Annotated in this window: 36 protein-coding genes, 3 tRNA genes, 2 rRNA genes and 2 pseudogenes (1 of these 43 running past the window's edge); 23 read left to right on the forward strand and 20 right to left on the reverse strand. The window is 63.6% G+C overall.

Going from position 1 to position 45,407, the window contains the following annotated elements; genetic code table 11:
- The 5 genes from HZS63_RS05865 to HZS63_RS05885 all read left to right on the forward strand — a co-directional run.
- Positions 1-2,828: ribosomal RNA gene (locus HZS63_RS05865) — 23S ribosomal RNA — on the forward strand; it begins 52 nt to the left of the window's first position.
- Positions 2,829-2,980: 152 nt separating this feature from the next.
- Positions 2,981-3,093 (forward strand): 5S ribosomal RNA (rrf, locus tag HZS63_RS05870).
- A gap of 69 nt (positions 3,094-3,162) precedes the next feature.
- A complete protein-coding gene (locus HZS63_RS05875; RefSeq protein WP_180683113.1) occupies positions 3,163-4,233 on the forward strand; it encodes a homocysteine S-methyltransferase family protein in 1,071 nt (356 codons plus the stop codon).
- Between the two features lie 111 nt (positions 4,234-4,344).
- Positions 4,345-5,067, forward strand: a complete 723-nt coding sequence (locus HZS63_RS05880) for a GGDEF domain-containing protein (protein WP_180683114.1) — start codon at positions 4,345-4,347, stop codon at positions 5,065-5,067.
- Between the two features lie 18 nt (positions 5,068-5,085).
- Positions 5,086-5,952, forward strand: coding sequence for a MinD/ParA family protein (locus tag HZS63_RS05885; RefSeq protein ID WP_180683115.1), 867 nt, complete (start codon positions 5,086-5,088; stop codon positions 5,950-5,952).
- A gap of 27 nt (positions 5,953-5,979) precedes the next feature.
- Here the strand turns inward: HZS63_RS05885 and HZS63_RS05890 are convergent, their stop codons facing one another.
- Genes HZS63_RS05890 through HZS63_RS05905 form a run of 4 tightly spaced genes read right to left on the reverse strand, consistent with a single transcriptional unit; the run spans position 5,980 to position 10,218 of the window.
- A complete protein-coding gene (locus HZS63_RS05890; RefSeq protein WP_246316176.1) occupies positions 5,980-7,644 on the reverse strand; it encodes an AMP-binding protein in 1,665 nt (554 codons plus the stop codon).
- 21 nt (positions 7,645-7,665) lie between these two features.
- Positions 7,666-8,880 (reverse strand): acyl-CoA dehydrogenase family protein, encoded by a 1,215-nt coding sequence (locus HZS63_RS05895; protein ID WP_343039956.1) that lies wholly within the window; start codon positions 8,878-8,880, stop codon positions 7,666-7,668.
- 4 nt (positions 8,881-8,884) lie between these two features.
- Positions 8,885-9,739, reverse strand: a complete 855-nt coding sequence (locus HZS63_RS05900; protein ID WP_180683117.1) for an enoyl-CoA hydratase family protein — start codon at positions 9,737-9,739, stop codon at positions 8,885-8,887.
- Positions 9,736-10,218, reverse strand: a complete 483-nt coding sequence (locus tag HZS63_RS05905) for a MarR family winged helix-turn-helix transcriptional regulator (RefSeq protein WP_180683118.1) — start codon at positions 10,216-10,218, stop codon at positions 9,736-9,738. The genes HZS63_RS05900 and HZS63_RS05905 overlap by 4 nt, the downstream gene beginning before the upstream one ends.
- Before the next feature lie 230 nt (positions 10,219-10,448).
- On the opposite strand from HZS63_RS05905, the gene HZS63_RS05910 reads away from it, so the two are divergent.
- Positions 10,449-10,772: a DUF1840 domain-containing protein gene (locus tag HZS63_RS05910; protein WP_180683119.1), complete on the forward strand. Its 324-nt coding sequence runs from the start codon at positions 10,449-10,451 to the stop codon at positions 10,770-10,772.
- Positions 10,773-10,941: 169 nt separating this feature from the next.
- On the opposite strand, the gene HZS63_RS05915 is transcribed toward HZS63_RS05910, so the two are convergent.
- The 8 genes from HZS63_RS05915 to HZS63_RS05950 all read right to left on the reverse strand — a co-directional run bounded on the left by HZS63_RS05915 (position 10,942) and on the right by HZS63_RS05950 (position 20,482).
- Positions 10,942-11,925, reverse strand: a complete 984-nt coding sequence (locus tag HZS63_RS05915; protein WP_180683120.1) for a tripartite tricarboxylate transporter substrate-binding protein — start codon at positions 11,923-11,925, stop codon at positions 10,942-10,944.
- Positions 11,926-12,029: 104 nt separating this feature from the next.
- Positions 12,030-13,307, reverse strand: a complete 1,278-nt coding sequence (locus tag HZS63_RS05920; RefSeq protein WP_180683121.1) for a phenylacetate--CoA ligase family protein — start codon at positions 13,305-13,307, stop codon at positions 12,030-12,032.
- A gap of 42 nt (positions 13,308-13,349) precedes the next feature.
- On the reverse strand, positions 13,350-14,159 hold the full coding sequence (locus HZS63_RS05925; protein WP_180683122.1) for an ABC transporter ATP-binding protein: 810 nt from the start codon (positions 14,157-14,159) through the stop codon (positions 13,350-13,352).
- Between the two features lie 141 nt (positions 14,160-14,300).
- Positions 14,301-15,638, reverse strand: a complete 1,338-nt coding sequence (locus HZS63_RS05930) for an ABC transporter substrate-binding protein (protein ID WP_180683123.1) — start codon at positions 15,636-15,638, stop codon at positions 14,301-14,303.
- Between the two features lie 49 nt (positions 15,639-15,687).
- Positions 15,688-16,764: a branched-chain amino acid ABC transporter permease gene (locus tag HZS63_RS05935; protein ID WP_180683124.1), complete on the reverse strand. Its 1,077-nt coding sequence runs from the start codon at positions 16,762-16,764 to the stop codon at positions 15,688-15,690.
- Positions 16,765-16,775: 11 nt separating this feature from the next.
- Positions 16,776-17,705 (reverse strand): branched-chain amino acid ABC transporter permease, encoded by a 930-nt coding sequence (locus tag HZS63_RS05940; protein ID WP_180683125.1) that lies wholly within the window; start codon positions 17,703-17,705, stop codon positions 16,776-16,778.
- An 11-nt stretch (positions 17,706-17,716) separates the two neighbouring features.
- Positions 17,717-18,502, reverse strand: a complete 786-nt coding sequence (locus tag HZS63_RS05945; protein WP_180683126.1) for an ABC transporter ATP-binding protein — start codon at positions 18,500-18,502, stop codon at positions 17,717-17,719.
- Between the two features lie 33 nt (positions 18,503-18,535).
- On the reverse strand, positions 18,536-20,482 hold the full coding sequence (locus HZS63_RS05950) for an AMP-dependent synthetase/ligase (protein ID WP_180683127.1): 1,947 nt from the start codon (positions 20,480-20,482) through the stop codon (positions 18,536-18,538).
- 158 nt (positions 20,483-20,640) lie between these two features.
- Here HZS63_RS05950 and HZS63_RS05955 point away from each other — a divergent pair, with 158 nt between their 5' ends.
- The 3 genes from HZS63_RS05955 (at position 20,641) to htpG (ending at position 24,337) form a co-directional block, all read left to right on the forward strand.
- Complete coding sequence (locus tag HZS63_RS05955; RefSeq protein WP_180683128.1) at positions 20,641-21,381, forward strand: Crp/Fnr family transcriptional regulator; 741 nt, start codon at positions 20,641-20,643, stop codon at positions 21,379-21,381.
- Positions 21,382-21,395: 14 nt separating this feature from the next.
- Positions 21,396-22,274 carry a pseudouridine synthase gene (locus tag HZS63_RS05960; RefSeq protein WP_180683129.1) on the forward strand — a complete coding sequence of 293 codons (879 nt, stop codon included), beginning with the start codon at positions 21,396-21,398 and terminating at the stop codon, positions 22,272-22,274.
- Between the two features lie 131 nt (positions 22,275-22,405).
- Positions 22,406-24,337: a molecular chaperone HtpG gene (gene htpG / locus HZS63_RS05965; protein WP_180683130.1), complete on the forward strand. Its 1,932-nt coding sequence runs from the start codon at positions 22,406-22,408 to the stop codon at positions 24,335-24,337.
- Positions 24,338-24,340: 3 nt separating this feature from the next.
- On the opposite strand, the gene HZS63_RS05970 is transcribed toward htpG, so the two are convergent.
- Together HZS63_RS05970 and HZS63_RS05975 are read right to left on the reverse strand one after the other, a co-directional pair.
- Positions 24,341-24,934 carry a hypothetical protein gene (locus tag HZS63_RS05970; RefSeq protein WP_180683131.1) on the reverse strand — a complete coding sequence of 198 codons (594 nt, stop codon included), beginning with the start codon at positions 24,932-24,934 and terminating at the stop codon, positions 24,341-24,343.
- 33 nt (positions 24,935-24,967) lie between these two features.
- Positions 24,968-25,957: a serine/threonine protein kinase gene (locus HZS63_RS05975; protein WP_246316177.1), complete on the reverse strand. Its 990-nt coding sequence runs from the start codon at positions 25,955-25,957 to the stop codon at positions 24,968-24,970.
- Positions 25,958-25,999: 42 nt separating this feature from the next.
- Here HZS63_RS05975 and HZS63_RS05980 point away from each other — a divergent pair, with 42 nt between their 5' ends.
- The 4 genes from HZS63_RS05980 to HZS63_RS05995 are packed head-to-tail and all read left to right on the forward strand — an operon-like array spanning position 26,000 to position 30,393.
- The gene (locus tag HZS63_RS05980; RefSeq protein ID WP_180683133.1) at positions 26,000-26,854 is read left to right on the forward strand and encodes a class I SAM-dependent methyltransferase; all 855 of its coding nucleotides are present in this window, start codon (positions 26,000-26,002) and stop codon (positions 26,852-26,854) included.
- 23 nt (positions 26,855-26,877) lie between these two features.
- Positions 26,878-28,059 carry a cation:proton antiporter gene (locus HZS63_RS05985; RefSeq protein ID WP_180683134.1) on the forward strand — a complete coding sequence of 394 codons (1,182 nt, stop codon included), beginning with the start codon at positions 26,878-26,880 and terminating at the stop codon, positions 28,057-28,059.
- A gap of 14 nt (positions 28,060-28,073) precedes the next feature.
- On the forward strand, positions 28,074-29,198 hold the full coding sequence (locus HZS63_RS05990; RefSeq protein WP_180683135.1) for a YbdK family carboxylate-amine ligase: 1,125 nt from the start codon (positions 28,074-28,076) through the stop codon (positions 29,196-29,198).
- A 37-nt stretch (positions 29,199-29,235) separates the two neighbouring features.
- Positions 29,236-30,393, forward strand: a complete 1,158-nt coding sequence (locus HZS63_RS05995) for an aminotransferase class V-fold PLP-dependent enzyme (protein ID WP_180683136.1) — start codon at positions 29,236-29,238, stop codon at positions 30,391-30,393.
- Between the two features lie 6 nt (positions 30,394-30,399).
- On the opposite strand, the gene HZS63_RS06000 is transcribed toward HZS63_RS05995, so the two are convergent.
- Both HZS63_RS06000 and HZS63_RS06005 read right to left on the reverse strand, forming a co-directional pair.
- Positions 30,400-31,260: an ABC transporter permease gene (locus HZS63_RS06000; RefSeq protein ID WP_180683137.1), complete on the reverse strand. Its 861-nt coding sequence runs from the start codon at positions 31,258-31,260 to the stop codon at positions 30,400-30,402.
- Between the two features lie 13 nt (positions 31,261-31,273).
- A complete protein-coding gene (locus HZS63_RS06005) occupies positions 31,274-32,203 on the reverse strand; it encodes an ATP-binding cassette domain-containing protein (protein WP_180683138.1) in 930 nt (309 codons plus the stop codon).
- 54 nt (positions 32,204-32,257) lie between these two features.
- Here HZS63_RS06005 and asd point away from each other — a divergent pair, with 54 nt between their 5' ends.
- Complete coding sequence (gene asd / locus HZS63_RS06010; RefSeq protein ID WP_180683139.1) at positions 32,258-33,127, forward strand: archaetidylserine decarboxylase; 870 nt, start codon at positions 32,258-32,260, stop codon at positions 33,125-33,127.
- A gap of 6 nt (positions 33,128-33,133) precedes the next feature.
- Here the strand turns inward: asd and HZS63_RS06015 are convergent, their stop codons facing one another.
- Complete coding sequence (locus HZS63_RS06015) at positions 33,134-34,666, reverse strand: AMP nucleosidase (protein WP_180683140.1); 1,533 nt, start codon at positions 34,664-34,666, stop codon at positions 33,134-33,136.
- A 4-nt stretch (positions 34,667-34,670) separates the two neighbouring features.
- The gene (gorA, locus tag HZS63_RS06020; protein ID WP_180683141.1) at positions 34,671-36,086 is read right to left on the reverse strand and encodes a glutathione-disulfide reductase; all 1,416 of its coding nucleotides are present in this window, start codon (positions 36,084-36,086) and stop codon (positions 34,671-34,673) included.
- Between the two features lie 139 nt (positions 36,087-36,225).
- On the opposite strand from gorA, the gene HZS63_RS06025 reads away from it, so the two are divergent.
- Positions 36,226-36,723 carry a hypothetical protein gene (locus HZS63_RS06025; protein ID WP_180683142.1) on the forward strand — a complete coding sequence of 166 codons (498 nt, stop codon included), beginning with the start codon at positions 36,226-36,228 and terminating at the stop codon, positions 36,721-36,723.
- A gap of 19 nt (positions 36,724-36,742) precedes the next feature.
- Here HZS63_RS06025 and HZS63_RS14225 read toward each other — a convergent pair.
- Positions 36,743-38,158: pseudogene (locus HZS63_RS14225) on the reverse strand (ATP-binding cassette domain-containing protein); the annotation flags it as partial.
- A 16-nt stretch (positions 38,159-38,174) separates the two neighbouring features.
- Positions 38,175-39,797, reverse strand: a pseudogene (locus HZS63_RS14230) (excinuclease ABC subunit UvrA); the annotation flags it as partial.
- 373 nt (positions 39,798-40,170) lie between these two features.
- On the opposite strand from HZS63_RS14230, the gene trpE reads away from it, so the two are divergent.
- From trpE to HZS63_RS06075, 8 genes are all read left to right on the forward strand, one after another.
- Positions 40,171-41,670, forward strand: a complete 1,500-nt coding sequence (gene trpE, locus HZS63_RS06040; protein ID WP_180683143.1) for an anthranilate synthase component I — start codon at positions 40,171-40,173, stop codon at positions 41,668-41,670.
- Entirely contained in the window at positions 41,667-42,248 is a 582-nt protein-coding gene (locus tag HZS63_RS06045) for an anthranilate synthase component II (protein WP_180683144.1), read from the forward strand. The genes trpE and HZS63_RS06045 overlap by 4 nt, the downstream gene beginning before the upstream one ends.
- A 105-nt stretch (positions 42,249-42,353) precedes the next feature.
- Positions 42,354-43,397 (forward strand): anthranilate phosphoribosyltransferase, encoded by a 1,044-nt coding sequence (trpD, locus tag HZS63_RS06050; RefSeq protein ID WP_180683145.1) that lies wholly within the window; start codon positions 42,354-42,356, stop codon positions 43,395-43,397.
- 13 nt (positions 43,398-43,410) lie between these two features.
- Positions 43,411-44,205 (forward strand): indole-3-glycerol phosphate synthase TrpC, encoded by a 795-nt coding sequence (gene trpC / locus HZS63_RS06055; protein WP_180683146.1) that lies wholly within the window; start codon positions 43,411-43,413, stop codon positions 44,203-44,205.
- 14 nt (positions 44,206-44,219) lie between these two features.
- Positions 44,220-44,981: a uracil-DNA glycosylase gene (locus HZS63_RS06060; protein WP_180683147.1), complete on the forward strand. Its 762-nt coding sequence runs from the start codon at positions 44,220-44,222 to the stop codon at positions 44,979-44,981.
- Positions 44,982-44,994: 13 nt separating this feature from the next.
- Positions 44,995-45,080, forward strand: a tRNA-Tyr gene (locus tag HZS63_RS06065).
- 53 nt (positions 45,081-45,133) lie between these two features.
- Positions 45,134-45,207: transfer RNA gene (locus HZS63_RS06070), tRNA-Gly, on the forward strand.
- 54 nt (positions 45,208-45,261) lie between these two features.
- Positions 45,262-45,336: transfer RNA gene (locus tag HZS63_RS06075), tRNA-Thr, on the forward strand.
- Positions 45,337-45,407: the final 71 nt, after the last annotated feature.

Raw genomic sequence — 45,407 nt, forward strand, 5'->3', positions numbered from 1 at the left:
AGGACGTGATAGCCTGCGATAAGCTTCGGGGAGCTGGCAAATGAGCTGTGATCCGGAGATTTCCGAATGGGGAAACCCACCCGCGAGGGTATCGCGCACTGAATACATAGGTGTGCGAGGCGAACCGAGTGAACTGAAACATCTAAGTAGCTCGAGGAAAAGACATCAACCGAGATTCCGAGAGTAGTGGCGAGCGAAATCGGAGGAGCCTTCTAGTGATAGCATGGGACTTAACAGAACAGTCTGGAAAGGCTGGCCATAGTGGGTGATAGCCCCGTATGTGAAAAGGCCTGTGTGGTACTGAGCTAGAGAGAAGTAGGGCGGGACACGCGAAATCCTGTCTGAAGATGGGGGGACCATCCTCCAAGGCTAAATACTCATCATCGACCGATAGTGAACAAGTACCGTGAGGGAAAGGCGAAAAGAACCCCGGGAGGGGAGTGAAATAGATCCTGAAACCGCATGCTTACAAAAAGTCGGAGCCCGCAAGGGTGACGGCGTACCTTTTGTATAATGGGTCAGCGACTTACATTCAGTGGCAAGCTTAACCGAATAGGGAAGGCGCAGGGAAACCGAGTCCGAACAGGGCGATTGAGTCGCTGGGTGTAGACCCGAAACCAGGTGATCTATCCATGGCCAGGATGAAGGTGCCGTAACAGGTACTGGAGGTCCGAACCCACTGGTGTTGCAAAACCAGGGGATGAGCTGTGGATAGGGGTGAAAGGCTAAACAAACCTGGAAATAGCTGGTTCTCTCCGAAAACTATTTAGGTAGTGCCTCAAGTATTACCTGCGGGGGTAGAGCACTGTTTTGGCTAGGGGGTCATGGCGACTTACCAAACCAAGGCAAACTCCGAATACCGCAGAGTACAGCTTGGGAGACAGAGCACCGGGTGCTAACGTCCGGACTCAAGAGGGAAACAACCCAGACCGCCAGCTAAGGTCCCTAAAATTGGCTAAGTGGGAAACGAAGTGGGAAGGCTAAAACAGTCAGGATGTTGGCTTAGAAGCAGCCATCATTTAAAGAAAGCGTAATAGCTCACTGATCGAGTCGTCCTGCGCGGAAGATGTAACGGGGCTCAAGCCGGTTACCGAAGCTGCGGATGCACAGCGCAAGCTGTGCGTGGTAGGAGAGCGTTGTGTAAGCCTGTGAAGGTGGCTTGTGAAGGCTGCTGGAGGTATCACAAGTGCGAATGCTGACATGAGTAGCGTTAAAGCGGGTGAAAAGCCCGCTCGCCGTAAGCGCAAGGTTTCCTACGCAACGTTCATCGGCGTAGGGTGAGTCGGCCCCTAAGGCGAGGCAGAGATGCGTAGCTGATGGGAAGCAGGTCAATATTCCTGCACCGGCTGCAAGTGCGATGTGGGGACGGATCTTAATAGGTTATCCGGCGGTTGGAAGTGCCGGTTTAGACAGAAGTAGGCGTTGGGTAGGCAAATCCGCCCAGCATATACCGAGGCTGTCGATCGAGCGAGCTTGTCTTGCGAAGTAACCGAACGGGGTCCCGGGAAAAGCCACTAAGCTTCAGCTTGCAGTCGACCGTACCGCAAACCGACACTGGTGCGCGAGATGAGTATTCTCAGGCGCTTGAGAGAACTCGGGAGAAGGAACTCGGCAAATTGACACCGTAACTTCGGAAGAAGGTGTGCCCTAGTAGTGTGTAGAGAGCATCGAAGCATGAATGGGTTGCAAAAAATAGGTGGCTGCGACTGTTTACTAAAAACACAGCACTCTGCAAACACGAAAGTGGACGTATAGGGTGTGACGCCTGCCCGGTGCCGGAAGATTAATTGATGGGGTGCAAGCTCTTGATCGAAGTCCCGGTAAACGGCGGCCGTAACTATAACGGTCCTAAGGTAGCGAAATTCCTTGTCGGGTAAGTTCCGACCTGCACGAATGGCGTAACGATGGCCACACTGTCTCCTCCCGAGACTCAGCGAAGTTGAAATGTTTGTGATGATGCAATCTCCCCGCGGAAAGACGGAAAGACCCCATGAACCTTTACTGTAGCTTTGTATTGGACTTTGAACGGATCTGTGTAGGATAGGTGGGAGGCTTTGAAGGGCGGATGCCAGTTCGCCTGGAGCCGACGTTGAAATACCACCCTGGTGCGTTTGAGGTTCTAACCTGGCCCCCTGAATCGGGGGTGGGGACAGTGCATGGTAGGCAGTTTGACTGGGGCGGTCTCCTCCCAAAGCGTAACGGAGGAGTTCGAAGGTACGCTAGGCACGGTCGGACATCGTGCTCATAGTGCAATGGCATAAGCGTGCTTAACTGCGAGACTGACAAGTCGAGCAGATGCGAAAGCAGGACATAGTGATCCGGTGGTTCTGTATGGAAGGGCCATCGCTCAACGGATAAAAGGTACTCTGGGGATAACAGGCTGATACCGCCCAAGAGTTCATATCGACGGCGGTGTTTGGCACCTCGATGTCGGCTCATCTCATCCTGGGGCTGTAGCCGGTCCCAAGGGTATGGCTGTTCGCCATTTAAAGAGGTACGTGAGCTGGGTTTAAAACGTCGTGAGACAGTTTGGTCCCTATCTTCCGTGGGCGCTGCAGATTTGAGGAAGCCTGCTCCTAGTACGAGAGGACCGGAGTGGACGCACCTCTGGTGTACCGGTTGTCACGCCAGTGGCATCGCCGGGTAGCTATGTGCGGAAGAGATAACCGCTGAAAGCATCTAAGCGGGAAACTCGTTCCAAGATGAGATCTGCCGGGGCCTCGAGCCCCCTGAAGGGTCGTTGTAGACCACGACGTTGATAGGCTGGGTGTGTAAGCGCAGCAATGCGTTGAGCTAACCAGTACTAATGGCCCGTGCGGCTTGACCCTATAATTTTGATCGCAAGATCACAGCGAGAATGCATACGAGCCGTATCCACTCGGCGAAGATGCTCCAAGCGCAATCAAAATCGATTTCGACTCTATGAATACGCCGCACTGAGTGCCCTATGGCAGAGTGCTCAGAGCGGCAACCCGTTATGCCTGACGACCATAGCAAGTTGGTCCCACTCCTTCCCATCCCGAACAGGACAGTGAAACGACTTCGCGCCGATGATAGTGCAGATCCCTGTGTGAAAGTAGGTCATCGTCAGGCTGTTATGTGCCGATACCCCGGATCCCGTTCACAGCGGGTCCGGGGTTTTCGTTTTTCTGTGGTAATGACATGAACCGATCCTGGCCTCGCTATACCCGCGGCGCGCAGTTGCCAGCGCTGCTCGATGAACGCATCATGATCCTGGACGGGGCGATGGGAACCATGATCCAGCGTTTCAAGCTTGGGGAAGCGCAGTACCGTGGTGATGGAATGGATTTGCCCCCTGCTCTGCAGGCGCGTTTGCGTGACCATCCCGGCGAGGTCAAGGGCAACAATGAATTGTTGAGCTTGAGTCGGCCTGACGTCATCCGTCAAATCCATGAAGGCTATTTGGCGGCAGGGGCCGACATCATCGAAACCAATACCTTCGGTGCGACGACGATTGCACAGGACGATTACCGCATGGCGTCGTGGGTGCGTGAGATGAACGTTGCGTCGGCGCGCCTGGCCCGAGAAATGTGTGACCGTTTTTCGACCATCGACAAACCGCGTTTCGTCGCCGGAGCCTTGGGGCCAACTCCGAAAACCGCCAGCATCAGCCCGGATGTGAATGATCCTGGGGCGCGCAACGTGACGTTTGATCAGTTGGTCGCCGCTTACGAAGAACAGGTGGAGGCACTGGTCGAGGGGGGGGTGGACCTGCTGCTGGTTGAAACCATTTTCGATACGCTCAATGCCAAGGCGGCGCTGTTTGCCATCGAGTCGTGCTTCGAACGCACCGGGGAATGCCTGCCGATCGTGGTCAGCGGGACAGTGACCGACGCTTCGGGGCGACTGCTCAGTGGGCAGACCGTCGGGGCTTTTTGGGCCAGTGTTCGTCACGTTCGCCCGTTGGCTGTGGGGTTGAATTGTGCGCTAGGGGCTGCGCTGATGAAGCCCTATGTGCAGGAGCTTTCGCGAATCGCACAGGACACGTTCATTTCCTGCTATCCCAATGCCGGACTGCCGAATCCGATGAGTGAGACGGGTTTTGATGAAACACCGGCTGACACGTCTCGGCTGTTGCACGAGTTTGCGGCGCAAGGGTTGGTCAATATCGTGGGGGGGTGTTGTGGCACGACGCCGGACCACATTGCGGCGATCGGGCGCTCTGTGCAAGGTGCTGAGCCGAGGCGAGGGCCGTTCAGGCATTATGTTTGATCTGTGGCCGGTCCGTGAAATGGGGTCAACTCCGTGCAGTCAAGGACGTGGGCACTATACTGTGACCACTGTGCAGCGCCATTGTCTGGGTTTGGGCATATCCTGGGTCCCATGAATCTCGATCGCCTTCGTCTTGATGCTGTGCTCGCCTTGTTGGAGCGGGCCGGCCAGCCGTTGCCGGATCGAGCGTCCACTACAGAAGAGGATTTTGTCCAGATCCTGCTCGATGGTTTGTGCGAACTGTCCACCACGGATCCGATGACGGGGCTGTTGAACCGCCGGGCTTTTCTGTGGGTACTGGAGCAAGAGCTGGATCGGGTGGCCCGGGGCGGTGAACATGCCTTGCTGCTGGCAGTCGATATTGACCATTTCAAATGTGTGAACGATACCTATGGACATCTGGTGGGTGACCAGGTGATCCGGGCCGTGGCCGAGGCTTTGAAGGGGTGTGTGCGGCCGATGGATACCGTGGCTCGCATCGGCGGTGAGGAGTTCTGCATTGCCTGTCCCAGTTGCTCGCCGTCGTTCGCGCCGGTGGTCGCTGAACGGGTTCGGACGGCGGTTGCGGCGCGGCAGTTCGCGATCGAAGCCGGGCTGGAACTTTCGGTCACGGTGAGTTGTGGAGGTGCCTTTGCCACACCTTGGATTCGTGGCGCTGTCAATGACTGGCTGGAGCGGGCCGACCAGCAGCTTTACCGGGCCAAACGGGAAGGGCGCAACTGTGTGCGCCTTGAAGAGATGCTGAGTACCGACGTCAGCGCGGAAGAAAAAGGCCTGCTGCTTGGCCTCGGACAGACCGCGCCCCTTATGATCGAAAATCGCAAAAATGCTTGATGCGCAAGGACTGTTTCGATGACCGTTGACCGTCCCGAATCCGTGACCTACCCCACTGATGAGGGGGTGTTGCTGCGGCCGGCCAAGGGCAAGGTGATTGCCGTGACCAGTGGCAAAGGGGGGGTCGGGAAAACCTTTGTTTCGGCCAATCTCGCTGCGGCACTGACACGACGCGGGCTCAAGGTCCTGGTGCTGGATGCTGACTTGGGTTTGGCGAATCTCGATGTCGTGCTCAACTTGTATCCGAAGTTGACTTTGCACGATGTGTTCACCGGCAAGGCCACCCTGGACGATGCGATTCTCAAGGCGCCAGGTGGATTTTCGGTGATCCTCGCCGGTTCTGGCATGGTGGAGTATTCGCGGCTGACGCCTGAGGTGCGTGAAGACTTCCTCGCGCTGATGACCGAAGTGGTGCCCAGGTACGATGTGGTGCTGCTCGACACCGGCGCAGGCATTTCAGATGTGGTCTTGTTTGCCTTGTCCCTGGCCTCGGAGGTGCTGCTGGTGGCGACACCTGAGCCCACCTCGCTGACGGATGCCTACGCCACCATCAAGGTGTTGGCCAAGCAGCAACGGCGCCAGCGCATCCGTATCCTGGTCAACCAAGCGTCCCGTCCAGGTGACGGCAAGGCCATTACCACGCAGCTACAGACGGTGCTGAACCGGTTTGTCGGGACGAGTCAGAAAATGCCGACTGGGGAGGCACTGCCGGGGATACGCTTGGTGCATGTCGGGGATATTCCGGCGGATGCTGCGGTGAAAGAGGCGGTGATGCGGCGGCAACTGTTGCTGACTCAGACACCAGGCTCGCCGGCCGCTCTGGCTGTGACTCAGATCGCGGGGCGCTTGGTCGAAACGGTCATCCGCCCTGATGGGCACACCTGAAGACGATGGGGGCGCGGCTGACGGCTGTCAGGAAGAGGACTGCGCCGCCCGTTGCCGCAGAACGAAGCGTTGCAGCTTGCCGGTTTCGGTCCGGGGCAGGGCCGGTAGGAATTCGATTTCGCGGGGGTATTTGTACGGGGCCAATATGTGCTTGACGTGATCTTGCAGCGCCTTGACGAGTTGGGCGTCGCCAGTGTGGCCGGGCTTGAGCACGCAGTAGGCCTTGATGATCATGCCTCGTTCGGGGTCGGGCTTGCCCACCACCCCGCATTCCGCGACTGCCGGGTGTTTGAGCAGGGCATCTTCGACTTCCGGTCCGCCGACGTTGTAGCCAGCGGTGATGATCATGTCGTCGGTGCGGGCCTGGTAGAAAAAGTAGCCATCCGCATCCTGGACGAAAGCATCGCCCGGATGGTTCCATCCTTGGCGGACGTATTGGGTTTGCCGGGCATCGTCCATGTAGCGGCAACCGGTGGGGCCGATGACGGCCAGTTTGCCGACGGTGCCTCGTGGGACTTCCCGACCTTCTTCGTCCACCACCTTGGCCTGATAGCCCGGGACCACTTTGCCGATGGCACCGCGGCGCACATCGGGGCTAGCCGAGGAAATGAAGATGTGAAACATCTCGGTCGCGCCAATGCCGTCGATGATCTCGATGCCGGTGGCGTCTTTCCAGAGTTGGCGCGTGGCATCGGGCAGGCTTTCGCCGGCGCTGACACTCTTGCACAGACTCGGCAGGCCATGTTGCTTGGCAAAGGGGGCCATTTGCCGATAGAAGGTGGGGGCGGTATAGCAGACGGTGACGCCTACGCGTGCCATGGTTTGCACCATGACTTCGGGCGTGTAGGGGACGCTGGGGAAATAGACGGAGGCGCCGGCCCACAGGGTGAAGATGAGCAGACCGCCGAGTCCGAAGGTGAAGGCCAGAGGTGGTGAGCCGGCGACGATGTCGCTGCTTCGCAGCTTCAGCACGTGCCGGGGCCAGGTTTCGCAAGAGGCGAGCACGTCGAGGTGGGTGTGCACGGCGGCTTTGGGTTTGCCGGTGGTGCCAGAGGTGAAGGCCAGCAACGCGATGTCGGTGGCTGCCGTGGGGCATGCCTGGAACGGGGCGGTGTAGGTGCTGGCCAGTACGTCGAGACTGGCGTGCGGATGGGGCGCAGGGGTGTCATGGGTATGGAAGACGGTCACAGGCAATGGGCAGCCGGATTCAGCGATCGCGCGGTCCAGCTCGTCGAGCAGGTGGGCATCGCACAGAGCCAGGCTGGGCTGGGCTTTGGCCATGATCTCGCCGAGTTCCTTCGCCCGCAGCAGCGGCATGGTGGCCACGGCGATCAGACCGGCTTTGACCACAGCCAGCCAAGTGAGTGCCATGGTGATGGAGTTGCCGCCGCGCAGCAACACCCGGTTGCCGGGCTGCAGACGGTAATGCTGGGTGAGTACGTGGGCGATGCGGTCCACTTCGACCAAAGCTTGCTCGTAGGTAAGGGTGCGTTCGTCGCTGCGCAGCATGGGTTGTGCCCCCCAGCCTTTGTGATGGACCGCTTCATCCAGCAGGCGCTCCACGAGGTTGAGTTGCGGCGGGAACTGCAGCTCGGGCAGGTCGTAGACCAGTTGCGGCCACTGCTCCTGTGGGGGCAGGCGGTCATGCACATAGCGGTCGGTCTGGGCGCTGGGGGCGGAGGCGACGGACATGGTGGACTCCAGCATAAGGACTCAGGGTTTCAGGATCGCCTTGCCGAGAATGAGCAGCTGCACCTCGGTGGCGCCTTCGTAGATGCGCAGGGATCGGATGTCTCGGTAGAGGCTTTCCACCTTTTGGCCGACGCGTACGCCCAAACCGCCGTGCAATTGCAAAGCCATGTCGATGACGCGCTGGGCGTTTTCGGTGGCGGTCATTTTGGCCATGGCGGCAGCGGCTGTGTAGGCGCGTGGCAAGGGCTGGTCGGCGGGTGCCGTGTCACGCATCCAGGCGGCACGGTAGGTCAGCAGCGCTGCGGCGTCAATGAGTGCACTCATTTCGCCGAGACGGGCCTGAGTGAGTTGGAAGTCGGCCAGGGTCTGGCCGAACATGCGACGTTGTCGGGCATGGGTGACGGCTTCGGCGAGGGCTCGCCGCGCCATGCCCAGGGCCGCAGCGGCGACGGACGCGCGAAAGATGTCGAGGGTCTGCATGGCGAGTTTGAAGCCGCCGTGCAAGGGACCGAGCAGGCTGTGGGCCGGCAGATGGCAGGCGTTGAAGCGTAGGGTGGCCAGGGGGTGCGGCGCCATGAGTTCGATGTGGTCGCTGCTGTCCAGCCCTGGGGTGGGGGCTGGGACGATGAATGCGCTGATGCCCCGGGCGCCAGCGTCGGGGTCGGTCTTGGCGAAAGTGACGTAAAAGTCCGCGAGGCCGCCGTTGCTGATCCAGGTTTTGGTGCCGTCGAGTCGCCAGTCGTCATCGATTCGGGTGGCGCGGGTGCGCATGGCGGCGACGTCGGAGCCGGCATCCGGTTCGCTCAGGGCAAAGGCAGCGATCTGTTCGCCACGGGCCACCGCCGGCAGATGAGCGGCCCGCTGCGCGGGGGTGCCGGCCAGGGTGATGGCGCCCGAGCCGAGCCCTTGCATGGCGAAGGCGAAATCGGCAAGCGGCGAGTAGAAAGCCAAGGTTTCACGCAACAGGACGAGGGCGCGCGAGTCCAATCGCGGCAGGGCGCCGCCGTGTTCCGCGGGGACGCAGTAGCGCAGCCAGCCCGCAGTACCGAGCCGACGTACCCAGTCGCGGCAGGCGGCACGGTCGTCGCGCTCGTCCACGGTTTGTTCGCCGGCCCAGGTGGCCAGGGCGGGAGCGAGCTGGCGATGGGGGGCGTCGAAAAAGGGGAGATCCAGATGCGCCAGGGACGGCGCGATCTCGATCGGCACAGGAGGGTGGGGGTTCTCAAAAGCAACCACGGGCTCAGTCTCCTTCGAACACCGGGCGCTGCTTGGAGGCGAAGGCCTCGAAGGCGCGGCGGAAGTCCTGCGTCTGCATGCAGATGGACTGGGCCTGGGCTTCGGCCTCGATGGCTTGGTCGATGGTCATGCTCCATTCTTGGTGCAGCATGGTTTTGGTCATGCCGTGAGCGAAGGTGGGGCCATGGGCCAGTTCGGTGGCCAGTGTGCGGGCGGCGTCGTGCAGCGCTTCGGGTTCGTGGAGGTCGTTGAAAAAGCCCCAGTTCAGACCCTCCTGGGCGGTCATGGCGCGACCGGTGAACAGCAGTTCGCTGGCCCGCCCCTGCCCGATGACGCGTGGCAGCAGTGCACAGGCGCCCATATCGGCACCGGCAAGCCCGACGCGGGTGAACAGGAAAGCGGTCTTGCTGCGAGCGGTGCCCAAGCGCAAGTCGCTGGCCAGCGCCAGCATGGCGCCGGCACCGGCGCAGACGCCGTCAATCGCTGCGATCACGGGCTGCGGACAGGTCCGCATGGCTTTGACCACGTCGCCGGTCATACGGGTGAAGGCGAGCAACTCGGGCATGCTCATGCGGGTCAGCGGGCCGATGATCTCGTGCACATCGCCACCCGAGCAGAAATTGTCGCCCGCTCCGCACAGCACCACGGCACGGATATCGGTCGCATACGGCAGGGCGCGGAACCAGTCCCGCAGTTCGCCATAGGAGTCGAAGGTCAAGGGGTTCTTGCGCTCGGGGCGGTTCAGGGTGACGGTGGCGATGCCAGCCTCCACCTCGCACAGGAAGTGTCGCGTGGTCTGGGGGGCCAGTGCCCGGAATTGGGGGCGCATCGGGTTGTGGTCGGGGATGGGGTGTTTCATGGGATGGGCCTCAAATGGGCTTTGACTTTGCCCAGCAAGCGGTAGAGCTGGGCCGTATCGCGCTCGTTCAGGTGGCCGAAGGCGTTGACGATCCAGGCCTCATGGTGCTGGGCCATTTCGGCGAAGGCGGCATGACCCGCAGGGGTGAGTCGGACCCGGAAAGCTCGGCGGTCCTCCTCCACCTCCACCCGCTCGACCAAGCCCTCGGCCACCAGTTGATCGGTGATGCCGGTGACGTTTCCGCCCGTGACCATGAGGCGGGCCGAGAGCTCCTTCATCTTGAGGCCTTCGGGGTGCCGCTCGAGTTGGGCCATGAGGTCGAAACGGGGCAAGGTGGTGCCGAACCGTTCCCTCAGTCCGCTACGGATGCGTTTTTCGATGAGCTGGGTGCAGGTGAGCAGCCGTAGCCACAGACGTAAAGCCTCCGGGTGCTCGCTGTGCAGACGAGCTTCGAGGTCGAGAAGAGGGGTGTCGGACATTGTGGTTATGAGATCGGGACGGATCCTGGGTGGGCTGGATACACGGGCAGTAGGGCCGAGTGATGCGCGGATACTTTGGTTTAGGTTTAAACAAATTGTGGCCTCGTTGTGCCTGGATGGGGAGGGGGAATACCCTGATCTGGATCAAAGAGTGTGCGCAGCGGCTGTCCTGGCTCGGCGGCCGATGCCAAAATGGTGGCACTGATCGACCGCGACACAAGGAGAACACAATGGTGTACCGATTCAAGACCAAGGCCACGGGCGATGTGGTGATGCTGGAACAAAACGGCAAGCAGTTGTTGGAAATCCTGGGTAAGGATCCCAACGGACCAGGCATTTTGCTGGTGGAGCAGATGCCGGCTGCGATCGAGGCGATTCGCGCCGCGGTCTTGAAGGAGGAGGCCGATTTCGAACGCCGCAAGCAGGAGGCGATCGAGAAGGGTGAATACGTGCCTGACCCGGAGCGGGTGAGTCTGAGAACCCGCGTGGCGCCCTTTCTGGAGATGCTGGAGCACTGTCAGCGTGAGAACGCCGAGGTGGTCTGGGGCGTTTGAGCTGACGGCCGATCAGGGGCCGGACGCTGTCAGCGGCGTCAACCGGCCATGCCCGCCGGATCCTTGCCGACCGCTCGGTGACCGGATCGGCGAGGCAAATGTGTGGGGGCATGAAACGACAAAGCCCCCTGCCGCAGGACAAGGGGCTCCCATGCCAGGGCCGGTCAGGTCAGTCTGCGTACTGACCGGCAGCGTCGATGGCGGCCTTCAATTTGGTGATTTGATCAGCGACGAAGGCTTTGTGGCCTTCAGGGGTGACCCGGTTATCGGTGACGACGATAGCCCCCAAGGCTTCTTGTCGTTGAATGAACTCCGGGTCTTTGAGCGCGGCGCGCAGGGCTTCGTTGAGTTTTTTGGTCACGGCCGCTGGCGTGCCTTTGGGAGCATACAGACCGTGCCAGATGGTCAGGTTGAAGTCTTTCAGGCCCATTTCCTGTAGCGACGGATAGTGTTTGAGCACCGGGTGGTTGGACAGGGGGCGGGCGGTGGTCACGGCGAATGCCTTGATTCGACCGGCCTCGATTTGGCTGGTGGTGTTGGTGGTCTGGTCGCACATCACGTCCACCTGTCCACCGATGAGGGCGTTCATGGCCGGGGCGGTGCCGCCGAACGGAATGGTGGTCATGGCCTGGCCCGCTTTGATGGCGGATTGCCACATCAGGCCACAGATATGCGACGCGGAGCCCAGACCGGCATGCGCCAGATTGATTTTGCCGCTGTTGGCGCGGATGTAGTTTTCAAAATCGCGGTAGGTGTTGGCGGGCAACTGCGGCTTGCCAACCAGGGTCATGGGCACGTCATTGATCATGCCCAGATATTCGAAGTCCTCCAAGGCGTTGAACTGAAGACGGCGGTACAGGCCGGCGGTGGACGCCATGCCGATGTGCCAGACCAGCAGGGTATGACCATCGGGTGTGGCGCGAGCGGCGCGTGTGGCGCCGATGGTGCCACCGGCGCCAGCGGCGTTTTCCACCACGATGTTGGCGTTGCCCAGGTGTTTGCGCATGGCTTCGGCGAGCTGACGGGCGACGGTGTCGGTCGGGCCGCCTGCAGCAAACGGGACGATGAAGGTGATCGGCCTAGAGGGGAAGTCCTGCGCATAGGCGCCGATGGCCATCGTGGCCGCCGCGGCGACAGTGATCCACTTTTTCATGCGTGCCTCCTGAAAAGACAAAAAGAAGGTCTCATAATAGCCGAGCGACGGCTACGCGCCATCGCGGGGAACTACGTAGTCCGGGGTGAGGGAAATGACCGGGGTCAGTCGTAGCGGCGGGCGTCCTCGATCACCTTGCCATCGTTGGGCAGCGTCCCGGCACCGACCAGTACGGCCTGCCCGCGCAGCTTGGTCACTTCTCGCATGCTGTTTTCCAGCGCGGCGACGAGCGAGCGGCCGTTGTCTGGGAGCGGCTGGCGCGCCTCCACTTGAAGCACCATGCGATCGTCGGCCATTTCGCCGGAAACGACCAGGCGAGCCCGCAACACCTCGGGGTGCCGACGTACGATCTCGGCCACCTGGGAGGGATGGACGAACATACCCTTGACCTTGGTGGTCTGGTCGGCACGTCCCATCCAGCCCTTGATGCGGGTGTTGGTGCGCCCGGTCGGGCAGGTGCCTGGGAGGACCGCCGACAGATCGCCGGTGCCGAAGCGCACCAGCGGATAGTCGGGATTCAGCACGGTGACCACCACTTCGCCCACCTCGCCCTCGGCGACCGGATCCCCTGTTCCTGGACGCACGATTTCCAGGATCACTTGTTCGTCCAGCACCAAGCCTTCCCGGCTGGCGGTTTCGTAGGCGATGAGGCCGGCATCGGCGGTGGCGTAGCACTGGTAGGCGCAGATGCCGCGCTCGGCGAGCCAGTGGCGCAGCGAGGGAGGACAGGCTTCGCCCGAAACCAGCGCTTTGCGAATGGGCAGGACCAGACCGGCCTGTTCGGCCTTTTCCACCAAGATGCGCAGAAAACTGGGTGTGCCTGCGTATGCGGAGGGTTGGAGATCTTGCACCGCTGCGAGCTGCTGCTCGGTGTTGCCCACCCCGCCAGGGATGACGGTGCAGCCCAGCGCATGAGCGCCGCTTTCCATGATCCAGGCACCTGGAGTGAGGTGATAGCTGAAGCAGTTGTGTACCAGTTCACCGGCTTCGAAACCAGCCGCGGCCATGGCGCGCGCGGAGCGCCAGTAGTCGCGGGCATGTCCTTCCGGCTCGTAGATGGGGCCGGGCGACTGGAACACACGGCGCGCACCGGACGGCCTGAGCAGTCCTTTCCAGCCAATGGCCGAGAAGCCGCCGAACGGATCCCCCCCAGCGCGGCGGCTTGCCTGTTGCCGCTCCAGCAACTCGTGTTTGCGGACCACGGGCAGGCTGGCCAGGGCCTGGCGGCTGTTGATGCACTCCGGCTCGACCCCAGCCAACAGTTCGGCATAGGCGGCGCTGCTCGACTGGGCGTGTCGGATGTGGGCCGGCAAAGCAGCCATGAGGGCGGCTTCGCGGTCGGCGGGCGTGCGGGTTTCCAGGGCGTCGAAGTGGGTCGGCATGGCAGGGGCTAGGGGGTCGGGAGAATCGGGCAGCGTCAGGTATCAGGCCAGCCAGCGCTTGCGGCGCTTATAGCTCTTGACTTCCTTGAAGCTCTTGCGTTCGGAGCCGCCCATGCCGAGGTAGAACTCTTTGACGTCCTCGTTGTTGCGCAGGTCCTCGGCCTTCCCGTCCATCACGATGCGGCCACTTTCCATGATGTAGCCATAGTCGGCATAGCGCAGCGCCATGTTGGTGTTTTGTTCCGCCAGCAGGAAGGTCACTTTTTCCTTCTGGTTGAGGTCTTTCACGATCTCGAACACCTCTTCGACGATCTGCGGCGCCAAGCCCATGGAGGGCTCATCGAGCAGCACCACGCTGGGGTTGGCCATGAGTGCGCGGCCGATGGCACACATCTGCTGTTCACCGCCGGAGGTGTAGGCGGCCTGGCTGTGGCGGCGCGTTTTGAGCCGAGGGAAGTAGTTGTAAACCTTCTCCAGGTTGGCGTCCACCTCGGTTTTGTTGGTTCGTGTATAGGCGCCGGTGAGCAGGTTTTCCTCGATGGTCAGGTGCGCGAAGCAGTGGCGGCCCTCCATCACCTGCACCACGCCACGCTTGACCAGATCGGCGGGCGTGAGGTTTTCGATGCGTTCCCCGCGCAGCTCGATACTGCCTTTCGTGACTTCACCACGCTCACCCTTGAGCAGGTTGGACACGGCCCGCAGTGTCGTGGTTTTGCCGGCGCCGTTGCCGCCCAGGATCGCGGCGATCTGGCCTTCGGCCACCTGCAGGGACACGCCTTTGAGCACCAGGATCACGTGGTTGTAGATGACCTCGATGCCGTTGACGTTCAGAACGATGTTGGGTGTGCTCATGGATAAGACCTTGGAATGATGGCGCTGGACGACGAACCAGTCCTCGATGTCCCGGTGCGCGGGACGACCGGGGACTGGTGACTGGCGGCCGGCGCACGCCAGTCAAGCGGTCTGCCGTTGCAGACCGCGGTCAGGCCCGGGTCAGGATTGGCAATCCTGCGGTGTGCGGCGCTGGATCCCCTTCTCGGCTGCGTACCGGTCGGCGGCAGCGCGAACCATCGGTTTGATGATTTGTTCGTCAGCTTGCAGCCAGTCGCTGGTGAACTCCCATTTGGTGCCATCCCAGGTGTGGATGCGTGCCCAAGCCGCCCCCATGTGGTCCTGGCAGCTCGTGGAGATGGGGCGCATCACGCCCTTGAAGCCGAGGGCGTCGAGTTTGGCCTGGGTCAGGTCCAGGTTTTCCAACCCCCAGCGGACTTGCTCGGCGGTCATGACCTTGCCCTTGCCAAACCTCTCCTGGGCACGGCGCACGCCTTCGACGGCGAACATGGCACTCATCGCTCCGCGTACGTACAGCACCGAGCCGACCTCATCCCTCGGCCCCGTGCCCTGGCCATTGCCGTGCACCTTCTCCAGGATTTCCTTGATGAAGGGGGCATTCGGTTCGGCACCATGCTGCATGGTGACCGCGTTGTAGCCTTTGGCGCCCATGCCCACGTCTTTGACGTCGGGTTCAGCGCCGGCCCACCACACGCCATAGATCCTCTCGCGTGGGTAGCCGGTGGCCTGGGCTTCCTTGAGCAGGGTCGAGTTCATCACGCCCCAGCCCCAATTGATCACGTAGTCGGGGCGGTCACGGCGGATCTGTAGCCAGGTGGCCTTTTGTTCCACACCAGGGCTGGTGACGGGCAGCAGGCTCAGCTTGTAGCCGTGCATGGCGGCACGCTCCTGCAAGATGGGGATGGCCTCCTTGCCGAACGGGCTGTCGTGGTAGACCAGCGCGATGTGCTTGCCCTTGAGCTTGTCGAAACCGCCTTCTTTCTTGGCGATGTGCTGGATGATCACGTCACCGGCCACCCAGTAGGTGCCCGCCAGCGGGAAGTTCCACTTGAACACGCCGCCGTCCTGCGATTCGCTGCGACCGTAGCCAGCAGTGATCAGCGGGATCTTGTCGATCGGGGCTTTCTCGGTCAGCGCAAAGGTGATGCCGGTAGACAGCGGCTGGAACATGGTGGCGCCGCCATGCCTGCCTTTCAGGCGCTCGTAGCATTCCACGCCGCGGTCGGTGGCGTAGGCAGTTTCGCACTCTTCAAATAGGATTCTCACGCCGTTGATGCCGCCACGGGCGTTCGTCAGCTTGAGGTAGTCGACGAAGCCATTGGCCCAAGGCACGCCATTGGGGGCAAATGCACCGGTGCGGTACACCAGCACGGGGAAAAACTGCTCTTGGGCCTGCGCGTGGACGCTCGGCGCCACGAGCGCTGCGCTCATGGAAGTCACCGCGACGGCTGCGGCGAGGGCGAGGGAACGAAGCTTCATGGTTGTCTCCTATCGACGTGTGGTTGAAGCGAGGGGCGGGAAAACGGGGTCAGTGTGGGAAGGGCCAGATGCGCAATTTTTGCTTGCCAATGCTCCAGAGCTTGGCCAGGCCGTGCGGCTCCACGATCAGGAACCACACGATCAGCGCACCGAAGATCATGAATTCGGCGTGTGAAACCATGGCGGTAGAAATCGAGACGCCGACCAGTCCTCCCACCCACGGCAGGAACTGGTTCAGGAAAATCGGCAGGACCACGATGAAGGCGGCGCCGAAGAAGCTGCCCATGATGGAGCCCAGGCCGCCGATGATCACGATGAACAGAAGCTGGAACGAGCGCTCGATGCCGAAGGCCAGCGGCTCCCAGGCCCCCAGGTGCACAAAGCCCCAGAGTGCACCGGCCACGCCAATGATGAAGGAGCTCACGGCGAAGGCGCTGAGCTTGGCATACATCGGGCGGATGCCGATCACGGAGGCGGCTACGTCCATGTCGCGAATGGCCATCCACTCGCGGCCGATTGCCGAACGGACCAGGTTTTTGGCCAGCAGCGCAAACACCACCGTGAAGCCCAGGCAGAACAGATACTTCTCCATCGGAGTGTCGATGCGCCAGCCCAGCACCGACAGGTTGGACACCGCCACCGAGCCGGAGGTGCTGTAGTTGGTGAACCAGCCGATGCGGGCGAATGCCCAGTCAAAGAAGAACTGGGCCGCCAGTGTTGCCACCGCCAGGTACAACCCCTTGACCCGCAGGCTGGGGATGCCGAAGATGATGCCGGCCAGCATGGAAAAGAAGCCACCGGCCAGCAGGGCCACGATCAGCGGCATGCCGTCGATGCGGACGAAGGTGTTGTAGGCCATGTATGCGCCCACCGCCATGAAGGCACCCGAGCCCAGTGAGATCTGGCCGCAGTAGCCGACCAGAATGTTGACCCCGATGGCCGCCAACGACAGGATCAGGAACGGAATGAGGATGGCGCGGAACAGGTATTCGTCTGCCAGCAGCGGAACTGCCACGGCGGCGAATGCCACGATGCCCATGATGGCCAGGCGGTCCTGGAGAATGGGGAAGATTTGCTGGTCAGCCTGGTACGAGGTCTTGAACTGGCCGTTTTCTCTGTAAAACATGTGTTATCTCCTCACACCCGGTCAATGATCTTCTCGCCGAACAGGCCCTGCGGGCGGAACAGCAAGAACACGAGCGCCAGCACATAGGCAAACCAGGTTTCGATGCCGCCACCCACCAGCGGCCCGAGGTACACCTCGGAGAGCTTTTCCCCCATGCCGATGATCAGCCCGCCGATGATGGCCCCCGGAACCGAGGTGAGGCCGCCGAGGATGATCACAGGCAAGGCCTTGAGCGCGACGGTGGTCAGCGAAAACTGCACGCCGATCTTGGATCCCCAGATGATGCCGGCGACCAGAGCCGTGATGCCGGCGACGAACCACACGATGACCCACATCCGGCCCAGGGGAATGCCGATGGACTGGGCGGCCTGGTGGTCGTCGGCCACGGCACGCAGGGCGCGTCCGGTGCCGGTTTTCTGGAAGAACAGCGTCAGTGCGGCGACCAGGACGGCGGCAACGCCAGCCGCGAAGAAGTCCTCCTTGTTGATCAGCAAACCCCCTTCAAATACCCCGTCGAGGATGAAGATCGGCTCCTTGGGCATGCCCACGTCGATCGAATAGACCGAGCTGCCGAAAATGGTCTGACCGAAGCCGTCGAGGAAGTAGGTGATCCCCAGCGTAGCCATCAAGAGGGTGACGCCTTCCTGGTTGACGAGGTGGCGTAGCACCAGCCGCTCCACCAGCCAGGCGAAGGCCAGCATGCAGGCCGTCGCGAGCAGGAATGCGATGACGTTGGCCAGCAGCTTGCTCTCGAAGCCGAACCATTGCGGCACCCATTCCGAGAAACGGGCCATGGCCAGGGCGGCGAACAGCACCATCGCCCCCTGGGAGAAGTTGAACACCCCTGACGCCTTGAAGATGAGCACGAAGCCCAGCGCCACCAGCGAATACAACATGCCGGCCATCAGGCCGCCTATGAGCGCTTCGATGAAAAATCCCATGTCCTGTCTCCTCAGTGGCTGGTGCCCAGGTAGGCGCTGATCACGTCTTCGTTGTTGCGCACTTCGTCGGGCGTGCCGTCACCGATCTTCTTGCCGTAGTCCAGCACGACCACACGGTCGGAAATGTCCATCACCACGCCCATGTCGTGTTCGATCAGCACGATGGTGGTGCCGAATTCGTCGTTCACGTCGAGGATGAAGCGGCACATGTCCTGCTTCTCTTCCACGTTCATGCCGGCCATGGGCTCGTCGAGCAGCAACACCTGCGGCTCCATGGCCAGGGCCCGGCCCAGGTCCACGCGCTTCTGCAGGCCATAGGGCAGCTGGCCCACGGGCGTCTTGCGGTAGGCCTGGATTTCGAGGAAGTCGATGATGTGCTCGACCTTTTCCCGGTGGGCCACTTCTTCCTTCTCGGCCGGGCCGATGCGCAACGCCTGCAGAAAGATGTTGCTCTTGATGCGCAGGTTGCGACCGGTCATGATGTTGTCGATCACGCTCATGCCCTTGAACAGGGCCAGGTTTTGGAAGGTGCGGGCGATGCCCATTTCCGCGACCTGCCGGCTGTTCATGTGCTTGAAGGTCTGGCCGCGGAAGGTGATCGAGCCTTCCTGGGGCTTGTAGACGCCGTTGATGCAGTTGAGCATCGAGCTCTTGCCGGCGCCGTTGGGGCCGATGATGGCGCGGATTTCGTGTTCCTTCACGTTGAAGGAGATGTCGGTCAGCGCCTTGACGCCGCCGAAGCGCAGACTGATGTTCTGGACGTCCAGGATGACGTCACCCACTTTTTTGTGTGCCATGGTGTGCTCTCTTGCGGTGCGGTGGGCCTGGCGTCAGGCGGCCTTTTGGACCGGGGCGAAGGTTTTCGCGTCCATGAGCTTGAGCGTGGCGCTGACCTTGCCGGTGCGGCCGTCCTCGAACTTCACCTGGGTCTCGATGAACTGCTCGGATTTGCCTTCGTACAGAGCATCGACCAGCACCTTGTACTTGTCACCAATGAAGCCGCGCCGGACCTTGTTGGTGCGGGTGAGCTCGCCGTCGTCGGCGTCCAGCTCCTTGTGCAGGATCAGGAAACGGTGAATCTGGCTGCCGGCCAGCAGGGCGTCGCGGCTGAGGTCGGCATTGACCTTTTCCACGCAGTCCTTGATGAGCTGATAGACCTCGGGCTTCTGGGCCAGGTCGGTGTAGCCGGCGTAGGGCAGGCCGCGCCGCTCGGCCCAGTTGCCGACGGCCTCGAAGTCGATGTTGATCATCACGCACACTTTTTCGCGTCCGTCCCCATAAGCCACCGCTTCCTTGATGTGCGAGAAGAATTTGAGCTTGTTCTCCACATACTTGGGCGCGAACATGGCACCGTCGTTCGCGCCGCCCTTGATGCGGCCCACGTCCTTGACGCGGTCGATGATCTTCAGATGTCCGGAGGCGTCGATGAAGCCAGCGTCGCTGGTGTGGTACCAGCCGTCCTCGGTGAGCACCTCGCGGGTGGCCTTTTCGTTCTTGTAGTATTCCTTGAGCAGACCGGGCGATTTCACCAGGATTTCCCCGTTGTCGGCCAGTTTGATCTCGACGCCCTCGCAAGGTACACCCACCGTGTCGGCGCGCACCTCATGGTCGGGTTGCAGACAGACGAACACGGCCGTCTCGGTGGAGCCGTAGAGCTGCTTGAGGTTGATGCCGATGGATCGGTAGAAGCTGAACAAGTCCGGGCCGATGGCCTCGCCGGCGGTGTAGGCCACGCGCACGCGGCTGAAACCCAGGGTGTTGCGCAGCGGGCCGTACACGAGGAGGTTGCCGAGTCCGTACAGCAAGCGGTCCACGATGCCCACCGGCTTGCCGTCCATGAGGTCGGGGCCCACTTTGCGGGCCACGTTCATGAAGGCGTGGAACATCTTGCGTTTGAGGGCGCCCGCATCTTCCATGCGGATCATCACGCTGGTCAGCAGCCCTTCGAACACGCGCGGGGGCGCGAAGTAATAGGTGGGGCCGATCTCTTTGAGGTCGATCATCACCGTGTTGGAGGACTCGGGGCAGTTGACCACATAGCCACAGGCCAGCCACTGGGCATAGCTGAAGATGTTTTGCCCGATCCAGGCGGGGGGCAGGTAGGCCAACACCTCTTCCCGATCCGTGAGTTTGTCGAATTTGGCGCCGACTTCGGCCCGGTTGAGCAGGGTGTAGTGGGTGTGGACCACGCCCTTGGGGTTGCCGGTGGTGCCGGAAGTGAAGAACATGGCCGCCACGTCGTCGGGCTGGGCCTTGTCGATCTCTTCCTGGAAGAAGTCCGGATGCTCGTCTGCAAACACCTGGCCGGCCGCGATGACCTCCTTCAGGCCGGCCAGTCCGGGCTCGTCGTAGTTGCGCAGACCGCGAGGGTCGTCGAACAGGATGTGCGCAAGCTGCGGACACTGCTCGCGGATCTCGAGCATTTTGTCCACCTGCTCCTGGTCTTCCACCACGGCAAAGCGCACTTCAGCGTTGTTGATGGGAAAGACGCATTCGGCGGCGACGGCGTCCTGGTACAGCGGCACCGGGATGGCGCCCAGCGATTGGGCGGCCAGCATGGTGGCATACAGGCGGGGCCGGTTGGCGCCGATGACGACCAGATGCTCGCCGCGCTGCAGACCCAATTGGTGCAAGCCGCCCGCCAGGTGGCGCACCAGATCGGCCATTTGTTGCCAAGTGGTCGTCTGCCAAATGCCATATTCCTTTTCACGCATGGCGGCAGCGCCAGGGCGTTTGGCTGCGTGTTCCAGCAACAGCCGGGGGAACGTTGTCCGCATGTTGTCTCCTGTGGGCTCGGGCCAGCCACCGGGGGAGGGGCTGGCAGGATCTGATGCGGACTGTATGGCCAAGGTTTGACGTCGTGTTGTCCTTCCGTTGACAATCTGGGGTTATTACGCACTAGGAGTTTCCCTAGGTGTCTGCAGGAGGGATGTGCATGAGCCGGCGAAATGGTTTGCGGGAGCGGGCCCGGGCGCTCAGCGATGAGGAGTTCGCGTCGATTTCTTGGGTTCGACGATTGGCGCCGATCGAACAAGACAGGGCGCGGGATGCCATGGTGGTCACCTTGGCTCAGCCCGGGGACTACATTTGCCGGATCGGTCGGCCGGTCACTTACTGGTTTGGACTCATCGACGGGTTGCTGAAGATGAGCAACGACGACAGCCAGGGGCCGATCATGACCTTCGTTGGCTTGGCGCCGGGTGGCTGGTTCGGGGAGGGTACGGCACTGAAGCGCGAAATCTACCGCTACAACGTGCAGGCCTTGCGCAAGAGCCTGGTGGCGGGGCTGCCGGTCGAGACGTTTCACTGGCTGCTGGACCATTCCATCGGGTTCAACCGCTTCGTGATGTGGCAGCTCAACGAGCGCCTGGGCCAGTTCATCGCCGCCCGGGAGATCGATCGCATCACCGATCCGGACGTGCGTGTGGCGCGCAGCGTGGCCAATCTGTTCCATCCGGGGCTGTTCCCCGGCGTGGGGAGCATGCTGCGCATCACTCAGCAGGAACTGGCGTATCTGGTGGGCTTGTCTCGCCAGCGGGTGAACCAGGCGCTGGCGGTGCTCGACGAGGCCGGTCTGATCGAGGTGGTCTATGGGGGACTGAAGGTGCTCGATTTGACGCAACTGCGTTCTTTTGCCGGGCATCGACCCGACACCGTGGCAGGGCTGGGCCGATAATCCTCCCATCCATCATGTCTCCTACCCTGCGCCTGCCTCGTAGTCCCTCGTCTGCGCCGCCCCCGTTGCCAAAGCCGGGGGCAGGCGATTGCCGTTCCTCGTCGCCCGCCGACCCCGTGACCGTGCGGCTGAACAAGCGTTTGGCGGACATGGGGCTGTGCTCCCGTCGTGAGGCCGATGAGTGGATTGCCCGCGGCTGGGTACGTGTCAATGGGCGGCCGGCACAGACGGGCCAGTCCGTGACGCTGGCCGACCGGGTAGAGGTTGCAGCCGAGGCCGGCGAGCGGCAGCAGTCGCGCGTGACCATCTTGCTGCACAAGCCCGTGGGGTATGTGAGCGGCTTGCCGGAAGATGGTCACCAGAGCGCGGCGGTGCTGATTCGGCCGGGCACGCGCTGGCGGGAGGATCGGTCCCGGCGCCGCTTCGAGGCCGCCCACACACGAGGACTGGCCCCGGCAGGCCGACTGGATATCGACTCCACGGGATTGCTGGTGCTCACGCAGGACGGTCGCGTGGCCAAGGCGCTGATCGGGGCAGACTCCGAGGTCGAGAAGGAATATTTGGTGCGCGTGCAATGGGCCCCCCAAGGCCCACGAGGCGCTGGGGTGGTGGCGCAGAACGTGCAGGCGGTGTTCCCGGTCGAGCGGTTGGCCCTGCTGCGGCATGGCCTGTCGCTGGACGGGCAGCCCCTCAAACCCGCCCGGGTGGATTGGCAGAACCCGGAGCAGCTTCGGTTCGTGCTCCAGGAAGGGAAGAAGCGGCAGATTCGCCGCATGTGCGAGCAGGTGGGGCTGCATGTGGTGGGGCTCAAGCGCATCCGCATCGGCCGCATCACGCTGGGCCATCTCCCCCTGGGGCAGTGGCGCTATCTGGGTGAACACGAACGGTTTTGAAGGTTGGCGGTCTGGCTTGACCGGTGACTCTTGAATTTCGTGCAGGGGCACCCATGTGCGGGAAGTCTGCGTGCCGGTCCGTACTGCACGCGTGCTTGCTCTTTCAACCCACACAGACGCCGTTACCTGTCATGAGCCAACAACACGCTTTTCAGGCCGAGGTCGCGCAGTTGCTGCACCTCGTCACCCATTCGCTGTATTCCAACAAAGACATCTTTTTGCGCGAGCTGATTTCCAACGCGTCGGACGCCTGTGACAAGCTCCGTTTCGAAGCTCTTAACGACCCCAGCCTTTATGAAGATGCCCCCAACCTGGAGGTTCGCGTCCAGTTCGACAAGGACGCCAAGACGCTGACCATCACCGACAACGGCATCGGCATGAGCGAGGCCGAAGCCATCGAACACCTCGGCACCATTGCCAAGAGCGGTACCCGCGACTTCATGAGCCGTCTCAGCGGCGATCAGAAGAAGGACGCCCAACTCATCGGCCAGTTCGGGGTGGGCTTTTATTCGGGGTTCATCGTGGCCGACCGGATCACCGTCGAGAGCCGGCGCGCCGGCCTCAAGCCTGAACAGGGGGTGCGCTGGACGAGCAGCGGCAGCGGCGCCTTCGAAACCGAAGCCATCACCCGCGCCGAGCGGGGCACCAGTGTCATCCTGCACCTGCGCGACGACGCGAGCGAATACCTCAACCGTTGGAAGCTCAAGCAGATCATCGGCAAGTACTCGGACCACATCAGCCTGCCCATCCTCATGCAGAAAGAGGAATGGGACAAGGACAAGGGCGAATACGTGCTGCTGGCCGATTGGGAGGTGGTGAATTCGGCCAGTGCGCTGTGGACGCGCCCCAAGAAGGACATCAGCGACGAGCAGTACATCGATTTCTACAAGAACATCAGCTACGACCAAGAGGCCCCGCTGACCTGGAGTCACAACCGTGTCGAGGGCAGTATCGAGTACACGCAATTGCTCTACATCCCGGCCAAGGCGCCACACGATCTGTGGAACCGCGACAAGAAAGCAGGGGTGAAGCTCTACGTCAAGCGCGTCTTCATCATGGACGACGCCGAGGCGCTCATGCCCACCTACCTGCGTTGGGTCAAAGGGGTCATCGATTCGGCCGACCTGCCGCTCAACGTCAGCCGCGAACTGCTGCAGGAAAGCCGTGACGTCAAAGCCATCCGCGAGGGCAACACCCGCCGTGTGCTGAGCATGCTTGAAGACCTGGCCAGTAAGGACCGCCTGCCCACTGGCGAGGACTGGGAGCGCCTGAGCGACGAGGAAAAGAAGCAGGCCGAAGCCGATGCCGGCAAGTACGCGCGTTTCTACGCGGAATTTGGCGTCGTGCTCAAGGAAGGACTGGGCGAGGATTTTGGCAACCGTGAACGCATCGCCAAGCTGCTGCGCTTCGCTTCCACCCAGAGCGATACCGTGTCGGTGAGCCTGGCCGACTACAAGGCGCGCATGAAGGAGGGGCAGGAGGCCATTTATTACATCACCGCCGACACGCTGGCCGCGGCCAAGAACAGCCCGCAGCTCGAAGTCTTCCGCAAGAAGGGTATCGAGGTGCTGCTGATGACGGACCGTGTGGACGAGTGGGCGTTGTCCTTCTTGCACGAATTCGACGGCATCCCGTTGCAGAGCGTGGCCAAGGGGGCGGTGGATCTGGGCAAGCTCCAGGACGAGGCAGAGAAGAAAGCCGCAGAACAAGCCGCCGAAGCCTTCAAGCCGGTGCTCGAGCGGCTGAAAACGTCCTTGAAGGACAAGGCCAAGGACGTGCGCGTGACCTCTCGCTTGGTGGATTCTCCGGCTTGTTTGGTGGTCGAGGACGGGGACTATTCCATGCAGCTTGCACGCCTGCTCAAGCAGGCGGGCCAGAAGGCTCCCGAAGTCAAACCGATTCTGGAAGTCAATGCCGAGCATGCCTTGGTCCGCAAACTCGATGGGCATCCCCATTTCGACGATCTGGCCCACATCCTGTTCGACCAGGCCCTGCTGGCCGAGGGTGGCCTGCCGGAAGATCCGGCGGCCTATGTGAAGCGGGTCAACGCGTTGTTGGCTTGACCGTCAGTCCAGCGTGCCGGCGAATTCGATGATGGCCTTGTGGTCGGGCGGCAGCACGGTGAACCTGATGCCCGACTCGACCAGCATGCTGCGCAGAGCCTTGTCCACCTGCAGGGCCTGGGCCTCGTCCTGCAGCCGGCCGCTACGCACGTAGGGTTTGTCGAGGTCGCGCTGCACCAGGATGTTCACGTTGTTGAACTGCTTGTACCAGACCAGGATCTGCTGGTGTGTCTTTTGCACGTCGCACACGTTGTCCGGGTAGTGGGCGTTGTAGTAGAGCAGTAGTGGCAACGCTCCTTCGGTGACGATAAAAGCCACTTGACCGTCGAACACCTCCAGCATGCGGTATTGCTGCAACGCGATGCCGTACTGGTTGCGCAGAGCGTCCATGTCGCGCTGCCAGACCAGTATCTTGCCGATGTCGGGCACGGTTTCGACTGTCTTGTGGCGCAGGTGCAGCTTGAGCACGATGGCCGATGAGTACAGCGATTTGTCACACCCCGGCCCGCCAATGATGTTGATGACCTTGGTGGGGTAGCGTCGCAGTTTGGCTTCGGGCAAGCTGGTGGGCACGTAGCCCGCGATGGTGGTGCTCATGTCTCCGATCTCCTGACGCGGACGGGCATGCCCTCATGCTACCAAAGGTTCGTCCTCCATGGACGCCACCTGATCCCACAGCGTCTGCGCCTGTTCCAGCCAGTAGCTCCCGCTGCCGAACCAGGGGAAGTGGATGGGGAAGGTGGGGTCGTCCCAGCGGCGCGCCAGCCAGGCGCTGTAATGGATGAGGCGCAGCGTGCGCAGGGGTTCGATCAGCGCCAGTTCCCGGCGGTCGAAGGGCCGCAGGGTTTCGTAGCCGTCCAGCAAGGCGCCGAGCTGGTGTTGCTGCTGTGCGCGGTTGCCGCTGAGCAGCATCCACAAGTCCTGCACCGCCGGTCCGGTGCAGGCGTCGTCCAGGTCCACGAAGTGCGGGCCACCGCCCGGCCGATCGGTAGGGGCCCAGAGGATGTTGCCCGGGTGGCAGTCGCCGTGCAGCCGCAGCGCCAGAAACGGGGTGCGGGCCCAGGCCGCTTCGACGGCCTGCAGTGCCGCCTCGGCGGCCGAGCACCAGCGGGTCCTCGCCTCCGCTGGAATGAGTCCTCGCGTCAGCAGTTCATCCATCGGCACCCGGCCCAGACGGGGGATGTCCAGGGCGGGCCGGTGCGTGAACGGCGCTCGTGCGCCCACGAGGTGCAGGCGTGCCAGGAAGCGTCCGATCCACTCCAGCACTTCGGGGTCGTCCAGCTCGGGGGGGCGTCCACCGCGGCGCGGGCTGATGCTGAAGGCGAAGCCGCCGTACCGGTGCAGGGTACGCCCTTGCAGCCGCAGCGGCGCGACGACGGGTACCTCTGCTTCGGCCAGCGCCAGGGCAAAGGCGTGCTCCTCCTCGATCTGCTCGGGAGTCCAGCGGCCGGGACGATAGAACTTGGTCACCACGGCGCTGTCGTCTTCCAGGTGAACCAGATAGACCCGGTTTTCGTAGGAGTTGAGCGCGGTCAGGCGGCCATCGCCGTGCAGCCCGACGCTGGAGAGTGCGTCGAGAACCGTGTCGGGCGTCAGGGTGTCGTAGGGGTGCGGGTGCATGGTGGGGGATTGTGCCTGGGTGCGGTTGTTTATCATCCGCCCATGACACAGCCCAAAGGCTCACCGCGTCCGCCTGCCGCGCTTCTGCCCGAACTGCTTGCGGGCCAGTCGATCGAACTGCTCAAGGAATTGCATATCCTGACGCGGGATGGCCGGCTCAACCAGGACACGCGGCGCAAGCTCAAGCAGGTGCAGCACCTGGTGCAGTTCATCGCGCCCCTGATCGACGACGTGATCGAGCACCGTGGCGACGTGGTGCTGGCCGACCACGGTGCCGGCAAATCCTACCTCGGCTTCATGCTGTACGACTTGGTGCTGCGTCCGCTTGGCGTGGGCACGGTGTATGGGGTGGAGACCCGCGCCGATTTGGTGGAGCGCTCGCGTGCGCTGGCCGCTCGGCTGGGCTTCGAGCGCATGCGTTTCGTGGCCACCACGGTGCAGGAGGCCACCACGTCTGCCGATCTGCCTGCCCAGGTGGACATCGTCACCGCGCTGCACGCCTGTGACACCGCCACCGACGACGCCATGGCCTTTGGCCTGGCCAAGCAGGCACGCCACATGGTCCTGGTGCCCTGCTGCCAGGCCGAGGTGGCTGGTGTGCTGCGCAAGCACAAGGCACTCAGCCTTTCGCGCACGCCGTTGAGCGAGATCTGGCGTCACCCGCTGCACACGCGCGAGTTCGGTAGCCAGATCACCAACGTGCTGCGTTGCTTGCGCCTGGAAGCGCACGGCTACCAGGTGACGGTCACCGAACTGGTGGGCTGGGAGCACTCGATGAAAAACGAGCTGATTCTGGCGCGCCGGGTTGGCAAAGGCAAGGCCAGCGCCCGTGACCGACTGCTGCGGGTGCTCGATGAGCTGAATCTTCAAGAACTACGGAGCCGTTTTGCGGTCTAGCGTCCATGGATGATCTGCCTGTCTTGATCCCATTCATTGCCTGGCCCGTGCTGTTGTTGCTGGCCTGGGTCGTCGGGGAGCGCCTGTACAGCCTCTGGAAGGTGCCGCGGGTGTCGAGCTATGTGGCGGTGGGGCTGCTGGCGGGTTTGGCCGGGCAGCCGGGGCTCCATGTCGGGCATGTCGGGTTCTCGCTCCTGGCCAACGTGGCGCTTGCGCTCGTCTTGTTCGAGCTGGGCTACCGGATCAATCTGCGCTGGTTCCGCCACAACCCTTGGGTGCTCGCCGTGGGGCTGGTGGAGTCGCTGATCACGTTTGGGTTGGTGTACTGGGCCAGCGGCTGGTTCGAACTGGCCTGGGAGGTGCGGTTGATCGTCGCGGCCCTGGCGGTGTCGGCGTCCCCGGCCGGGATCGTCCGCGTGGCCAACGAGTTGCGCGGCGCTGGCCAGGTCACGGAGCGTGTCATGCACCTGTGTGCCATCAATTGCCTGGTGGCGGTGATGCTGGTCAAGATCGTGGTGGGCTCCTGGCACCTGAGCACATCCGGCGACTGGGTGGCGGCCGGGCTGGGCAGCGTTTACAGCCTGTTCATTGCGGTGGCACTGGGCGGGGCGCTGGGCGTGCTCGTGCCCACCTTGATGCGCTTGCCCGAGATGCGCAGCAACGGCGCGACCGTGCTTTTTGCCCTGGCGGTGCTGCTGCTGACCATGACAGCCTTTGCCCTGAAAGTGTCCCCCTTGTTGGCCGCGCTGAGTTTTGGCATCGTGGCGCGCGAGCGGCGGGTGCAGCTCACCAACGCCCAGCGCGACTTCGGCTCCGTCGGCGATCTGCTCGGCATGTTCCTGTTCGTGTATGTGGCCGTTCTGATCGACTGGAGCCATGTCTGGGGGACTCTGGGCATTGCCGTGGTGTTGCTGGCCCTGCGCGTGGCCTCCAAAGTGGTGTGCAACCTGGCCGTGGCCCGGTTGAGTGGCATCACCCCCCGCAAGGGCTGGCTGACCGGGTTGGCGCTCACCCCCATGTCCGCCTTTGCCATCCTGTTGCTGGAGCAGAGCCGCCTCTACGGCTTTGAACCGGCGGTGGCGGCCTTTGCCGCTTTGGCCGCCATGATGGCGCTGCAGGAATTGCTCGGCCCCTGGGTCACCCAGCGCAGCCTGATGGCCGCTCAAGAAACCCACGTCACGGCCGAGCCCGTGTCCAAGACCTGATTCCGGAGCCCGGCATGCCACTGGAAACCTTCAAAGCGTCGGAGTCGCTCACCCTGGGGGTGGAGCTGGAACTGCAACTCGTCAACACCTACGATTACGACCTCTCCAGCAGCGCCGACGATCTGCTCGAGCTGCTGGCGCGGGCCCCTTTCCCGGGCACGGTCACGCCCGAGATGACGCAGAGCATGATCGAGGTGGCCACCGGCATCCATCACGAGCACGGCCCGTTGCTGGCGCAGCTGCGTGACATCCGCGACACGCTGGTGCAGGCCGGTGACCGGCTCAACGTCGAGCTGGCTGGGGGTGGCACCCACCCTTTCCAACGCTGGTTCGAGCAGCGCATTTTCAGCAAACCGCGCTTTCAGCAGTTGTCGGGGTTGTACGGCTACCTCGCCAAGCAGTTCACCGTGTTTGGCCAGCACGTGCACGTCGGCTGCAGCTCGCCGGACGAAGCCTTGTTTTTGCTGCACGCGCTCAACCGCTACGTGCCGCACTTCATTGCGCTGTCGGCCTCCTCGCCGTATTCGCAGGCGGTGGACACGTTGTTCGATTCGGCCCGGCTGAATTCGGTGTTCGCGTTTCCTCTGAGCGGGCGCGCCCCGTTCGTGCTCAGCTGGGACGAATTCGCCAACGGCTACTTCACCAAGATGGAGAGCACCGGCGTGGTCAAGTCCATGAAGGACTTTTACTGGGACATCCGTCCCAAGCCCGAGTACGGCACCATCGAGTTGCGGGTGTGCGACACCCCGCTCACGGTGGAGCGCGCCGCCGCGCTGGCCTGCTATCTGCAGGCGCTGTGCCGTCACCTGCTGGAGCGCAACGAACCTCCGCCCGAGGAAGACGACTACCTCGTCTACACCTACAACCGCTTCCAGGCCTGCCGCTTCGGGCTGGACGGGATGATGGTCAACCCCAAGACCCGCGAGCAGATCAGCATCCGCGAGGACATTTTGGCGACGCTGCGCAAACTGGTGCCTCATGCCGAGGCCCTGAACGCCGTGCCCGCGTTGGACGAAGTCGAGCGCGCGGCCGCCCGCGACGGCAATCACGCCTCCTACCTGCGTCGCTGCTATGCAGAGTCCGGGAGCATCCAAGGGGTGGTGCGCGCGGCGGTGGAAGCACTGCGCCGTCCGTGCTAACCTGATCGGCATCATCCCGCATTTCCAGGAGAGACTCATGCCCGGCTTGCTGCCCCACATCGACCCCGATGGCCTGCTGGAATTTTCTGTGGTCTACACCGATCGCGCCCTCAACCACATGTCCAAACGCTTCCAGGGCGTGATGCAGGATATCTCCCGCATCCTCAAGGAAGTGTACGGGGCTTGCTCGGCCGTGCTGCTGCCTGGCAGCGGCACCTTCGGCATGGAAGCGGTGGCGCGCCAGTTCGCCACCGGCAAGAAGGTGCTGGTCATTCGCAACGGCTGGTTCAGCTACCGCTGGACGCAGATCTTCGACATGGGGTCCATTCCCGCACAGGAAATCGTGCTCAAGGCACGCCGCGTGAGCGACGAGCCTGAAGCGCCCTGGGCGCCCTGCCCGATCGAGGAGGTGGTGGCCACCATCCGCCGTGAGCAACCGGCCGTGGTGTTCGCACCACATGTGGAGACCGCCAGCGGCATGATCCTGCCCGACGCCTACCTGCAGTCGGTGGCCGAGGCCACCCACGAGGTGGGCGGGCTGTTCGTGCTCGACTGCATCGCCTCCGGCGCGATGTGGGTGGACATGCGCGCCACCGGGGTGGACGTGCTGGTGAGCGCCCCGCAGAAGGGGTGGAGCAGCTCGCCGGCCTGCGCCATGGTGATGCTCAGCGAGCGGGCCCGCGCGGCGATCGATGGCACCACCAGCACCAGCTTCGCCTGCGACCTCAAGAAGTGGCTGCAGGTCATGGAAGCCTACGAAAAAGGTGGACACACCTACCACACCACCATGCCCACCGATGCGCTGGCGCGATTGCGTGACGTGATGGTGGAGACCCGCGCCTACGGCTTCGAGAAGGTGCGTCAGGAGCAGATCGAGCTGGGTGCGAAAGTGCGCGCGCTGTTCGAAAGCCGTGGCATCCGCAGCGTGGCGGCCGAAGGCTTCAAGGCGCCGGGGGTGGTGGTGAGTTACACGCGCGACCCCGAGATTCAGAACGGCCAGAAATTCCGGGCGCTCGGCCTGCAGACCGCCGCCGGCGTGCCGCTGCAGTGCGACGAGCCGCCGGGCTTCAGCACCTTCCGCGTGGGGCTGTTCGGCCTGGAAAAGCTGCACCATGCGGACCGCAGCGTTGCGCACCTGGCGCAGGCGTTGGACCAGATGGGCCTGCGGCCGCTGGAGCAGGCTGCCGCGGCTTGAGAAAGCTCAGCCGGCGAAGCGGCGCCGTGTGAGCGCCAGCGCGATCCAGAACGCCAGCGCGGCATAGGCCACCAGCACGCCCAGGTGCAGCCAGGCGTCGCTGGGCCACTGGTCCATGAACAGGGGGCGCACCAGCTGCACGGCGTGGGTCAGGGGTAGCAGGTTCGACAGCCACAGCACCACCTGGGGCAACTGCTCACGCGGGAAGAACACGCCACTGAGGAACATCATGGGCGTGAGGAAGAGCGTGAAGTAGTAGGTGAAAAAGTCGTAACCCTTGGCCAGCGCATTGAAGATCAGCGCGATGCAACTGAAGGTGATGCCCACCAGCAACAGCACCGGCCAGGCCACCAGCAGTTTGGGGCTGTGGCTGATGCCCAGGGCCAGCATCACGCCCAGGATGGCGGTGGCTGTGAACAGCGCCTTGAATGCGGCCCAGAGCATTTCGGCGAACAGCACGTCGTCGAGCGTGACCGGCGCGTTCATGATCCCGTCCCACGTCTTTTGCACATGCATCCGCGAAAACGCCGAGTAAAGCGCCTCGAAGGTGGCCGCGTTCATGGCGCTCATGCAGATGCTGCCGCTGGCCAGGAACAGGATGTAGGGCACGGCCAGGCTGGCGCCTTCGGTGGTGATGATCTGGACTTCCCCCACCAGCGCGCCCATGCCGTAGCCGAAAGCCACGAGCCAGATCAGCGGTTCGGCGATGTTGCCCACCAGGCTGGGGATGGCGAGCTTGCGCCAGACCAGCAGGTTGCGCAGGAACACCGGCCAGAAACGGGTGGACAGGACTGGGTGACGCCAGTGGCTCGGGGGTTGGGCGGGCGAGGCCGCCATCGGGGCAGGGGGCCGGATCGGGTCGTTCATGAGGTCTTTCAGGTCAGCCTTCTTCGCGGATTTGCCGGCCGGTGAGTTTGAGGAACAGGTCTTCCAGGTTGGCCGGACGGTGCAGGGTTCGCAGATGATGGTGCTGGGCCAGTTCGGCCAGCAGCGGGGCGGCCTGGCGGGTGTAGAAGAAGGCGGTCTCGCCACTGACCTCCACGCGGTTCGCCAGCTTGGCCAGAGGGGACTGCGCCAGTGACTGCGCTTGCTGGCCGCTGCCCCCATACACCTCCACCACCTCGGGCTCCAGGTGCTCGGCGATCAGGGCGCGCGGTGGGCCTTCTGCGATCTTGCGGCCGTGGTCGATCACGATCAGCCGGTGGCACAGGCGCTCGGCCTCATCCATGAAGTGGGTGGTCAACAAAATGCTTTTGCCTTGTTGTAGCAGCTGTTGCAGACGCTCCCACATCAGGTGCCGGGCCTGCGGGTCGAGTCCGGTGGTGGGTTCGTCCAGCAGCAGCAGTTGCGGGTCGTTGACCAGGGCGCGGGCCAGCGACAGGCGCCGGCGCATGCCACCCGAGAGCTCGCCGGGTTTGGCCTGGGCCTTGTGGCTGAGGGCCGCGAAGGCCAGCAGATCGGGGATCCGTTGTCGCAGTCGCTTGGTCGGCAGGCCGAAATAACGGCCGAACACCAGCAGGTTTTCCGCGCAAGTGAAGTCCGGGTCCAGCGTGTCGAACTGGCTCACCACCCCCAATTGCGCCTTGATGGCCTGGGCTTGCGCTGGCATGGGCAACCCCAGTGCGGTGATCTGTCCGGCGTCGGGCACGGTCAAGCCCAGGCACATGCGGATGGTGGTGGTCTTGCCTGCGCCGTTCGGCCCGATCAGGCCGAGGCACTCGCCCGAGGCAATCCCGAAGCTCAGATCATTGACCACGGTCTGGTCACCGTAGCGTTTGGTAAGGTGTTGGGCGTCGAACAGCAGCGTCATGGGCCGATGGTATGCGTCGGTAAAATCTGGCATTTTGCAGTGAAGGAAAAGCCCGTGTTTGACCGGCTGGCCGTCTGGCCGCAGTACCTGATGCCCAAACAGGCCATGACGTCGTTGGCGGGCGCGCTGGCCAGGCGCCCTCTGGGCGGGCTGACGCAAGCCGCGATTCGGCGCTTCGTGGCCCGTTATGGGGTCAATATGGCCGAGGCCGCCGAGCCCGACCTGGCGCACTACGCCACCTTCAACGACTTTTTCACCCGAGCCCTCCGGCCCGATGCCCGCCCGCTGGCCCCAAAGGGCCTGTTGTGCCCAGTGGACGGTGCCATCAGCCAGTTCGGCCCCATCGAGCGCGACCAGATCGTCCAGGCCAAGGGGCACCGCTATTCGACCACCGCGCTGGTGGGCGGGGACGAGGAGCTGGCCCGCTGCTTTGAAGACGGTTTTTTTGCCACCTTGTACCTCAGCCCACGGGACTACCACCGCATCCACATGCCTTGCGCGGGCCGGCTGCGCCGCATGATCCACGTGCCCGGGGCGCTGTTTTCGGTCAACCCGGCGACGGCGCGGGGCGTGCCCGGTTTGTTTGCGCGTAACGAGCGGGTGGTCTGTGTGTTCGATGGCGAGCACCAGGGCCAGTCCTTCCCGCTGGGCATGGTGCTGGTGGGGGCCACCATCGTGGGCAGCATGGCCACCGTGTGGCATGGCATCGTCAACCCGCCGCGCCCCGGCGTGCTGCGCGACTGGCGTTACGACGATCGCGACATCCGACTCGAACGTGGCGCCGAAATGGGCCGCTTCTTGCTGGGCTCCACCGTCGTGGTGTTGTTGCCCCGGGGAGAGGCCCGTTTCAACCCGGCATGGGCGCCCGCACGTGCCATCCGCATGGGTGAACCGATGGCGGACTGGGCCTGCCCCAGTGCTTGATGCGCCTCACTGGAACGCCACTTCCGCGAAGCTCCTGAGTTTGCGGCTGTGCAGTTGGTCCACGCCTGCGGTGCGCAGCCGCTCGATGGCGCGGATGCCGATACGCAGATGCTGGTCCACGCGCTCGCGGTAGAAAGCATTGGCCATGCCCGGCAGCTTGATTTCGCCGTGCAGGGGTTTGTCGCTCACGCACAGCAGCGTGCCGTAGGGCACCCGGAAGCGGAAGCCGTTGGCCGCGATGGTGGCGCTTTCCATGTCCAGGGCCACCGCGCGGCTTTGGCTGAAGCGGCGTTGCGGTGTGTTGTCGGGCAAGAGTTCCCAGTTGCGGTTGTCGGTGCTGGCCACGGTGCCGGTGCGCATCACGCGCTTCAACTCACCCGGGGCCAGGCCGGTCACGTCGGCCACCGCCCCTTCCAGGGCCAGTTGAATTTCGGCCAAGGCCGGAATGGGCACCCACAGGGGCAGCTCTTCGTCCAGTACGTGGTCCTCGCGCACGTAGGCATGGGCCAGTACGTAGTCGCCCAGTTGCTGGCTGTTGCGCAACCCGGCGCAGTGGCCCAGCATCAGCCAGGCGTGCGGGCGCAGCACGGCAATGTGGTCGGTGATGGTTTTGGCATTGCTCGGCCCCACCCCGATGTTGACCATGGTGATGCCGCTGCGGTCGGCACGCAGCAGGTGGTAGGCTGGCATCTGCGGCAGTCGCGGCGGCGCTTGGCCGGGCTCACCGCTCCACAACGGCTGCAGGGCTTGCAGCGCTTGCGCGCTCAGGCCCGTGCGGGGCGTGACCACATTGCCCGGCTCCACGAAGGCAATGTAGTCGCTGTCGGGGCGGGCCATTTCGGCATGGCCCAGGCGGATGAATTCGTCGATGTAGAACTGGTAGTTGGTGAACAGCACGAAGTTCTGGAACCAGGCCGGGGCCGTGCCGCTGTAGTGACGCAGGCGCTGCAGGGAATAGTCCACGCGCGGGGCGGTGAACAGGGCCAGCGGCTGGGGATCGTTCGGGCCGGGCTCATAGGTGCCGTTGGCGATCCCGTCGTCCATCACGGTGAGGTCGGGCAGGTCGAACACGTCGCGCAGAACGGCGCGGTGGGCAGGGGTGAGTTCACCTTCCACGTGGTCGTCTTCGGCATAGGCGAAATGCACGGGGATGGGTTGGTGGCTCACGCCCACTTCCAGTTCTCCGCCGTGGTTGTCGAGTAGCAAGCGAAATTGCTCCAGGTAGTAGTCGGCGTAGAGATCGGGGCGGGTCAGGGTCGTCTCGAACCGGCCCGGCCCGGCCACGAAGCCGTAGCTGAGTCGGGCATGTCCTCCGGGCTTGGGCAGCCGGTTGGTGCTGCGGGCATGCAGGCGCACGAAGGGGTAGCAGGCGCGGACCCGCTGCATCGGCCCGCCTGGGGGTGGCGGTGCCGCATGCACGAATGCCTGCATGGCTGCCTGGAGATGCTCTACTGCCTGGGTGTAGAGGGCCTGCACCTGCGCCAACGCAGCGGCTGGCTCGGTGAAACGCTGGGGGGCGATGAAAGGCGGGCTGTGCATGTGGTCAAGGGGCGGGCGGGGCGACTGGCTCGCGCATGGTCACGAACTCTTCGGCTGCGGTCGGGTGGATGCCGATGGTGCTGTCGAACACGGCCTTGGTGGCGCCGGCTTTCATGGCCACGGCAAAACCTTGCACGATCTCGCCGGCGTCGGCCCCGACCATGTGCAGGCCCACCACGCGGTCGCTGGCGCCATCCACCACCAGTTTCATCAGGGTGCGCTCCTGGCTGCCGCTCAGGGTGTGTTTCAGCGCGCGAAATTCGGACCGGAACACCTTGATGGAGCCGAAGCGCTCCCGGGCCTCTGCCTCGGTCAGGCCCACGGTGGCCACGTTCGGGTGGGTGAACACAGCGGTCGGGACGAGGTCGTAGCTCATGTCGCGTGGCGGTTGGCCGGGGGCGGGGCCAAACAGGTGATCGACCAGTTTCATGGCCTCGCCGAGCGCTACCGGGGTGAGTGCCAGGCGGGCCGTCACATCCCCTATGGCGTAGATGCTGGGCACGTTGGTGCGGTAGTGTTCGTCTACCACGATGGCACCTTGCGGGCCCTGTGCCACGCCCACCGCTTCCAGGCCGAGCCCGGTCACATTGGGCACGCGGCCGGTGGCGTAGAGCGCGGCGTCCACCACCAGGCGGTTGCCGTCTTCCAGCAACACGTGCAGTCCATCGGCCTCGCGCCGGATGCTCACGACGCCGGCGTTGAGGCGCAGGTCCACGCCGTGCTTGCGCATTTCGCCAGCCAGGAAATGGCGTACCTCGTCGTCGAAGCCGCGCAGGATCTGCTCGCCCCGGTAGAGCTGTGTCACCTGAGCGCCCAGACCGTTGAAAATGGACGCGAACTCGCACGCGATGTAGCCGCCCCCCACCACCAACAGCCGACGCGGAAAAGGTTCCAGATCGAACACTTCATTGGAGGTGATGACGTGCTCATGGCCCTGGAAATGGGGGATGTGCGGTGTGCCGCCCGTGGCGATCACGATGCGTTGGCTCGTCAGCGTCTGGTGCCCGGGCGAACCATCGGCGTTGAGGGTGGCCAAGCGTATGGTGTGGGCGTCTTGCAGCTGGGCGAAACCGTTGAGCACGGTGACGCCGGCCCCGCGCAGCAGGTGCTCATAGACGCCATTGAGCCGCGCAATCTCTTGGGCGCGGTTGGTTTTCAGGCGGGCCCAGTCGAATACCGGGGCCTGCGGCAGTGTCCAACCATACCCGCGGGCCTCCACGAACGCCTCGGCGTAATGCGCGGCATAGCTGTAGAGCTTTTTGGGGATGCAGCCCAGGTTGACGCAGGTACCGCCCAGGCCATCGGTGCCCAAGGCTTCGGCGAGCGCCACACGCACGCCACGTTGCGCAGCCATGCGGGCGGCTCGCACGCCGCCACTGCCGCCGCCGATGACGAAAAGATCGAAGTCGAAATGGCTCATGAGACACATTGTCGGCCAAATCGAAAGGTGACGAGGTGTGACGGTGCCCGAGCCGTGGTTGCATGTGGTGACATGTGGCGTGACCGGGGTGGGCAGGCCCTGGTAGCATGGAAGCGCCTGACGAAGGAGGGCCAAGAACATGCATACAGCACGTCAATCATGCAAAGGCTGGGTCGCCGCTTGCGGCGCCCTGTGGCTGGCCTCGGCAGCCTGGGCCGCGAAACCGGAGGGCGGGCCGCCTGGCCTCACGCAGCAGCCCGTCAAAACGCCGGGGACGGGCGTTTCCGGGTCCGTGGAGATCGGGGGCGCTTCTGCCAACGTCCACATCCGGTTCGGAGAATCGCAGCGTCGCGCGGTGCGAGAGTACTATGGCCCGCTGTTGCGGATTGGGCACTGTCCGCCCGGTTTGGCCAAGAAAAACAACGGCTGCCAGCCGCCCGGCTTGGCCAAGGCGTGGCGTATCGGCCAGCCATTGCCGAGCGGGGTGGTGGTGTACCCCTTGCCCCGCGACCTGGAGATCCGCATGGGCACCCCGCCGGCGGGCTACCGCTACGTGCGCGTGGCGGCCGACATCCTGCTCATCGCCATCGGCACGAGCATGGTGGTCGACGCGATCGAAGACCTGGCCCGGCTCTGATGTCCAAGCCGGCTTCGCATCACAGGGCCAGCACCCGCCGCAAGTAGCGACCCGTGTGACTCTCGGGGTGGGCGGCCACGGTCTCCGGGGTGCCGCAGGCCACCACGGTGCCGCCGCCCGAGCCGCCTTCGGGACCCATGTCGATGATCCAGTCGGCGGTTTTGATCACGTCCAGGTTGTGCTCGATGACGACGATGGTGTTGCCCGCATCGCGCAACTGGTGCAGCACCTTGAGCAACAGTTCGATGTCGGCGAAGTGCAGGCCCGTGGTGGGCTCGTCCAGGATGTAGAGCGTGCGGCCGGTGTCGCGCTTGCTCAGTTCCTGGGCCAGCTTCACGCGCTGCGCCTCGCCGCCCGAGAGTGTGGTGGCGCTCTGGCCCAGGCGGATGTAGGACAGCCCCACGTCCAGCAGGGTCTGCAGCTTGCGTTGCAACGTGGGCACGGCGTGGAAGAAGGCGTGCGCCTGCTCCACCGTCAGATCCAGGATTTGCGCAATGTTTTTGCCCTTGTATTGCACTTCCAGCGTTTCGCGGTTGTAGCGCTGGCCGTGGCACACGTCGCAGGGCACGTACACATCGGGCAGGAAGTGCATCTCCACTTTCACCACGCCGTCGCCCTGACAGGCCTCGCAGCGGCCCCCGCCAGCCGATGACGACACGTTGAAGCTGAAGCGCCCCGGCCCGTAGCCGCGTTCGCGGGCTGTCGGCACCTCGGCCATCAGTTCACGTATGCCCGTGAACAGGCCGGTGTAAGTGGCCGGGTTGCTGCGCGGGGTGCGTCCGATCGGGCTCTGGTCCACGTTGATGACCTTGTCGAAATGCTCCAGCCCTTCGATGGCTTCATGCGGTTCGGGCTCGTCGTGGCTGCGGTAGAGGTGGCGGGCCACGGCGCGGTAGAGTGTGTCGTTGACCAGGGTGGATTTGCCCGAACCGCTGACGCCCGTGACGCAGGTGAACAGCCCGACGGGGAAGTCCACCGTCACGTGTCGCAGATTGTGACCATGTGCGCCCACCACGCGCAGGGTCTGCGGGCCGCTGGCGCTGGAAGCCGCAGCCGCTGGGGGCGCAGCCCAGGCGCGGGCTTTCGCCCCCTGGCGGGTGAGTGCTGGCGCCTCGGCAGCTTTTCCAGGCAACCAAGGCGTGCGTCGCTTGGGCACCGGGATCGTTCGAGCGCCACTGAGGTATTGCCCAGTCAGTGAGTGGGGGTTGGCCATCACCGCCGCAGGGGTTCCTTGCGCCATCACGCGGCCACCGTGCACACCGGCACCGGGGCCCATGTCGATCACATGGTCGGCGGCGCGAATCATGTCCTCGTCGTGCTCCACCACCAGGACACTGTTGCCCAGGTCGCGCAGGTGTTTGAGGGTGTCGATCAGCCGGTCGTTGTCGCGCTGGTGCAATCCGATGCTGGGCTCATCGAGCACGTACATCACCCCGGNGGACACTGTTGCCCAGGTCGCGCAGGTGTTTGAGGGTGTCGATCAGCCGGTCGTTGTCGCGCTGGTGCAATCCGATGCTGGGCTCATCGAGCACGTACATCACCCCGGTCAGGCCCGAGCCGATCTGCGAGGCCAGCCGGATGCGCTGGGCCTCGCCGCCGCTGAGCGTCTCGGCGCTGCGGTCCAGGCTGAGGTAGGTGAGCCCCACGTCGTTGAGGAATCGCAGGCGCGAGACGATTTCGCGCACCACTTTGTCGGCGATTTCGGCCTTGGCACCGCTGAGCTGCAACGACTGGAAATAGGCCAGCGCTTCGGCCAGGGTGACGCGACTGATGTCGAAAATGGCGCGTCGCTGAGTGCCCGTGCCCACGAAGACGTGGCGGGCTTCTGGGCGCAGGCGCGTGCCGCCGCAGTCCGGGCAAGGGTGGGTGGCACGGTAGCGTGCCAGCTCCTCGCGCACGGCGGGACTGTCGGTTTCCCGGTAGCGGCGTTCGAAGTTGCGCACGATGCCTTCGAACGGATGCGATTTGGCGATGCGTTTGCTGGCCGATGTGCCCGAGTCCAGCGCGTAGCTGAAGGCAATCGCCTCGTCGCCCGAGCCGTACAGCAGCACCTGCTGCACAGAGTCGGGCAGTTCGTCCCAAGGGGTTTCGGGGTCGAACCCGTAGTGTGCGGCCAGGCTTTCCACCATGGCGTAGTAGTAGCCGTTGCGCCGGTCCCAGCCTTTGATGGCGCCACTGGCCAGGCTCAACGAGGGGAAGACGACGACCCGCGCCGGGTCGAACACCTCGGTGTGGCCCAGGCCGTCGCAGGTGGGGCAGGCGCCCACGGGCGAGTTGAACGAGAACAGACGCGGCTCCAACTCGCTCAGCGCATAGCTGCACAGCGGGCAGGCAAACCGCGCGCTGAACAGGTGTTCTTCGCCGCTGTCCATTTCCAGCGCCACCGCGCGGCCGTTGGTCAGCCGCAGCGCGGCTTCGAAGCTTTCCGCCAGACGTTGCTGTGCATCGGGGCGTACCTTGAGCCGGTCCACCACCACGTCCAGGTCGTGCTTTTCCTGCTTGTTCAAGGCGGGCATGTCTGCAGCCTCGATCACTTGCCCGTTCAGTCGGAAGCGCACATAGCCCTGGGCCTGCAGTTCGGCCAGCGTGTCGGCGAATTCGCCCTTGCGGTCCCGGGCGATCGGGGCCAGCACCATGAGTTTGGTGTCTTCAGGCAGGGCCAGCACATGGTCCACCATCTGGCTCACCGTTTGGGCCTGCAGCGGCAGGTCGTGTGCCGGGCAGTGCGGTGTGCCGGCGCGCGCAAACAGCAGGCGCAGGTAGTCGTGGATCTCGGTCACCGTGCCCACGGTGGAGCGCGGGTTGTGGCTGGTGGCCTTCTGCTCGATGCTGATGGCCGGTGACAGGCCTTCGATCAAATCCACATCGGGTTTGTCCATCAATTGCAGGAACTGCCGGGCGTAGGCGGAGAGGCTTTCCACATAGCGGCGCTGCCCCTCGGCGTAGAGGGTGTCGAAGGCCAGACTGGATTTGCCGGAGCCGCTCAGGCCGGTGATCACCACCAGCGCCTGCTTGGGGATGTCCAGGTCGATGTTCTTGAGGTTGTGGGTGCGGGCACCGCGCACGCTGAGCATGGGTTGGCGCCAGGCGTCGCGCAGGTAGGTGCCCTGGGCGTCGGCCTGGGGTTCGGCCCAAGGGCGGGATGGGGTGTCGAGGGCGTTGTCGTTCACGGCAGGACGAAATAGAGCAACCCGACATCATAGGCCGCTACGCTGCGCCCTGTCATCTGGCTTTGCTACACTGTGCGCCATGTTCATTCCTGTTGGCCCGATCTCCGCGCGCCTGGCTGTCTTCTGCGGCCGGGGGGCTTGGCCTTGGCGCAAGCCAGCGAGCGCCATCTGACCCCGTCTGCGCCCGCCCCGGGCGCACCGTGCTACCGCCGCTGTGGCGGGAGCGATCGAAGGATTGAACGCTCCGTGCGTCGGAGCCGAGCTGCAGGAGGCTCATGTGATCACCGAACTCGAATTCAAAAGCCTGGCCGGCCAAGGCTACAACCGCATTCCGCTCATGATCGAGGCGTTTGCGGATCTCGAAACCCCGTTGTCCCTGTACCTGAAGCTGGCCCACAGCAAGGGCGGTGGGCGTCACAGTTTTTTGCTCGAATCCGTGGTGGGGGGCGAGCGCTTCGGGCGCTACAGCTTCATCGGCCTGCCCGCGCGCACCCTGTTGCGCTCCACGGGTTTCGGGGCCGAGGCGACAACCGAAGTCGTGCATGACGGTGCCGTGGTCGAAACCCATCAGGGCAATCCGCTGGACTTCATCGAGGCCTATCGGCAGCGTTTCAAGGTGGCCCTACGCCCCGGCCTGCCGCGTTTTTGCGGCGGGCTGGCCGGTTACTTCGGCTACGACACGGTGCGCCACATCGAGAAGAAGCTGGAGGCCACCTGCCCACCCGACACACTGGGCTGCCCCGACATTCTGTTGCTGCAGACCGAAGAGCTGGCCGTGATCGACAACCTGTCGGGCAAGCTCTGCCTCATCGTCTATGCCGATCCGGCCCAGCCCGAGGCCTATGGGCGGGCCAAGAAGCGGCTGCGCGAACTCAAGGAGCAGCTCAAGTACTCGGTGAGTGCGCCGGTGGTGAAATCCGGCGAGACCCACGCCGAGCAGCGCGAATTCCCCAAGGCCGACTTTCTGGCCGCGGTGGACCGGGCCAAGGAGCTGATCGCCGCGGGCGACTTCATGCAGGTGCAGGTGGGTCAGCGCATCAGCAAGCGCTATCAGGCGTCACCGTTGAGCCTGTACCGGGCGCTGCGCTCGCTCAACCCCAGCCCCTACATGTACTACTACCACTTCGGCGATTTCCAGGTGGTGGGGGCGTCGCCCGAAATCCTGGTGCGGCATGAGCACACCGACGAGGGCGAAAAAGTCACCATCCGCCCGCTGGCCGGCACGCGCCCGCGCGGAGCCACGCCCGAGAAGGACAAGGCCGCCGAGCAGGAGCTGGTCAACGACCCCAAAGAGCGCGCCGAGCACGTCATGCTCATCGACCTGGCGAGGAACGACATCGGCCGCATCGCGCAGATCGGCTCCGTCAAGGTGACCGAGGCGTTTGCCATCGAGCGTTACAGCCACGTCATGCACATCGTGAGCAACGTCGAAGGGCTGCTGCAACCCGGTATGACCAGCATGGACGTGCTCAAGGCCACCTTTCCGGCGGGCACGCTCACGGGCGCGCCTAAGGTTCACGCGATGGAACTGATCGACCAGTTGGAGCCCTCCAAGCGCGGGTTGTACGGCGGCGCGGTGGGTTACCTCAGCTATGCGGGCGATATGGATCTGGCCATTGCCATCCGCACCGGCATCGTGAAAGACGGCACGCTCTACGTGCAGGCGGCGGCCGGTGTGGTGGCCGACTCCGTGCCCGAAATGGAGTGGCGTGAAACCGAACACAAGGCCCGGGCCTTGCTGCGTGCCAGCGAACTGGTCGAGGAGGGGCTGGAATGAGCCGCCTCAAACTCCTCATGGTGGACAACTACGACTCGTTCACCTACAACATCGTCCAGTATTTCGGTGAGCTCGGTGCCGAGGTGGAGGTGTTCCGCAACGACGAGATCACGCTCGAAGGCATAGCCGCTCGCGCCCCCGACCGTCTGGTGATTTCACCGGGGCCTTGCTCTCCTGCAGAAGCCGGCATTTCCATCGCCGCGATTCGGCATTTCGCGGGCAAGTTGCCCATTCTGGGGGTGTGCCTCGGTCACCAGAGCATTGGAGCCGCGTTCGGCGGCACCATCGTGCGGGCGCAGGAGCTCATGCACGGCAAGACCAGCGTGATCACCACCACACAGGAAGGCGTGTTCGCTGGTCTGCCCCAGCAGTTCACCGTCAACCGCTACCACTCGCTGGCCATCGAGCGCGCCACCTGCCCCGAGGTGCTGAAGGTCACCGCCTGGACGGACGACGGCGAAATCATGGGCGTGCGCCACCGCGAGTTGCCCATCGAAGGCGTACAGTTCCATCCCGAGTCCATTCTGACCGAGCACGGCCATGCCATGCTGAAGAATTTTCTGGATCAGAACCCATGAGCCCGGACGCACCAGCGCTGCTCATGCCTACGGGCTCTGCCAGCGATCGTGGTTGCTGGCAGGCCTTGTTCGATCCCTCCTTTCGCTGAACCCCGGAGACTGCCCATGCCCCATCGCCATCTCATCACCCCCCAGGAAGCGCTGCAGCGTACCATCGAGCACCGCGAGGTTTTCCACGACGAGATGCTGCACCTCATGCGGCTCATCATGAGCGGCGAGCTGTCGCCGGTGATGACGGCGGCCCTGATCACCGGGTTGCGCGTCAAGAAAGAGACCATTGGCGAAATCACGGCTGCAGCGCAGGTGATGCGCGAGTTTTCGACCAAGGTGACGGTGGCAGACCGCACCCATCTGGTGGACATCGTGGGCACCGGTGGTGATGGCTCGCACACCTTCAACATCTCCACCTGCTCCATGTTCGTGGCGGCTGCGGCTGGCGCCAAGGTCAGCAAGCACGGAGGGCGCAGCGTCTCCAGCAAATCGGGCAGCGCCGACGTGCTGGAAAACCTCGGGGTCAACATCCACTTGAAGCCCGAGCAGATCGCCGCCTGTATCGAGCAGACCGGCATCGGCTTCATGTTCGCGCCGAATCACCATCCGGCCATGAAAAATGTCGCGCCGGTGCGCAAGGAGCTCGGCATCAAGACGATCTTCAACATCCTCGGACCGCTGACCAATCCGGCCGGCGCGCCCAACATCCTGATGGGCGTGTTCCATCCGGACCTGGTCGGCATCCAGGTGCGTGCCCTGCAGCGCCTGGGCACCGAGCACGCCGTGGTGGTCTATGGCAAGGACGGCATGGACGAGGTCAGCCTGGGGGCGGGCACCCTGGTCGGTGAACTGCTCAACGGCGAGATCACCGAGTACGAAATCCACCCCGAGGATTTTGGCCTCACCATGGCCAGCAATCGGGCGCTCAAGGTCGAAACCCCGGAAGAGTCTCGCGCCATGCTGCTGGGTGTGCTCGACAACCAGCCCGGCCCGGCGCGCGACATCGTGGCGCTCAACGCCGGCGTGGCGCTTTATGCCGCCAACGTGGTGCCTACCATGGAGGCCGGTATCCAGCTGGCCGACCGGACGCTGGCCTCCGGTGCCGCCAAGGCCAAGCTGGAGCAGTTCATCACCACGGCCCATCTTCTGGGCGCCTGACCGAGAGCCGCCCATGAGTGACATCCTCGAGAAAATCGTCGCCACCAAGCGCGAGGAGATCGCCGTCGCACAAAAGCGTGTGCCACTGGCGGCCATGCGCCAGGACGCCGAGTCCCGCTTGCTGACCCGCGATTTCGTGGGATCCATGCGCGCCCAAATCATCCAGGGACGGGCTGCGGTGATTGCCGAGATCAAGAAAGCCAGTCCGTCCAAGGGGGTGATCCGGGCGGATTTCATGCCCGCCGACATCGCCCAGAGCTACGCCGAGCACGGGGCGGCCTGTCTGTCGGTGCTCACCGACCGCCAGTACTTCCAGGGCGCGCCTGACGACCTCAAGCAGGCCCGTGCCTCCTGCGGCCTGCCCGTCCTGCGCAAGGATTTCATCGTCGACCCGTATCAGGTCTATGAGGCCCGAGCCATGGGGGCGGACTGCGTCCTGCTCATCGCCGCCTGCCTGGACGACGCGCAGATGGCCGATCTGGAAGCCGTGGCCCTGGGGCTGAACATGGCCGTGCTGGTGGAAGTGCACGACCGCGACGAGCTGCACCGAGCCCTGAGGCTGCGCACCCCGCTGCTGGGGATCAACAACCGCAATCTGCGCACCTTCGAGGTCAGTTTGGACACCACGCTCGGCATGCTGGCCGACGTGCCTGCCGATCGCTTGCTGGTCACCGAAAGCGGCATGCGCTCGCGCGCGGACGTGGAGCGCATGCGAGAGGCAGGCGTGCATGCCTTCCTCGTGGGCGAGGCCTTCATGCGCGCGCCTGAACCCGGCGTCGCTTTGGCCGAACTGTTCGGTTGGGCGTGACATCACCGGGCAGCATGCCGCTTTTCGGCGCCGACGAGTCGCCGGTGGCCGATGCCGCGGGCCGGCTCGTCGCCTGGACGCCTGAGGCATGGCCTATCGCCGCCGACTGGCGGCCTGCCTGGGAGGCGTTTTTGGCCAGCCCCGAAGGATGCCGGCTCGCGCAGCGTCTCGTCGAGCGCTTGGCTGCCGGAGCCACGGTGTACCCGGCGCAGCCGCTGCGAGCGCTGGCACTCACCCCCCTGTCCGAAACCCGCGTGGTGCTCCTGGGGCAAGACCCCTACCACGGTCCAGGCCAGGCAGAAGGGCTGGCGTTTTCGGTGCCGCCCGGCCAGAAAGCGCCGCCTTCCCTGCGCAATATCGCTGCCGAACTGCAGCGGGATCTGGGTGCACGACTGCCGACCCCGAGCCTGCTGGGCTGGTCCCGCCAGGGCGTGCTGCTGCTCAACGCCACCCTGACGGTGGAGGAAGGCTGTCCGGGCAGCCACGCCCGCTGGGGGTGGGAGGTGTTCACCGATGCCGTGATTCGCCTGTGTGCCACCCAAGGGCGACCCAAGGCGTTTCTCCTGTGGGGTGCGCATGCCCAGGCCAAACGCGGCCTGATCGCCGGGCGACACCACCTCGTGCTGGAGGCCAATCACCCTTCGCCGCTGTCGGCGAGAAGACCGCCCGTGCCGTTCATGGGCTGTGGCCATTTCGGCGCGGTCAACCGCTGGTTGGCCGATCGCCATGAAAAAACCATCGACTGGTTTGGTGTATCAGCGAAAAACGTGGCATAATCTGTGGCTCGCCGGAGGGGTGCCCGAGTGGCTAAAGGGGGCAGACTGTAAATCTGTTGGCTTACGCCTACGCTGGTTCGAATCCAGCCTCCTCCACCAGCGAAACTGAAGTTGTGCGGACTGTGGGTCCGCGTCAGGCCAGTTGGCACGATGCGGGAGTAGTTCAATGGTAGAACCCCAGCCTTCCAAGCTGATGACGCGGGTTCGATTCCCGTCTCCCGCTCCAGCAACGGTTTCGAGGTTGCGGCAGGTTTTCGTATAGCAGTCGTCAGGCTGCTATGCCCATGTGGCTCAGTGGTAGAGCACTCCCTTGGTAAGGGAGAGGTCGGCAGTTCGATCCTGCCCATGGGCACCAATCCATTGGTGTGTTTGTAATTTCGGCAATTTTCAAATCGGAGCTGAAAAATGGCAAAAGAAAAATTCGAG

Origin of the sequence: Tepidicella baoligensis (assembly GCF_013432195.1) — a bacterium.
In the GTDB taxonomy this organism is placed as follows: Bacteria; Pseudomonadota; Gammaproteobacteria; order Burkholderiales; family Burkholderiaceae_C; genus Tepidicella; species Tepidicella baoligensis.

Coding starts and splice junctions, on each gene's coding strand:
- HZS63_RS05875 (WP_180683113.1), top strand. CDS start 3,163: ATGAACCGATCCTGGCCTCGCTATACCCGCGGCGCGCAGTTGCCAGCG.
- HZS63_RS05880 (WP_180683114.1), top strand. CDS start 4,345: ATGAATCTCGATCGCCTTCGTCTTGATGCTGTGCTCGCCTTGTTGGAG.
- HZS63_RS05885 (WP_180683115.1), top strand. CDS start 5,086: ATGACCGTTGACCGTCCCGAATCCGTGACCTACCCCACTGATGAGGGG.
- HZS63_RS05890 (WP_246316176.1), bottom strand. CDS start 7,644: ATGTCCGTCGCCTCCGCCCCCAGCGCCCAGACCGACCGCTATGTGCAT.
- HZS63_RS05900 (WP_180683117.1), bottom strand. CDS start 9,739: ATGAAACACCCCATCCCCGACCACAACCCGATGCGCCCCCAATTCCGG.
- HZS63_RS05905 (WP_180683118.1), bottom strand. CDS start 10,218: ATGTCCGACACCCCTCTTCTCGACCTCGAAGCTCGTCTGCACAGCGAG.
- HZS63_RS05910 (WP_180683119.1), top strand. CDS start 10,449: ATGGTGTACCGATTCAAGACCAAGGCCACGGGCGATGTGGTGATGCTG.
- HZS63_RS05915 (WP_180683120.1), bottom strand. CDS start 11,925: ATGAAAAAGTGGATCACTGTCGCCGCGGCGGCCACGATGGCCATCGGC.
- HZS63_RS05920 (WP_180683121.1), bottom strand. CDS start 13,307: ATGCCGACCCACTTCGACGCCCTGGAAACCCGCACGCCCGCCGACCGC.
- HZS63_RS05925 (WP_180683122.1), bottom strand. CDS start 14,159: ATGAGCACACCCAACATCGTTCTGAACGTCAACGGCATCGAGGTCATC.
- HZS63_RS05930 (WP_180683123.1), bottom strand. CDS start 15,638: ATGAAGCTTCGTTCCCTCGCCCTCGCCGCAGCCGTCGCGGTGACTTCC.
- HZS63_RS05935 (WP_180683124.1), bottom strand. CDS start 16,764: ATGTTTTACAGAGAAAACGGCCAGTTCAAGACCTCGTACCAGGCTGAC.
- HZS63_RS05940 (WP_180683125.1), bottom strand. CDS start 17,705: ATGGGATTTTTCATCGAAGCGCTCATAGGCGGCCTGATGGCCGGCATG.
- HZS63_RS05945 (WP_180683126.1), bottom strand. CDS start 18,502: ATGGCACACAAAAAAGTGGGTGACGTCATCCTGGACGTCCAGAACATC.
- HZS63_RS05950 (WP_180683127.1), bottom strand. CDS start 20,482: ATGCGGACAACGTTCCCCCGGCTGTTGCTGGAACACGCAGCCAAACGC.
- HZS63_RS05955 (WP_180683128.1), top strand. CDS start 20,641: ATGAGCCGGCGAAATGGTTTGCGGGAGCGGGCCCGGGCGCTCAGCGAT.
- HZS63_RS05960 (WP_180683129.1), top strand. CDS start 21,396: ATGTCTCCTACCCTGCGCCTGCCTCGTAGTCCCTCGTCTGCGCCGCCC.
- htpG (WP_180683130.1), top strand. CDS start 22,406: ATGAGCCAACAACACGCTTTTCAGGCCGAGGTCGCGCAGTTGCTGCAC.
- HZS63_RS05970 (WP_180683131.1), bottom strand. CDS start 24,934: ATGAGCACCACCATCGCGGGCTACGTGCCCACCAGCTTGCCCGAAGCC.
- HZS63_RS05975 (WP_246316177.1), bottom strand. CDS start 25,957: ATGCACCCGCACCCCTACGACACCCTGACGCCCGACACGGTTCTCGAC.
- HZS63_RS05980 (WP_180683133.1), top strand. CDS start 26,000: ATGACACAGCCCAAAGGCTCACCGCGTCCGCCTGCCGCGCTTCTGCCC.
- HZS63_RS05990 (WP_180683135.1), top strand. CDS start 28,074: ATGCCACTGGAAACCTTCAAAGCGTCGGAGTCGCTCACCCTGGGGGTG.
- HZS63_RS05995 (WP_180683136.1), top strand. CDS start 29,236: ATGCCCGGCTTGCTGCCCCACATCGACCCCGATGGCCTGCTGGAATTT.
- HZS63_RS06000 (WP_180683137.1), bottom strand. CDS start 31,260: ATGAACGACCCGATCCGGCCCCCTGCCCCGATGGCGGCCTCGCCCGCC.
- HZS63_RS06005 (WP_180683138.1), bottom strand. CDS start 32,203: ATGACGCTGCTGTTCGACGCCCAACACCTTACCAAACGCTACGGTGAC.
- HZS63_RS06015 (WP_180683140.1), bottom strand. CDS start 34,666: ATGCACAGCCCGCCTTTCATCGCCCCCCAGCGTTTCACCGAGCCAGCC.
- gorA (WP_180683141.1), bottom strand. CDS start 36,086: ATGAGCCATTTCGACTTCGATCTTTTCGTCATCGGCGGCGGCAGTGGC.
- HZS63_RS06025 (WP_180683142.1), top strand. CDS start 36,226: ATGCATACAGCACGTCAATCATGCAAAGGCTGGGTCGCCGCTTGCGGC.
- HZS63_RS06045 (WP_180683144.1), top strand. CDS start 41,667: ATGAGCCGCCTCAAACTCCTCATGGTGGACAACTACGACTCGTTCACC.
- trpD (WP_180683145.1), top strand. CDS start 42,354: ATGCCCCATCGCCATCTCATCACCCCCCAGGAAGCGCTGCAGCGTACC.
- trpC (WP_180683146.1), top strand. CDS start 43,411: ATGAGTGACATCCTCGAGAAAATCGTCGCCACCAAGCGCGAGGAGATC.
- HZS63_RS06060 (WP_180683147.1), top strand. CDS start 44,220: ATGCCGCTTTTCGGCGCCGACGAGTCGCCGGTGGCCGATGCCGCGGGC.